Origin of the sequence: Halarchaeum rubridurum, from assembly GCF_014647115.1 — an archaeon.
In the GTDB taxonomy this organism is placed as follows: domain Archaea; phylum Halobacteriota; class Halobacteria; order Halobacteriales; family Halobacteriaceae; genus Halarchaeum; species Halarchaeum rubridurum.
This window is the reverse complement of the sequence record NZ_BMOO01000003.1, coordinates 386982-440833: the sequence shown is the minus strand read 5'-3', so window position 1 is coordinate 440833 and position 53852 is coordinate 386982. Positions and strand designations below refer to the sequence as shown.

Below are 53852 nucleotides of genomic sequence, written 5' to 3'. Positions count from 1 at the left end.
CGAGACCGTCCCGCTCGACCCGACGCCCGGCGCGAGCCAGTGATCGGCGCGCGCTGACACCCGTGCTACCGGGCGTCGCGCAACCCTTATCGTCGCGTCCGGCGTAGTACCCTCTGTAATGGCACGCGGAACGGTTGACTTCTTCAACCAAACTGGCGGTTACGGATTCATCGAGACTGACGACGCGGACGAGGACGTCTTCTTCCACATGGAGGACGTCGGCGGCGCGGACCTCACGGAGGGCGAGGAGATAGAGTTCGACGTCGAGGAGGCCCAGAAGGGCCCGCGCGCGACGAACGTCACGCGCGTCTAATCCGGCACACACACGAGAACGCGTTTTTTCGAGACGCCGCACCCGACGAGCGGCGGCGACGTATCGCCCGGTTCTTCTTCGTCGAGCGCGTCCCCCGAGCCATGGCGATGGACTCACTGCCCGCTCGGCCGCTCACCATCGCGGAGGGGCGCGCGCTCCACCGCAGCGACGCCTTCCGGATGGTCGCGCCCGCGAGCGCGCACACCGCCCGCGGCGAAGACGAACGCCTCGTCTCCGCCCTCGTGCTCGTGCGCGACGGAATCGTGCAGGGCGTCGGCTACGACCTCGGCGCGGACGAGTGGACGGTCGTCTACAGCGAGTCGTTCGAGGAGGCCGACGACCCCGAGGAGCGCGCCGCCGCCGACGGCGTCGTCGCGGCCGCGGAGGAGCACGCCCAGGCCGCCAACGAAGCGCTGCGCGCGTGGGCGGGCCACGAGGACCGGGAGTTCGAGGCCGTCGAGGACTCCGCCGTCGAGGCCGAAGCCGGCGAGAGCGAACGCGCCCGCGCGCTCTTCGAGCGGTATCGCGCCGTGAGCGGCGAGGACGCGGACGCCGAGTAGCGTAGCTTTTTCCCGGCGGCGCTTGAGGGGCCGAACATGACGCGCTTCCTCGTCGCCACCGACTCCGTCCACACGACCGCGGCCGCCTGTGACTACCTCGGGCCCCGACTCGACGCCGACGACAGCGTCCGCGTCATCGGCGTCACCGAGGACGGCTCGCGCGACGCGGGCGACGCCGTCAACGTCGCCTCCGCCCGCCTCACGACCCCCACCGTCGAGACCGCGGTCCGCGACGGCGAGGCCGTCGACGAAATCCGCGAGGAGCTCGACCGCGGCGACGTCGACGAACTCGTCATCGGCGCGCATCAACCCGGCCCCGGCGCGGAGTACGGCCTCGGCCGGACCGCCGGCGCGCTCGTCGGTCACGTCGACATCCCTTGCGTCGTCCTCCCGCCCGTCGGCCTGGAGTAGTCGGCCGTCACGTCGCTTCGCTCTCCGCATCCGTCCTCACGGCTTCGCCGTTCGGTATTTCGACGCCTCCCTATCGGTCGGCGTCGCTCTCCGCATCCGTCCTCACGGCTTCGCCGTTCGGTATTTCGACGCCTCCCTATCGGTCGGCGTCGCTCTCCTCGTCCGAGAAGTCGAGCGCACACGAGTTGATACAGTAGCGCTCGCCGGTCTCCGTCGGGCCGTCCTGGAAGACGTGACCGAGGTGGCCCCTGCAGGTCGCACAGACGACCTCCGTGCGGACCATCCCGTGGCTCGTGTCCTCGCGGCGCTCGATGCTGCCCTCGATGGCGTCGTCGAAACTCGGCCACCCGGAGCCCTCGCCGTCGAACTTCGTGTCGGAGTCGAAGAGCGCGGCCCCACATCCCGCACAGCGGTAGACGCCGTCGTCGTCCTTGCCGATGAACGCGCCGCTGAACTTCGCCTCCGTCCCCTGCTCTCGAAGGACGCGGTACTCCTCGTCGTCGAGGCGCTCGCGCCACTCGTCCTCGCTCTCCGGCAGGCTCTCTTCGGTCTCGCTCATACCCACGAGAAGGGCCGCCGCGGCTTTAGGGGTGACGACGGCCGAGGGGGGCGTCTCACTCGCGGGCGCGTTCGCGCCAGCGCGGGACGGCGCGGCCGTAGAGGACGTGGCCGACGCCGGCGAGCACGAGGCCGGCGACGACGAGCGCGCCCGCGAGCGGTGTGGAGAGGGGCGCGGCGACGAAGCCGACGACGAGCACCGGGACGAGGGGGACGGCGACGCCGAACGTGAAGGCCGCGAACAGCACGGTGTCGAAGAGGAACTCGTTCGGCTGGAGGCCGGCGAGCGCGACCGTGAGGCCGAACAGGTAGGCCTGGAGGCCGACGCAGAGCGCGAGCCCCGCGAGGAAGTCGAGGGGGGTGGCCCCCTGCCAGAGCGCGGCGACGGCGTACCAGGCGACGCCGGTCGGGAGGCCGAGCACCGCGAAGGCGCGGCGCTTCGCGTCGAAGACCGCCGCGGTGTCGACGGGGAGCGTCGCGTAGGTCGTCGGGTCGTCGAACTGCGTGAGCCAGTTGTACGTCGTGAAGGCCGTCAGCCCGAGAACCGACCCGAAGGCGACGCCGGGGAGGACGCCGAGGCCGACGACGGACTCGGCGAGGGAGACGAGGAAGGCGCTCACGGCGACGAGGATGCCCGCGGAGAGGAGCACCTTCCAGTAGCCACCGGCGGAGTGCGAGACGTCCAGCATCGTCTTCACGAAGACCGGGTCGTCCCACGCGGGGACGCGGCGCTGCCACGCGCGATAGGCGTTGTCCGCGGTTCGCGCCGGTGGTTCGTGCTCGGGGTCGTAGGCGAACGCGGCGACGCAGAGGAGACACAGCGGGGGGAGGGCGGCCGCGACGGCGCTCGTGAACCCGGGCGCGACGAAGAGCGCGTACGGCGTCGCCGCGACGACCGGGAGGCCCGCGAGGGCCGCGGCGACGACGGCACCCGCCCCGAGCGCGGCGACGACCTTCCCGGGGCGGTCGCGGGTGGCGAGCGCGACGACCGCGACCGTCGCGCAGAGGCCGAGCGTGAACGTCCAGGCGAGCGTCAGCCAGAGGAGCGGGAGACGCGCGAGGGGGAGGAGCGGCGCGAACGCGGCGGCGAGCGGCAGGAGGAGGAGGACGGCGTAGTAGCCGACGTCCTTCAGGAGGAAGAGCCCGAGGAGTCGGCGCTGGCGCAGCGGGAGGGTGTGCGCGCTGAAGACGACGAGCGTCGTCTCGCCCAGCAGGCCGCGCATCGCGTCGCGCCCGACGAGCCCGACCGTCCCCGTCTGGAGCCCGAAGAGCGCGACGAGGACGTGCGCGCCCGCGACGACGGTCGCCGTCCCCGTGCCGGCCGTCCCGAGCGCCCACGCGGTCAGTCCGCCGACGAGCGCGACGAAGACGGGGAACGCGGCGAAGCGCCGCCCGCCGAACAGCCGGCTGTGCAGCCGCCACTCCTCGCGGACCATCGCCGCGAGCACCGCGCGGTCGGCGCTCATCGCCCCGCGCCGGTGTCCGGGCCGGGTCCAGCGTCGGTGCCCTCGGTATGCCCGGTGGCCCCGTCCGCGTCGGAACCCTCGCCCGCGTCGGAACCCTCGTCCGCACCAGTCTCCACACCGGCCCCTGCGCCGCCGCTCGCGTCGTCCAGCGCGTCGGTATCCGCGCCGACTTCGCGGAGGAAGACGTCGAGCAGGCGCTCCTCGCCCAGCCCGGCCGGGCGGCGCGTCGTCACTAGCTCGCCCTCGCGGACGATGCCGACGCGGTCGCAGAGGTCGGCGGCGACGTCGATGTCGTGCGTCGAGAGGAAGACCGTGTTCCCGTCGTCGCGGTAGTCGCGGAGGACGCGCTTCACCGTCTCCTGCACGATGGGGTCGAGGTTCGCCAGCGGCTCGTCGATGAAGACGAGGTCGGGGTCGTGGAGGAACGCCGCGGTGATCATCACCTTCTGCTGTTGGCCCCGCGAGAGGTCGGTGTTCATCGTGTCGAGTTTCGCGCCGTAGCCGAGCCGGTCGGCCCACGTCTCGACGCGCGCGTCCACCGTCTCGGCGTCGAGGTCGCGCACCGACCCGACGAAGTCGAAGTACTCGCGCGGCGTCATGAAACTCGGCGGGGACTCCTGCTCGGGGAGGACGCCGACGCGCTCGCGGACGCCGACCGGGTCATCAACGGGGTCGACGCCGAGGACGGACGCCGTGCCCGCGTCCGGGCGGAGTTGGCCCGTGAGAATCCGTATCGTCGTGCTCTTGCCCGCGCCGTTGGGCCCGAGGAGGCCGAACAGCTCGCCGGCGGGGACGTCGAGCGTCAGCCCCGCGAGCGCCGTGAGGTCGCCGTACGACTTGCGGAGCCCCTCCGTCGTTATCGCGTTCACGTCACCCGCGTCGCCCGCCGGTGCCAAATAGCCTCGCGTCGCGGGCGCGCGGAACGCGTCGCCGTGGGTCCTCGACGACGCGCGGCGGCGGCGACGCGCGCCGGTGTCCGCGGTGTGCCGATAGTCGCGGTGGGCACGCTTTTGTCCGCGCCGCGCCGACCACGACCCATGTCGCTCCCCGGTCCCGCCGCGTTCGCGCGCCGCTGTCTCGCGTCGCTGGCCCGCCGCCCCGCCGCGGCGCTCGCGCCGTACCTCAACGAGTCGTACCCCGAGCGCCCGACGCTGAGCGAGGAGGCGCTGACGATTGCCGCCGGCGCGGGCTCGTTCGTCGTCGTCGCCGCGACCACCGCCCTCGCGCTCGCGCTCAGCGCGGTCTACGCGCTCCTCTACGTCACGCTCCGGTCGCTCGGGCGCGCCGGCACTCGCCTCGCGTCGGGCGCGGCGGCGCGCCTCGGTCGCTGAGCGTCACCCGGCGTCCTCGACGGTGCCGTCGCCGACGGCGTCACGCGCGAGCGACGCCATCCCGCGGCGCAACCGCTCGGAGGTGGCCTGCCGGGAGACGCCGAGCGTCCCCGCGACGTCCGCTAGCGTCGCCTCGCGCGGGACCGCGAAGTAGCCGGCGTCCACGGCCGCCGCCAGCGTCTCGCGTTGCTTTCGTGTCAGCGTCTCGCGCCCCGCGTCCCGACTCGTCCCGAGGTAGCGGGTCGTGACGTCGATGCCGGCCGAGACGAGCGTCTCGCGGAACGTGACGAGCGCGTCCCGGTCCGGAAAGCGGAGGCGGAACACCGCGTGCTCGGCGGTCGCGCCGACGTCGAGGACGCACGCCCCGACGTCCAGCGCCGTCTCGTAGACCGACGGCGTCGACGGGTCGAGTCGGACCCGATAGAGCCGGCGGTCGTCGCCGTCACCGTCGCCGTCGCCACCGTCGAGGCAATCGACGCGAACGGCGTCGCCCGTCGACGCGAGCGCGTCCGCGAAGCGGTCGAGCGACCCGCCGCTCGCCCACACGAACAGCACGGGCCGGCTCGGGTCGTCGGCCATCGCCGCCTCGACCTCGACCGTCGTGTCGGGTGCGGCGGCCAGCGCCGTGACGAGCGAGAAGTCCGCACAGCGGAGGTGGAGGGTGGCGACGAGGGTCATCGTCGGCCGTAGACCGTCGACCGACAAGAACGCGCGGGTCGATGCCCGCCGTCCGTCTCAACCTTTTTTACCCGCCGCGCGCGAACCCGGTAGTGATGGACCCCGTGCGCGCCATGACGTACAACGTCCGCGTCGACACCCCGGAGGACGGCGAGGACGGCTGGCCCTACCGGCGCGACGCGGTCGCGGGGACGATACGCTACCACGACCCGGACGTCCTCGGGCTCCAGGAGCTCCTCGCGGGCCAACTCGCGGACGTCCGCGAGCGTCTCGGGCGCTATCGGTTCGTCGGGCGCTCGCGCGGTGCCGGCGAGGGCGTCGGCGAGTACGTCCCCGTGGGGTACGCCCACGAGCGCTTCGAGCTCGTCGATGAGGAGACGTTCTGGCTCTCCGAGACGCCGACCGTCGCCGGGAGCGTCGGCTGGGACGCCGCCCACCCGCGCGTCTGCACGCGGGCGCGCCTCCGAGAGCGCGCGAGCGGTGAGCAGTTCGTCGTCTTCTGCATCCACCTCGACCACGAGGGCCGGACGGCCCGCGAGCGCGGTGCCGAACTCGTCCGGGCGCGCGTCGCCGCGACCGACGTCCCGACGGTCGTCCTCGGCGACTTCAACTGCGAGGTCGGCGACCCCGCCCACGACGTCCTCACCGAGTCGCTGCGCGATTCGCGCGCCGCCGCGACCCACGACCACGGCCCGAACACGACGCGCAACGACTACCGGAGCCTCCACGCCGACTGGACGATAGACCACGTCCTCCTCAGCGACGGGTGGTCGGTCGACGCCCGCGCCGTCTGCAGCGACCAGTACGCGAACGGTCGCTACCCCTCCGACCACCTCCCGGTCGTCGTCGACCTCTCCTAAGCTATTCCCCGCCGGCGGCCGAAACGGGGCGCATGCAGGACTTCGATCTCGTCATCGTCGGCTCCGGCTCCGGACTGGACGTCGCCTCCGTCGCCGCCCGGCAGGGTCTCGACGTCGCCGTCGTCGAGGACGGCCCGCTCGGCGGCACCTGTCTCAACCGCGGCTGTGTCCCCTCGAAGATGCTCGTCCACCGCGCCGACGTGAAACGCGGCATCGACACCGCCGACGAGTTCGGCATCGACGCCACCGTCGAGGACGTCGACTTCTCGGGGATGGTACACGAGGTCGCCGACCACGTCGAGCGGGACAGCGAGGCGATTCGCCGCGGCGTCGAGGCCTCAGAGAACCACACGCTTTTCGACGACACCGGCCGCTTCGTCGACGAGCGCACCATCGCGGTCGGCGACGAGACGCTCCGCGGCGAGAAGGTCGTCGTCGCCGCCGGCACCCGCCCCGCGATTCCCGACGTCGAAGGCATCGAGGACGTCGACTACTGGACGAGTACGGAGGCCCTCCGCGCGGACGAACCGCCCGAGCGCCTCGTCATCGTCGGCGGCGGCTACGTCGCCGCGGAGCTCGCGCACTACTTCGGGACGTTCGGGAGCGACGTGACCATCGTCGGGCGCCGCGGCGCGCTCCTCCCCGGCGAGGACCCCGCGGTCGCCCGCCACTTCACCGAGCAATACGAACACCGTTTCGATGTCCGCACGGGCTACGAGGCGAGCGCGGTCCGCGAATCGGGCGGGGAGATCGAACTCGACGCCGAGGCCGTCGACGGCGACGACACCGTGCGCGTCCGGGGCGACCGGGTGCTCGTCGCGGCCGGCCGCGTCCCAAACACGGACCGCCTCGACGTCGCCGCGGGCGGAATCGAGACCACTGATGAGGGATACGTGGCGACGAACCGCTACCTGGAGACGAGCGCGGAGAACGTCTGGGCGCTCGGCGACGTCGTCGGGCGCTACCCCTACAAGCACGCCGCGAACCACGAGGCGAGCGCCGTCATCACGAACGCGCTCCGCGACGAGCGCGAGGCCGTCGACTACACCGCGATGCCCCACGCCGTCTTCGCCGACCCGCAGGTCGCCGCCGTCGGCTACACCGAGGCCGAACTCCGCGCCGAATCGCGCGACTACCGCGTCGGGGGCTACGAGTACGCCGACACCGCGATGGGGGCCGCGATGGGCGACCCGCCCGGCTTCGTCAAGGTCCTCGTCGCGCCCGACGGCGAAATACTCGGGACGCACGTCGTCGGCCCCCACGCCTCCCAGCTCGTCCACGAGGTCTGCGTGGCGATGCGCGCCGGAAGCGGCACCGTCGCCGACATCCGCGACACCATCCACGTCCACCCCGCGCTCAACGAGGTCGTCGCGCGCGCCTTCGGCGGGCGCTTCAGCGACCCCGACGAACGCCGATAGCGACGCGCCCCACCGCCCCCGCTCGCCCCGCTCGTCCCACTCGCCCGCGTGCTCACGCGCTCACTCCTCGGCGTCGTCCTCCGGCATCAGTAGGTCGTACACCTCGGAGACGACGAGGAGGAACGCTGGCACGATTACGAGTGTCACCGTTCCGAGCGGCGTCCCCGCGAACTGCGTCACGTAGCCGATCTTCGGGATGGTGAACCAGACCGTCCCGACGACGTTCGAGGCGGGGACGAGCGCGCTGTCCGCCTGCTCGTTCGCGTCCCCCTTCGTCTCGAAGTACAGCGTTCCGTCGCGCTCGACGACGTCGACGACGCGGTGCGTCACGCGCTCGACGCTCGCGAGCTGATGGCCCTCGGGCGGGTGGAAGGTGACGACGTCGCGCTCCTCGACGTCCGCCGGGTCGACGCCGTCCACGACGACGACGTCGCCGGCCTCGATGGCCGGGGACATGCTCGAGGAGAGGACGGTGTAGCTCCCCGTCGCGCCGACGACCTGTGGTGCGGCCGTCACGACGAACGGCGCGACGACCGCGACGAGGACGAGCAGTCCGACGAGGTTGCGAACGGTACGGCCATCGAGAGTTGTACGCTGTGTCATTGTGTCTCAGTCTCGTTGTGCGCCGCACCCGGGGCGTCACCGACCGAACTCGACGTCGACTCGGTTCGTGTCGTGTCCGTGGTCGTCGAAGTCGTCGAGGTCGTCGGCGACCCCGCCGATGTGGACGCACTGGTGGTCGGCGAGGATGTCGTGCTCGACGTTCTCGACGCGCTCGACGCGCTCGACGTGGTCGTCGTCGTCGAGCCGTCGTTTTCGGCGTCGGCCGGCGTCGGCTCGACCGTCGCGGACGAGGTGGCAGTCGTGGACGTCGCGTCGGTCGCCTTCGACGCCGTCGAGCCGTCGTTCGCCGAGCCGGACGGCGTCGCGTTCGTCGTCCCCGATTCCGCGCCGTTGCGCCCTGTCGTGGTAGCCGCCGTGTCCGGCCCGGTGGTCGTTTCGCCATCCGCGCTCGTGTTCGCTTCGTCGACCCCGTCGGCCCCGGCTGACGCGTTCGACTCGATGGTCGCCCCGTCACCGCTCGGAGCGGCCGACCCGTCGGCCGTGGCGTTCGCGTCCGCCGTCGAGTTCGGTGCGCGCGCGGACACGTTCGTGCCCGCTGCTGACGCGTTGCTCCGGTTCTCGAACGGTGCGGCACTGGCGTTCGCCGAGCCGTTTTCGGCGGACGGCACGGAGTCGGTGACGTTCCCCGCCGACGCGGTGTCGTTCCCGGGCGACGTCGTGGCGCTCTCGGTCGCCGCCTTCGTGCCGTTCGCGGCAGGCGCTGCGGTCGACTTCACGGTGGTCGCCGACTGCGAGGGCGCTCTCGTCCCCTCGCGTCTCTCGTCCGAGACGTACTCGTCGCGGACCGTGACGTTACGCAACTGTGCGTCGTGGACCGTCGCGTTCACGACCGTCGCGTTCACCAGCGTCGATCCTCTGACGTTCGCGTCGCTGACCCTGCTGTCCGCGACCGTACTCCCGTCGACAGAACCGTTCGAGAGGGTCGCGTTACGCAGCAGCGAGTCCTGTACGGAGGCCCGACAGACCGTCGATGCGTAGATGTTCGACTCGCCGACTGTCGCCTCACGGAGGGAGGAATCCTCGACGTTCGACTCCGCGCTGACGTGCGAGTCGTGCGTGCCAGCGTTCGAGCGATCGCACTTCTCGCGTTCTCCCTGCTGTGGTGACTCGACGGTGAGGTCGGTCGCTACGAAGTCCCGACCGGACGCCCAGACGCCGCGGACGGCGAACCGGCCGTTCGCGCCCGTGGTCTTCTTCACGTCGTTCCAGTCGAACCAGACGACGTAGTCGTCGCCGCACGAACCGAATTTGGTGGGGTTCGCGCCGTCGACGAGCGAGACCGACTCGATTTGGTCCGCTCGTTCGAGTCCCCGGAGCGTCACGCGGACGTGCGGCTTCCCGTTGTCACTTCGCACCTCACAGACATCCCCGCTCGACGCGTGAGAACGCGTCGCGTTCGCGTTCGAGACTTCGACGGTGAAGTCCGCCGCGGCCTGCACCCCCAGCTCCGCCGACTCAGTGTCGCTGAGTAGGGTATGTGTCCCCGCAGCGCCGGTGGCCGCACAGACGAGCGCAGTGAGTGCAAGCACCACCGCCGCCCGCTTACGCGACGACACCGTCCCCCTCCCCCATGTGTGAGTGTGCGGACATTACTGGTATTAGCTCTTTTCCTCGGTTCCACTCGTATACGATGCGAGTAAAACCGCGCTCGTGCTCGACGCCGCGTCCGTCCCCGACGGCTCCCCCAGTCGGTACTCGTAGCGCACCCGCGCGGCGTCGCTCTGCACCACGTTTCCGGTCGTCGTCGGGAGTCGCCACTGGAACACGAGCGTCGCGTTCTCCCCGGGCGCGAGCGTCCGCGTCGTGCGCAACCGCGACGGCGTGGCCGCGCTCGCGTCGGTGAACCCCGATGCACTCCCGACGAGGTACGTCGTCTCGTTCTCCCCTCCGACGATAGCGACGCGAATGCGCAGGTGCTCGCGGAGCTCGCCCGCCCGTGGCGTATCGTCGCCCGCCGCGCGCTCCGGCTCTATCAGGCCGTTCTCCGCGTCCGTCCAGTTCGACGCCGTCACGTGCAGCCGACCGGGCGCGTCCCCCGCGTTCCGCAGCGTCACGTGCTCGACGTCGCTCGCGCCCGGGACGGGTGCACTCGCGCCGAAGACGGTCGGGTCCGGGTCGTTCCCGACGAGGACCAACCGCGGTCGCTCGTCCCCGTCCGCGCCGTCCGCGCCGTCACCCGACGGCCCCGCGGACGGTGCGGTCGCCGGGACGGGTGGTGCGCCCGTGTTCGTCACCGGGAGCGTGTACGCCCGCGTCCGCATCGCCGACCCGACGCGCTCGCCGTCGGCGTACAGCCGCACCGCGACCGACACCGCCCCCCGACGCTCGACCGTCGTCCCGGCCGCCGGGTTGTCGAACGCGCTCGCGTCCGCCACCGCGACCGCACCGAACGCCGTCCCGAGGTCGAGCGACGTGCCCGACGGGCGAGCGGTCCGACTCGTCGCCGTGCGCCACCCCGCGGGCGTCCACGTCCGGACCGTCACGACCGCGCGGTCCACCGACCCGTTCCACGCGACCGCCCCCGAGAGCGGCACCGAGACGTTCCGGACTGTGCCGTTCGCGTTCGCTACCGCCCCCGGCGACCCGAGGTCGAGCGACAGCGACGCCGCTCGCGGGTTCGGTGCCGCGGCCATCGCCGTCGCCCCGGACGCCGCGGGTGTCGACGGCGCACCCGACGCCGCGGCCGGGTCGGGACCGACCGACGGCGACCCGAGTGGCGCGACGAACCCCGCTCCCGCGCCGACGACGACCGCCCCGACCACGAGGAGCAACGCGAGGCGTCGCCGGTCGAGGTCGGGGCGGTCGGTGCCCGTCACGCGTCCCTCCGGTCGGGTGTGACTCGGTGTCGGTCCATGGGCGGATGACCCACCGGCGGAGTCGAACCGCCGTGCTCCGAGTGGGCCGAGTGGTCGTGTGACTGTACTAGAGGACGTCTTGGTCGGGTTCCTGCGCGAGCGCGAAGTGGATCGTCACGTCGAGCGTGTCGCCCTGGAAGTCGTTGTTCGGGTGGGTGAGGTCGTGCTCGGCGTCGTCGAGCCACTTCAGGCCGATGTCGAGCGTCCGCGTCCCGTCCGGCTCCGGCGGCGGGTTGAGGTCGTCGAGCTCGTCGGCGTTCGTGCCGTCGACGAGGTCGGCGAGCGTCGCCATCTCGGGGCCATCAGCACCGGCGTCCAGTCCGTCTACGTCGAGGGTATCGTACGGCCCGCTACCGTCCTTTGGGTAATCGAACTGTCCGACACCGAACTGACCGGCCATCCCGGTCGCGCCGTCCTGCGTGTCGCCGCCGTCCGTACCGCCGTACGACCCCTCCGTCGGTGAGACGGAGAAGCCGAGTTCGACGTGGTCGGCCGCGATGCTCCCGGCGTTCTTCAGTTCGACACTCCCGTTCATCGTGTCGCCCGGCTTTGCGTTCTCGACGGTGAACGTCCCGCTGACGCCGTCACCGAAGCCGTCGCCGCTGTCGCCGTCGCGGACGACGAGGTCCATCGTCCCCATGTCGATCTCGTTCCCCGTGCTCGCCTCGCTGTCGCTGAACAGCGCGAACGTCCCCGCACCGCTGGCCGCACCGGCTGCACCGATAGTGCCGAGCCCCGCGAGGAGCTTGCGTCGCGTGAGGCGAACCCGAGACGACTGTTCGTCTGACATTGGGGGTGCTCCTTAGAGGACGTCCTGGCCGGCCTGTTGGGCGAGCCCGAAGGCGAACGAGAGGTCGATGCCCTCTCCTTGGTAGGCGTTACCGACCTCGGGGTCGAGACGCAGGGTGAACGCGAAGTCCGTCCCGTCGCCGGGTGCCGCGAGGCTGTCGACGACCGTGTTCGAGAGGTCGGTGAGCGTCGCGGGCGTGCTCGGGAGGGCGTGCGTCTCCGAGCCGACCTGCAGGTCACCGTAGTAGAGGTCCGGCCGGACGTCGACGCTCCCGTTCGTGTTCGCGGCTCCGACGCCGACGAGGAGGACGGTCGCGTCGCCGTACTCCGGGCGCGGACTGTCGCCGAGCGACGACGTCGACCCGGTCGCCATATCGACTTCGCCCCAGTTGTTCGCGTTCGAGGCGAGGTCGCCTTCGGCGAGGTCCGAGGAGACGTCGCGAGTCGTCCATCCCGTGCTCGTCGTGTCCTCCGGGTCGCCACGGTGCTGATAGAGGAAGCGGACGGACCCGTCCGTGTCCTCGACGACGATTTTCACCTCGTCGGGGGCTTTCACGGTGTTCTCCGTCGTCGCGTAGTAGTCGTACGAGAACGTCCCGTTGTTGAGGTCGTCGAGCGTGAGCGCCTGCTCCGAGACGTCGACCATCGAGTGTGCGTATTTGCCGGTGTTCGCCTCGGAGGAGATGTGCAGGATGTCCCCGCTCGGGGCGCTGTCCGACTCCGGTGCCTCCGAGGCGGTCACGGTCTCGAAGGCGATGTCCGCCCCGCTGCCGAAATCGTACGTGTACGCACCCGGGAGCTGGACGGTCGGGACCATATTGGCCACGCCCCCGGTCCCGTACGAGAGCTCGTCCACGTAGAGGTGGTCGACGACGTCGCTCGCGGACTTGTCCGACGACCCGGAGCCGTCCGGCTTACTCGTGTCGCCGTCGCTGTTGCTGATCGAGGCCACGCCGATTTCGAGGTGGTCGGCCGTGAGCGACCCACCGTTCGTCAGGGTGACCGAGCCGCTGGTTGACTTGCCCGGCGCGAGTGCCGTCACCGACGCGTCCATCGTCGTCGTCGGGTCGGTGAGATCGAGCGTCCCGGACTGCACCGTGTTGTTCGTGCTACTCTCCTGGTCGCTGAACAGCGCGAACGTCCCCGCGCCCGAGGCCGCGCCGGCCGCGCCGAGCGTGACGAGGCCGCCGAGGACCTTCCGCCGCGAGAGGTTGATCTTCTCGTCGCTCATTACGCCTGGGTCACCGTGAAGTTGAACGTCGCGTCGACGCCGTCGTTCTGGTAGCCGTTGCCCGCGCTCTCCTGCATCGTGAGCGTGACGTTGAAGTCCTTCTCCTCGGTCGCGTCAAGCGCGCCGACGTCGACCTCGGACTGCGAGAGGTCGTAGAGCGTCTTCGTGCCGTCGCCGTCAGTGTCGCTGACGTTCTCCATAATCGGCGAGCCACCGTACGTGAGCTCGGTGACGTCGAGTACCTTCGCGGTCTCGGTGGCGTTCATGTCCGTCGTGTTGTCCGTCGACTCGTCGTTGTCGCTCTCCGCGTACGTGACGTTCAGCGCGACGGTGCCGTCGAGGCTCCCGGTGTTCGAGAGCGTCACGTCCCCGCCGGTCGAGGCGCCCGGCTTCAGGTTCATGTTGTCGCCGTCGGCGACGAAGCTGGCTGACTCGCCCATCGAGAGGTCGAGCGTCCCGGCCTGAATCGTGTTGTTCGCACTCTGCTCCTGATCGCTGAAGAGCGCCATCGTCCCCGCGCCCGCACCGGCGGCGACGAGGCCGACGGCGACGACCGCGACGAGGACGGACCGACGCGTGAGTTGGATGTCTGCCATGGTGTGTGCCCGACGAGTTGCCCCGCCGACGTCGACACCACGAGACTACACCCCCCTATGTATGCGCCGCCCGACGGTTCGTCCGGCCGGCCGTACGAACCGGTATGCGGACGTTTCGACGGCGGTATGGCGACCGTACGCGCCGCGAGAGTGACCCACCAGTTGCCGGTCCAAATAGTTTCAGGCAGCTATACAGTCAATTTATACGATACCATTATGTTAGGATGCTGCAATTCTCCCCCCGTCGGGGGGAGGACGAGACGTGTCACAAGCGAGGACAACACAGACTACGGACGAATCGACGGTATCGCGCGAGGAAGTCTTCGACCTACTGAGCAACAGCCGGCGGCGGCACACGCTCCACTATCTGCGCCGCGAGGAGCGCCCGGTCGAGCTCCGCGAACTCTCCGAACAGCTCTCCGCGTGGGAGAACGACGTCGCGCCGGGGGCGGTGACGCACAAACAGCGAAAACGCGTCTACACGGCGCTCCGTCAGACCCACCTGCCGCGTCTGGACGACGCGGACGTGATCGAGTACGACGCGAACCGCGGCGTCGTCGAACCCGGGAACCTCGAAGACGTCGAACTCTACCTCGACGTCGTCCCGGAGAACGAGATCAAGCGCAGCGAGTACTACCTCGGGCTCAGCGCCGTCGCCGCGGCGCTGCTCACGGTCGCGTGGCTGGAGGTCGTCCCGTTCGACGCGTTCCCGATGGGCACGTGGACGGCACTCATCGTCGCCGCGTTCGCGCTCTCCGCGGCCACCGACGTCTACTACGACCGCGTGCGACGGCTCGGCCACGACGGCCCGCCACGCGACATCGAGGGAAGTGACTGAGCACTGCGTAGTTTCTTGAGGGAGGGGGGTGACGCCCACGTATGGGCGTCGGCTCTCTCCTGCCGTTTCCGCGCGAGTTCGCCGACGTTGAGGAGTTCTACTGGCTCTGGATTCTCGCCACCACCGCGTACGGCGTCGGGGACACGCTCACGACGCTGACGCTCCATCGGTACGCACCCGCCGTCGTCGAGGGGAACCCCATCGTCGCCGCGGTCCTCGCACGCTTCGGGTTCGCGGGGCTCGCCGCGTGGAAGATCGCGGTCATCTGTCTCTGTCTCGCCGTGAGCGTCCGCGCGGCGCGTCAGTGGGAGGACCGATTCAGCTACTACTTCCCGCCGGTCGTGCTGACGCTCGTCGGGAGCTTCTTCACCGTCTACAACCTTCGCCTCCTCCTCGGCTGAGGTGCGGGGACCGATCGACGCGCCGCCTCAGACGTCCGCGGGCGTGTCGAAGTCGTGGTAGTGTTCGCCCTTCTCCTTCGTGAGGATGTTGAGCGCGGCGGCGGCGCCGTCGCCCGCCGAGATGACGGCCTGCCACTCCTCGGCGCGCACCATCGCGCCCGTGGCGTACGCGTCCGCGACGCTCGTCTCCATCGTCACGTCGACGTCCACGACGTCCTCGTCCGTGAACGCACATCCCAACTCCTCGGCGAGGTCGCGGTTCGCCCCGGTCGCCAACACGAGGTAGGCCGCGGTGTGGTCCTCGCCGTCCGCGGTGACGACGAAGCCGTCGGCGTCCTGCTCGATGGCCGTGACCTCGGTCTCCTCGTGGAGCGTGACACCGTGGTCGGCGGTCGCCTGCTCGCGCGCCCGATCGAGGAAGACGTCGCCGTCCATCGAGCGGATGCCGAGATAGTTGAACAGGTGGGCCTTGTGCATCCACGTCTTGTCCGTGTCGAACGCGACGGCGTCCAGTCCGTTCTTCGACGCGAACAGCGCGGCGCTGAGGCCGGCGGGACCGCCGCCGACGACGATGACATCCGTGTCTGCCATACCGAGGTGTGTGTTCGCATACCGGATAAACGTTCCCGCGGGGCACGACCCGCCTACTCGACGTGCGTGGGGAGACGGCGGTGGCGATACCGGAAGAAGACGTCGAGGCCGACCTTCGCCGCCTCGTCCGCGACGGGCGCGAGCGGCCCCGTCGGCGTCCGATAGCGGACCCGGTCACGACAGCGCGTGCGCTCGCCGTCCGCGTAGAAGAGGTGGGTGTGCTCCCACTCCGGGAACGGCCCCTCGGTCATCACGTCGCGGAAGTACGCGACGCCGTCGCCGCGTTTTCGCTCGACGATCTCCGACGTCCAGCGCTGCCGGGGACCGACGCCGAACGGGCGGACCGAGAGCTCGACGGTCGAACCGGGTTCGAGGACGGCCGGGTCCGGGTCGCCGTCCGGTCCCGTGACGCGCTCGACGTGCATGTTCACCCACGACGGCGTGAGCGCGACGAGTCCCTCGACGCCCGCGTGGAACTCCCACACCGTATCGAGCGGCGCGCGCACCCACGACTCGCGTTCGTAGACGGCCATACGGGAACGTACGGGGGCGGGCCGCAAAACGACTCGGGTCGCTACCGGTACTCGTCGGGGAGGACGTCGCGGTGTCCGTCGAGGTGCTCGGCGAGGAAGGCGAAGACGGCGTCCGTCCCCTGAAAGCCCTCGGCGAGGCGGCCGACGAGCTCGCCCTCGACGAACAGGAGGAGGGTCGGGACCGAGCGGACCTCGTACTCCTCGACGACGGCGAGGTCGCGCTGGGGGTTGCACGTGGCGACGGCGACGCCGGAGGCCTTCGCCACCGCGCCGACGATTGGCTCGATGGCCTCGCAGAGCGTACAGCCCGGCCGGTAGACGTCGACGAGCGCGACGTCGTTGGCGTCGACGAACGCGTCGATGTCGTCGCCCGTCTCCACCGCGACCGGCGTCGTCGGGGCGTCGCTCCGCGCGGCGGCGGGCGCTCGTGCGTCGCTCACTTCAGGCGCTCCTGCAGGAAGGAGGGATGGGCGGCCGTCACGCCGTCGATGTCGAGAATCTCCTCGCTGATGACGTCGCCGAGGGCGTTGCCGTCCGCGGCGCGGACCTCCGCCATCAGCATGTGGTCGCCCGAGGAGGTGTAGAGCGACCGGATGGAGTCGAGGTCCTTCAGCGCGCGCGTCGCCTCGACGTATCGCTCGGACTCGACGTCGATGCCGACCATGGCGATGGACTGCCCGGAGAGCTTCTTCGGGTCGACCTCCGCCGAGTAGCCGACGATGACGCCTGCCTCCTCCAGTTCGTTCACGTACTTCCGGACGGTGGGCTTCGAGACGTCGGCCCGCTCGGCCAACTCCGCGTACGAGGCCTGCGCGTCCTCCTCGAGCGCCGCGAGTATCCGTTTCTCTGTCGAGTCGCTGCTCACGCAGTATCATTTGGCGCCGCGGAAAAAATATCTTCCGAATCCGAAGGTCAGGCGTGCCGGTCGATGAAGTCGTAGGAGCGCTCCCAGTCGCCGTCCTCGAAGTAGCGCTCCGCGAGGCTGCCCTCGGGCATGTCGCCGCGCGCGCGTTTCTCCGCCTGGTAGGAGGGGCGCTCGTCGTCGACGAAGTAGCGACCGGTGAGGACGGTGCCCTCGTAGAGGGCGTCCTCGGTCTCGTGCATGGCCTCCTGGGCCTCACGACGGTCGTGGACGTCGAAGTCGTAGTCCTCGGAGTCCTGGATGTCGACGTACGGGACGTACTGCTTCGCGTCCTTGTTCCACGTCGGGCACTGCGTCAGGAAGTCGACGTGGCTGAAGCCGTCGTGCTGGATGGCCTCCTTGATGATCTCCTTCGCCTGGTTCGGGTTGACCGCGGCCGTCCGGGCGACGTAGGACGCCCCCGCCGTCAGGCTCATCGAGAGCGGGCGGATCGGCGTCTTCGCGTTGCCGTTCGGCTGCGTCTTCGACTTGTGGCCCTTCGGCGACGTCGGGGAGGTCTGGCCCTTCGTCAGGCCGAAGACCTCGTTGTTGAACACGATGTACGTCATGTCGTGGTTCTCCCGGGCCGTGTGGATGAAGTGGTTCCCACCGATGCCGTAGCCGTCGCCGTCACCGCCCGCGGCGATGACCTCGACGCCGTCGTTCGCCAGCTTCGCCGCGCGGGCGACCGGCAGCGAGCGGCCGTGAATCGTGTGGAAGCCGTAGCTGTCGAAGTAGCTGTTCAGCTTGCCCGAACAGCCGATACCCGTACAGAGGAGAATCTCCTCGGGGTTCTTGCCGAGTTCCGCCATCGCGCCCTTCAGGGCCTTCAGCACACCGTAGTCGCCACAGCCCGGACACCACGTGGGCTGGGGCTCGATGCTGGGCGTGAACTCGTCCTGCGCTACCTCTCGTTCCTCGCCGATTGCGCTAAACGCACTCATGAGTTAGTCACCACCTGCCGCGGCTTCGAATCGCGTGTTCGAGGAGAGCTCCTCGCCGCTTCCGTGTTCTTCGACCGCCTCGACGATCTCGGCGGGCTCGAACGGGTTCCCGTCGTACTTCAGGAGCGAGGAGAGCTTTTCCCCGTACCGTCCGAGGTTCTTCTGGATGACGCCGTGGAACTGCGCCGTCGAGGACATCTCGACGACGAGCACGTCGTCCACGCTCTCGATGAACTCCGAGAGGAGCTCCTTCGGGAAGGGCGCCATCTCGGAGACGCTGAGCCCCTTGACCGGGTGGCCGTCGTCGTTCAGACGCTCGACGGCCTCCAGCACCGTCCCGGACTGGCTGCCCCAGGAGATGATGCCGTAGTCCGCGGACTCGTCACCGTAGACTTCCTGACGCTCGTCGGCGTCGAGGCTCTCGCGGATGGCCGCGAGCTTCTCGTTGCGCCGATCGACCTGCGCCTTCCGGTTCGAGGGGCTCTCGCTGATGTGCCCCTCGGGCGTGTGCTCGTTCCCGGTCGCCAGATAGCGACCGCCCTTCTGGCCGGGGATGGAGCGCGGGCTGACGCCCTCCTCGCCCTCGTGCTGGAACCGGTGGTAGATGCCCGTCTCGCCGTGGGGCTGGTCCTCCAGTTCCTCCTCCGTGAGGACGCTCCCGAGGTCCGGGTTCGGCTCCTCGTCGAAGGTGCTCTTCGGGACGTTCCGGTGTTCCCCGGAGAGCTTCTGGTCGTAGATGACCATGACGGGAATCTGGTAATCGTAGGCGATCTGGAACGCCTTCCGGGTCTGCTCGTAACACTCCACCGGGTCCGAGGGCGCGAACACCACGCGGTGGCTGTCGCCCTGGCTCGTGTAGAGGACGTGTTCGAGGTCGGCCTGCTCGGGCTTCGTCGGCATCCCCGTGGAGGGACCGGCCCGCATCGACTCGACGAGCACGAGCGGCGTCTCGGTCATCTCCGCGAGACCGAGCGGTTCGCTCATCAGCGAGAAGCCACCGCCGGACGACCCGGACATGGCCTTCGCACCCGCGTGGGACGCGCCGACGGCGAGCGCCGCCGCCGCGATTTCGTCCTCGACCTGCTCGCTGATGCCCCCGACGTCGGGCATCAGGTTCGTCAGGATGGTGAAGACGTCCGTCCACGGCGTCATCGGGTAGCCCGCGATGAAGCGACACCCCTCGTCGAGGGCGCCGTACGCGATGCCGTGGCTCCCGGAGACGAGCACCTGCTCCTCGTCGTGCTCGCCCGTCGGGACCGTGACGTCGGGGGCGTCCGCGTCGTACTCCTCCTGGACGTGTTCGTAGGCGTCGTGGAGGACGTTCAGGTTCGCCTCCAGGATGTCGCCGCCCATCGCCTCGGCCATCAGGTCCTCGACGTACGAGGTGTCGATGCCCGTGAGCGCGGCGGTGACGCCGACACCGGCCGTGTTCCGCATGATCTCGCGGCCGTGCTCCTTGGCGATGCCCCGGAGGTCGACGTCGTAGACGTGCCAGTCGTTCTCCTCGACCCGCTGGTCGAAGTTCTCGATCTCGTCGGTGTCGAGGAGCCCGGAGTCGTAGACGATGACCCCGCCCTCGCGGAGTTCGTCCAGGTTCTCGGCGAGGGGCTTGACCTCCTCCTCACCGTAGTAGGCGTTCTCCTTCGGGTTCCGTGCGAACGAGTCGCCGAGGGCGACGAGGAAGTTGTACCCGTCGCCGCGGGACGTGACGTCCTCCGACGATGCGCGTATCTCCACGTACGTGTGGCCGCCGCGGATGCGCGAGGGGTAGTGCCGGTGAGTGAAAACGTTGAGCCCCGAGCGCATCAGAGCTTTGGCGAAGTTCTGGCTCGTCGAGTCGATCCCGTCGCCGGAACCGCCCGCGATTCGCCAGATGAGTTCGTCGTCAGTCATAGTGTATGTCCTGGCCCCCTGCGTGGGACGCTGGGAAAATTTTCGCACGGCACTCACTAAATCGTTTGCTATCCATTAACAAGGAAAAATTATGAAGAATACTGTGTCGGCGAGACCGGCCGCTACCCGCTGGCGTCAGTCGAGCGCCCGGCGGTTGAGGATGCCGGCCATGTCGGCCGTGTTCCCGGCCAGATCGCGGAACGACGCGCCGACGTCGCTCTCCTCGTCGAGCGCGACCGGTGCGCCCTCGTCGCCGCCCGCGCGGACGGACGGGTCGAGCGGAATCGCACCGAGGAACGGGAGGTCGTTCTCCGCCGCGAACGCCTCCCCGCCGCCGCTCCCGAAGACGTCGTGCTCGGAGCCACAGTCCGGACAGACGAACGTGCTCATGTTCTCGACGATACCCAGAACCGGCGTGTCGTGCGTCCCGAACATCTCCAGGCCCTTCTGGGCGTCGTCGATGGCGACGTCCTGCGGCGTCGTCACGACCACCGCGCCCGTCACCGGCATCGTCTGGAGCACCGTCAGCTGCGTGTCGCCCGTCCCCGGCGGGAGGTCGATCACGAGGTAATCGAGGTAGCCCCACTCGACGTCCTCGACGAGCTGCGTCAGGACCTTGTGGACCATCGGGCCGCGCCAGATCACGGGGTCGTCCTCCCCACCCGTCAGGAAGGCCATGCTCATCAGCTTCACGCCGAACTTCTCCGGCGGGATGAGCGTCTCCTCCTCGGTCGCCTGCGGGGCCTCGTCCGCCGACACCATCCGCGGGACGTTCGGCCCGTAGACGTCCGCGTCGAAGAGCCCGACGCGCGCGCCGCGCTCCGAGAGCGCCGCCGCGAGGTTCACCGCGACCGTCGACTTCCCGACGCCGCCCTTCCCGGACGCCACCGCGATGACGTTCTTCACGTTCGGCAGGACGTCGTCCTCGGTACCGGAATCCTGCTCGGGGTGGTAGGCCGAGAGCTCCGGTTCGAGCTCGAGGTCGCGGATCGCCGCGCGAACCCGGTCGGCAATCGTCGACTCCGCGGGCGAGTACGGCGTCCCGAGCGCGAGCGAGACGTGCGCGACGCCGTCCTCGACCGTGACCTCGTTGACGAGTCCCGCATCGACGATGTCCCCGCCGAGGTCGGGGTCCTCGACACCGCGCAGCGCCTCCTCCACGTCCGCTTCGTTCATGGCCCCGTTAGGCGGCGTCGCGTGAATAAGCCCGTCGGACGACGACGTACACGGGACGTTCCCGACCGGGGCGAAAGACGGGGTAGACCCGCGTCCTTATCCGTCCGGACGTGCCATATCTCCGCATGCTCGAGGACGGGTTCGGCCGCGAGGTGACGGGGGTGCGCGTCTCGCTGACGGACCGCTGTAACTTCGACTGCGTCTACTGCCACAACGAGGGGCTCGGCGACACCCGCGGTCCGATGGACCCCCAAGAGGGCGAGATGAGCGCGGACGACGTCGTCCGCTTCCTCGACGTCGTCGAGGGATTCGGCGTCGACTCCGTGAAGTTCACGGGCGGCGAACCGATGCTCCGCGACGACCTCGAGGAAATCGTCGCGCGTACGCCCGACTCGATGGAGGTCTCGCTCACCACGAACGGTACCTTCCTCCCCGAGCGCGCCGAGGGCCTCGTCGAGGCCGGCGTGAGTCGCGTGAACGTCTCGCAGGACGCCCTCGACGAGGACGCGTTCCGCGAGGTCACCCAGTCCGGCGCGTACGGGCAGGTCATCGAGGGCGTGAAGGCCGCCGTCGAGGCCGGTCTCGACCCCGTGAAGCTCAACATGGTCCTCTTCCAGGAGACGAAGGGGTACGTCCCGGAGATGGTCGACTACGTCGCCGCGAACGACGGCCTCCGCCTCCAGCTCATCGAGTTCATGCCCGAACTCGTCGGGAAGCCCGAGTGGGCGGTCGACATCGACGCCGTCCACGACTGGCTCGCCGGGAGAGCCGACCGCGTGGAGACGCGGGAGATGCACGACCGCAAGCGCTACTGGGTCGATGGCGGGATGGTCGAAATCGTCGACCCCGTCGGGAACGAGGAGTTCTGCGCGAACTGCCACCGCGTGCGCGTGACACACGAGGGGTACCTGAAGGGGTGTCTCAACCGGAACGACGACCTGCGCTCGATGGGTGAGATGACGCGGGGCGAAATCGCGACGACGTTCCGCGAGACCGTCCGAAACCGCGTCCCCTACTACGGCGAGTACATGGTCGATGACGGCGAGGGCGGCTGGAAAGTGAACGAGGAGTACCTCGACCGACCCGCGGACGCTCCGCCCGCGGACGACTGAGGGCGCCGCCCGTTTCCCGCCCGACGACCGAGAGCACCGTTCGTCGTTCGCCCGACACCGCGCTCGCCGGTTGACCCCGCCGCGCATCCCACGTGCGACCCCTGCTTCTAACACGCGTCCGCCCGCGTGTCCGAGTATGGGTGAGAGGATCGGGTTCGCCGAGTCCGTATCGCTCGCCGTCGGCGGGATGGTCGGCGGCGGGATATTCGCCGTCCTCGGCGTCGTCGCGGCGAACGCGCGCTCGGCCGCGTGGCTCGCGTTCGTCGCGTCGGGCGCGCTCGCGCTCTGTGCCGGCTACTCCTTCGTTCGGATGATTCACGAGAGCGACGACGACCTCGCCGGCCCCGTCGACCACGTCGCGGAGTTCACCGGTGAGCGGTGGCTCGCCGGCGTTGTGGGGTGGGTGTTCACGTTCGGCTACGTCGGTACGATGGCGATGTACGCCTACGCCTTCGGGAGCTACGGGCTCCAGCTCGTCGGCGTCGAGACCGTCCTCGGCGTGCCCGCGCGGCCGCTCGTCTCCGCGCTCGGTGTCGCCGCCTTCGTCGGGCTGAACGTCGTCGGCGCGCGGGCCTCGGGGCGCGCGGAGGACGCGCTCGTCGCCGCGAAGGTCGGTATCCTCCTCGTCGTCGGCGTCGCCGGTGTCTACTACGGCTACACGCAGGGGACGCTCGACAGCGGCCTCCACCACGTCGGCGGCGGCGTCGTCTCCGCGGCCGCCCTCTCCTTCGTCGCCTTCGAGGGGTGGGAGCTCCTCACCTTCGACCTCGACAGCATCGAGAACCCCGAGGAGACGGTTCGGAAGGCGATCTACGCGAGCATCGTCTTCACGACGCTGCTCTACGTGCTCGTCGCGGTCGTGACGACGAACCTCCTCTCCCCGGCGACGATCACCGCCCACGCCGAGACCGCGCTTGCGTACGCCGCGGAACCGGTCTTTCAGGAGGCCGGCTTCGTCCTCGTCGCCGTCGCCGCCGTGCTCTCCACGGCCTCCGCGCTGAACGCGACGCTGTTCTCCGCCGCCCACCTCAGCCAGCAGGTCGCGGACGCCGCGCACAACGTCCCCGGGGCCGGCGACGACGAGCCCGTGACGTCGTCGGTCGGACAGGGCAGAACGAGCGCGGACGACGGGTCGGAGTCGCCCGTGCGCGCGCTGCTCGTCCTCGGGACGCTCACCGCCATCCTCACCGTCTACGGGAGCCTCGACTCGATCACGAGCTTCGCCTCCGGGGCGTTCATCAGCATCTTCGGCGTAATCTCGGCCGTCGCGTACACGCGACGCGACTCGCTCGTGAGCGCCGTCGTCCCGGCCGTCGGCGCGCTCGGCTCCCTCGTGGCGGTGCTCGCGCTCTTCTGGCACCTCCACCGGAGCGACCCGGACGTGCTCGCCACCGTGGCGACCATCTGGGCGGTCGTCCTCGCCGTCTACTGGCTCCCCCGTCGGTGAGTCGCACGCCTCGGGCGTTTCGTGATAGTTAAGTAGGGTCGGCGGTTCGGTAGGGATGCAGTCACTGTAGGGACGCCGTGTCCCGAGTCCGCGGAGGGCGACAGTAAACCACCGAGCGGGTCGTGGTAGCCTAGCCTGGTCAAGGCGCAGGGTTGCTAACTCTGTGGCTCACCGCCTCCGGGGTTCAAATCCCCGCCACGACGCCTCTCCACACGAGACAATCATGAGCGAAGAACAACAAGAGGAGCCGGACGAGGAGGAGGACATCCGATACTTCGTCCGGATCGGGCAGACGGACCTCGACGGCACCAAGACCGTCGAGCGTGCCCTCTCCGAGATGGACGGCATCGGCCGCCGGGTCTCCCGCGTGGTCGCCGCCAACGCCGACGTGGACCGAACAGCCACGCTCGGCCGTCTCGACGACGAGCCAATCGAGCGCATCGTCGAGGCCGTGGAGAACTTCGCCGACGAAGCTCCAGAATGGCTGGCGAACCGCCGGAACGACTTCTACACCGGCGAGACTGAACACATCACGGGCAACGACGTCTCCCTCACCCGGAATCAGGACGTCAACCGGATGCGGATGATCCGGTCCTACAAGGGCGTGCGCCACGAGCGCGGACAGAAGGTCCGCGGTCAGCGCACGAAGTCCACCGGGCGTACCGAGGGCACCATCGGTGTCAACGTCGAGGCCCTGCAAGAAGAGATGGAAGAAGAGGCCGAGGGGGAGGGTGAATAATGGCGCTTCCCGGTGAGAACACCAAGTTCTACGAGACGCCGAACCACCCCTACCAGGGCGAGCGGATCGCCGAGGAGTCCGACCTCCTCAGCCGCTACGGCCTGAAGAACAAACAGGAGCTCTGGCGAGCGCAGTCCGAACTGCGCTCCTACCGCCGCGAGGCCCGCGAACTCCTCGGTCGCGTGACCGAGGAGGGCGACGAGGGCGAGGAGTTCGTCGCCCGCCTCCGGCGCTACGGGATTCTCGGTGACTCCGACGAGCTGGACGCGGTCCTCTCGCTCGACGTCACCGACGTCCTCGAACGCCGCCTCCAGACGGTCGCCTACCGCAAGGGGCTGGCGAACACGCCGCAGCAGGCGCGGCAGTTCGTCACCCACGGCCACGTCACCGTCGGCGAGAGCCGCGTGACCGCGCCGTCCCGGAAGGTCGCCGTCGCCGAGGAGGACGACGTCGCGTTCGACGAGACGAGCCCGCTCGACGACGAGCTCCACCCGGCTCGCGCCGACAACCAGGAGTAATCCAATGGCAGAGAACGAAGCCGACGACAAGTGGGGCATCGCACACGTGCACGCCTCGTTCAACAACACGCTGCTCACCGTCACCGACGAGACGGGCGCCGAGACGCTGGCCAAGTCCAGCGGCGGTGCCGTGGTGAAGCAGAACCGCGACGAGGCCTCGCCGTACGCCGCGATGCAGATGGCCGAACAGCTCGCCGAAGACCTCAAAGAACAGGGTATCGAGGGCGTGCACGTTCGCGTGCGCGGCCCCGGTGGCAACCTCCAGCGCAGCCCGGGTCCGGGCGCGCAGGCCACGATTCGAGCGCTCGCACGCGCGGGCCTCGAAATCGGTCGCATCGAGGACGTCACCCCGATCCCCCACGACGGGACCCGCCCGCCGAAGAACAGCGGCTACTAACCACACCACATGGCTACGGACTTCGACGTCGAATTCATCGAAGACACGGAGCGCGAGGCGCGCTTCCTCGTCAGAGGGATCACGCCCGCGTTCGCCAACGGCATCCGCCGGGCCATCCTCGCGGACGTCCCGACGCTCTCCATCGACACGGTTCGGTTCGTGGAGAACTCGAGCGTCCTGTTCGACGAGGTGCTCGCCCTCCGCATGGGGCTCGTCCCGCTGACGACCCCCGAGGGCGAGTTCGACGAGGACGACACCGTCACCCTGGCCATCGACGTGGAGGGACCGGCCACCGCGTACAGCGGCGATCTGGTCTCGCCGGACCCGCAGGTCGAACCCGCCGACGAGAACATTCCCCTCATCGAGCTGAAGGACGGACAGCGTCTGGAGGCCGAGGCCGAAGCGAAACTCGGCCGGGGACGCGATCACGCGAAGTTCCAGGGCGGTGTGGCCGTCGGCTACCGGCACCTCCAGCACGTCGAGGTCGGTGACGACGCCTCGGAGTACGGTGAAGACGAAGCGCAGATAGTGCGTGGCGTCATCGAGGACGGCGACGAGCTCGTCGCCACCTCGGAGTTCGGCCACGACCTCACGAACCGGTATCCGGGGAAGGAGGTCACGGTCGAGGACGTCCCGAACGCCTTCGTCTTCCACGTCGAGTCCGACGGGTCGATGCCCGTCGACGAACTGGTCCTCCGTGCCGTGGACACGCTGTCCACGCGCGCGGACGAACTACGCGAGAAGGTCAGTCTGTAAGACGACACATGTCCCGCCACCCCACCACCGGCGCTCGCCCGACGCCCGTAGCGACGGGTGCGCGCCGGTGGGGGATCGAAAGTCCCTTTACGGGGCGGCGGGAACAATGTGTCGTCGGTAAGACCGCGCCTTCTCAGTGGGCGTGCAGGGATAGCCAAGTTTGGCCAAAGGCGCAGCGTTCAGGGCGCTGTCTCGTAGGAGTTCGCAGGTTCAAATCCTGCTCCCTGCACTCCACACCCCTATACTCTCATCAGGAGCCAGAAGCATGAGCAAGACGAGCCCGAGACTCAGTAGTCTCATCGCCCAACTCAAATCCGTCGCCCGCGATTCGGGTGCGGACGTTTGGCATGACGTCGCAGACCGGCTGGAGAAGCCGCGCTCGACGCACGCTGAGGTGAATCTGAGTCGCATCGAACGGTACGCGAACGAGGACGAGACGGTCGTCGTCCCCGGCAAGGTGCTCGGTTCGGGCGCCCTCCGGAAGTCCGTGACCGTCGCCGCGGTGGACTTTTCGTCCAGCGCGGAGACGAAGATCGAGCACGCGGACGGCGACGTCGTCCAACTAGCACAGGCAGTCGAACAGAACCCCGAAGGGTCCGACGTCCGGGTGATCCGATGAGCGCCGCAGAATTCGACGCGGACGTCGTCGTCGACGCCCGCGACTGTATCATGGGTCGCGTCGCATCGAACGTCGCGGAACTCGCGCTCGACGGCCAGACGGTGGCCGTCGTCAACGCGGAGGACGCGGTCATCACGGGGAACGAGGAGGACGTCCTCGGGACGTACCGCAAGCGCGCCGAGCTTGGCTCGGACAGCGGGCCGTACTACCCGAAGCGTCCGGACCGCATCTTCAAGCGCGCCGTGCGCGGGATGCTCCCGTACAAGACGGACCGCGGCCGCGAGGCGTTCGAGAACGTCCGCCTCTACGTCGGAAACCAGTTCGACGAGGACGGCGAGGTGCTTGAGGGCACCTCGCTCGACCGCCTCTCGAACATCAAGTTCGTCTCCCTCGGCGAAATCTCCGAGGAACTGGGTGCTAACAAGACATGGTAACCAACACGAGCGGCAAGAAGAAGACGGCCGTCGCCCGCGCGACGGTCACCGAAGGCGAGGGTCGCGTGCGAATCAACTCGACGCCCGTCGAACTCGTCGACCCCGAGATGTCGCGTCTCAAGATGCTGGAGCCGTTCCGCATCGCGGGCGCGGACATCCGCGACGAGATCGACGTCGACGTCAGCGTGAGCGGCGGCGGCTACGCCGGTCAGGCGGACGCCGTCCGCACCGCCATCGCGCGCGGCATCGTCGAGTTCCGCAACGACGCCGAGCTCCGCGACGCGTTCATGGAGTTCGACCGTCAGCTCCTCGTCAACGACGCGCGGCGCAAGGAGCCGAAGAAGTGGGGCGGGCCCGGTGCGCGGGCGCGCTACCAGAAGTCCTACCGCTGAGGGATACATCATGATGGTACCAGTCCGGTGTTTCACGTGCGGCACCGTCATCGGTGAACACTGGGAGGAGTTCAAGGCGCGCGCGGCGAACAAGGAGGGCGACGAGGACCCCGCGGAGGTCCTCGACGACCTCGGCCTCGACAGACACTGCTGTCGGCGGATGTTCGTCTCGCACCAGGACCTCGTCGACGTGGTCTCCCCCTACCAGTAATGCCCGACTTCAACCGCTACGAGAAAGCACGCATCATCGGGGCGCGAGCGCTCCAGGTCTCCTACGGCGCGCCGGTCCTGGTCGACACCGACCAGACGGAGCCGATCCTGATCGCCGCCGAGGAGTACGACGCTGACGTGCTCCCGTTCACCGTCCGGAGGGAACAGTAATGACACGCATCGAAACGGTTCGCCTGCGCGCGGTCCTCGACTCGCGCGGCAACAAGACCGTGGAGGCCGACGTGCTCACCGAGTCGGGCGGCTTCGGCCGCGCGGCCGCGCCCTCCGGGGCGTCCACTGGCGAGTACGAGGCCATCGAGCTGCCGGTCAACGAAGCCATCGCGGCGGCCCGCGAGCACGCGGTGCCGCGTCTCGAAGGGCGCGTCTACGCCGGCGACCAGCGCGAGGTGGACGACACCCTGCGCGCGGCGGACGGTACCGAGGACTTCTCGGAGATCGGCGCGAACTCCGCGGTCGCCATCAGCATGGCGGCGGCGAAGGCCGCGGCGGACGTCCTCGGCGCGCCGCTCTACCAGCACCTCGGCGGTGCTTTCCGGGGCGGCAACTTCCCGATTCCCCTCGGGAACGTCGTCGGCGGTGGCGAGCACGCCCAGGAGGCCACGGCGATTCAGGAGTTCCTCTCCGCACCCGTCGGCGCGCCGAGCGTGAAGGACGCCGTCTTCGCGAACGCGCAGGTTCACGGCGAGATCGGCTCGCTGCTGGAGGAGCGCGGGACGCCCGCGGCGAAGGGCGACGAAGGCGCGTGGGCCCCCTCGATCTCGGACGCGGAAGCGTTCGAGCTCGTCGAGGAGGCCGTCGAGACGGTGTCGGACGACGTCGGCTTCGAGATCAAGTTCGGTCTCGACATGGCGGCGGCCGAGACCTTCGAGGACGGCGAGTACGTCTACGGTGACGAGGTCCGCTCCACCGAGGAGCAGATCGACTACGTCGCCGGACTGGTCGACGAGTACGACCTCGCGTACGTCGAGGACCCGCTCGACGAGGACGCCTACGAGGCGTTCGCGGAACTCACCGAGCGCGTCGGCTCGCAGACGCTGATCTGCGGCGACGACCTGTTCGTCACGAACGTCGAGCGCCTCGAAGCGGGGATCGACGTCGACGCGGCGAACAGCATCCTCATCAAGCCGAACCAGATCGGCACCCTCAGCGACGCCTTCGACGCCATCGAACTCGCCACCCGGAACGGCTACGAGACGGTCGTCAGCCACCGGAGCGGTGAGACTGAGGACGCGACCATCGCACACCTCGCCGTCGCGACCGACGCCCCGTTCATCAAGACGGGCACGGTCGGGGGCGAGCGCACTGCCAAGCTGAACGAACTCATCCGCATCGCGGACGAGGCACTATGAGCGAGCACGAAGACAGCGAGGCCGAACTCGAGGACGCCCCCGAGGCGGACGCGGAGTCCGAGGCGACCGACGTCGACGTCGACGTCGAGGCGGACGCCGCCGACGACGCCGACGCCACGGAGGCCCCCGAGCCGGCCGCAGGGACGGAAGACGTAATGCCAGACGAGGACGCCGACCTCCTCATCCCGGTCGAGGATTACCTCGCCGCGGGTGTCCACATCGGCACACAGCAGAAGACGCAGGACATGGAGCGCTTCATCCACCGCGTGCGGACGGATGGCCTCTACGTCCTCGACGTCTCGCGCACGGACGAGCGCATCCGCACGGCCGCGGAGTTCCTCGCCAACTACGACCCCGAGCAGGTCCTCGTGACCTCCTCGCGTCAGTACGGTCGCTTCCCCGCGGAGAAGTTCGCGGACGCGGTCGGTGCGCGCGCCCGGACGGGTCGCTTCATCCCGGGGACGCTGACGAACCCGCAGTACGACGGCTACATCGAGCCGGACGTGCTGGTCGTCACGGACCCCATCGGCGACAGCCAGGCCGTCAAGGAGGCGATTACGGTCGGTATCCCCGTGATCGCGATGTGCGACTCGAACAACTCCACGAGCAACGTCGACCTCGTCGTTCCGACGAACAACAAGGGTCGACGCGCGCTCTCGGTCGTCTACTGGCTGCTCGCGAACGAGGTTCTCGACAAGCGCGGCGCGGAGCCGTCCTACAGTCTCGAGGACTTCGAGAGCGAGATTTAAGCCGACGACTCTTCCTTTCGACGCTCACGGGTCCGGGCCGGGAGTGGCGACGCCGTCGTCTGTGTGCCCCTGGTCGTCGTGTCAGTGCAGGTGTGTCGTATCAGTACCGGTGTCTTCGGTGAGCGCCGTCAGCGCTCGACGACGCCGAGTCGGGTGTCGAAGCCGTCGACGAAGCGGACGCGCTTGCCGAAGAGGGTGCGGCCGCCGTGGAGCGGGTGGTGTGCGGCGGCGTCGGAGACGTCGCCGGTGAGGAGGACGGTGGCCGGACACGCGCCGAAGCGCTCGACGCGTTCGCGGACCGGCCCCTCGTCCGGTTCGCAGAGGACGACGTCCTGTCCGGGGAAGGCGGCGAGCGCGCCGAACGTACCGTCGTGGTCGCGCTCGGGTGCGGGGAGCCGATAGAGGTCGGTGAAGCGCGCGACGGCGTCGTCGAGGTCGTCGACGGCGAGGACGACGCGACCGACGCCGGAGAGCGGCGAGCCGTAGAGGGCGCTATCGGGGACGCGGTACTCGCGGGGCGTCCGGTCGGAGACGACGAAGGGGAGCGGGGAGTCGGGGCCGCCGAGGAAGCCGACGTCCCACTCGGCGACGCCGCGGTCGGTCTCGCGGCGCTCGCGGAGGGGGCCCCGAACGGTGACGTCGTGGCTGATCGCGCGCTGGAGTTCGCTGTGGACGCTGCCGGCGTCGACGCCCCACGCGCAGGGGCCGGCGTCGGCGGCGGTGAAGTCGGGCCAGTGACCGTCGTCGGCGTTGGTGTCGGTGTTGGTGGGCGCGAGGAGTTCGAGCGCGGAGCCGTCCGGGAGGACGATCATCGCGCTCTCCGTCCCGGTCGCGGTGCGTTCGCCGCCGTACTGTGGGGCGAAGCCGGCGTTCTCGAAGCGCTCGACGAGCGCGTCGAGGTCGGGGCCGGCGAACGGGACGTGGTCGATGACGGGGCGCATACCGCCGTTTGGCCGGCGGCGGGCATAGGTGGCGTGGCCGGCGTCGAAGCGAAAGGGTACTTAGGCCCGGCCGCCGCGTGTTCGGGTATGCCGACGAGTTCGAGCGCCCCGGGGAAGGTGTACCTCTTCGGGGAGCACGCGGTCGTCTACGGCGAACCCGCGGTGCCCTGTGCGATAGAGCGCCGCGCGACGGTGACGGTCGCGGAGCGCGGCGACGACCGACAGCGGGTGAGCGCGGCGGACCTCACGCTCGACGGGTTCACCGTGGAGTACGGGGCGGGCGACGACGCGCCGGACGTGGACGTGCCGACGCCGCTCGTCGAGGCCGCGATGGGATACGTGGACGAGGCGATGGCGACGGCGCGCGACGCGGCCGACCGGCCGGACGCCGGCCTCGACGTCACGATAGAGAGCGACATCCCGCTCGGCGCGGGGCTCGGCTCCTCCGCGGCGGTCGTCGTCGCCGCCATCGATGCGGCGGCGCGCGAACTCGGCGTCGACCTCGCACCGGAGGCCGTCGCCGAGCGCGCCTACGAGGTGGAGAAGGCGGTGCAGAGCGGCGAGGCCTCGCGGGCGGACACGTTCTGCTCGGCGATGGGTGGGGCGGTCCGCGTCGAGGGGTCGGACTGCCGGACGCTGGCGACGCCGGACCTCCCGTTCGTCGTGGGGTACGACGGGACGAGCCACGACACGGGCGAGCTCGTCGCGGGCGTGCGCGCGCTCCGCGAGGAGTACGACTTCGCGCGCGACACCGTCTCCTCCATCGGCGACCTCGTCCGTCGGGGCGAGGACGCGCTCCGCGAGGGCGACGTCGCGGAGCTCGGGCGTCTGATGGACGTGAACCACGGCCTGCTGGCGGCGCTCGGCGTCTCCGCGCGCTCGCTCGACGAGATGGTGTGGGCGGCCCGCGAGGGCGGTGCGGCGGGCGCGAAGCTGACCGGGGCGGGCGGCGGCGGCTGTATCGTCGCGCTCGACGACGGGACGGGCGCGGAGACCGCGCTCTCGCTCACGCCGGCGTGCGACGAGTCGTTCCGCGCCGAACTCGCAACCGAGGGGGTGCGCGCCGAATGACCGTCGTCCTGAAACTCGGCGGGAGCGTCGTCACGGAGAAGGACGCGACGGACACCGTCGACGGGCCCGCGCTCGCGGACGCCGCGGACGCGATTGCCGCGTCGGGCGCCGACGACCTCGTCCTCGTCCACGGTGGCGGGTCGTTCGGCCACCCGCACGCGGCCGCCCACGACGTCTCGCGGACGGACGGAACGCGTGAGGCGACGGCGGTCCGGGAGATACACGGCGCGATGCGAGAGTTGAACGACGTGGTCTGTGACGCGCTCTGCGAGCGCGGCGTGCCCGCGGTCCCACACCACCCGCACTCGGCGGGCCACCGGAACGCGGACGGCACCCTCTCGCTTCCGACGGACACCGTCGCGACGAAACGCGACGAGGGGTTCGTCCCGGTGCTCCACGGCGACGTCGTGACGCACGCGGATGCGGGCGCGACGATTCTGAGCGGCGACGAACTCGTCGTCGCGCTCGCGGCCGGCCTCGACGCCGAGCGCGTCGGCGTCTGCTCGACCGTCGACGGCGTCCTCGACGACGCGGGAACGGTCATCCCCGACATCGAGAACTACGCGGACGTCGAGCGCTACCTCGGCGGGAGCGACGACACGGACGTCACGGGCGGGATGGCGGCGAAGGTCCGCGCGCTCCTCGGCCTCCGCGCGCCCGCCTCCGTCTTCGGGCCGGACGCGCTCGGCGACTTCCTCGACGGCGGGACGCCGGGGACGCTGGTCCGGTAGGGGCCGTCAGAAGAGGTAGCCGCCTCTGATGGCGGCGACGAGGCCGGTGAGGACGACGACGCTCGCGACCGTCGTGACGAAGATGACGGTGCTCATGTACTCGGCGGTGTCGACGGCGTCGTCGGCGCTCGCGCTCCGGTAGGCGATGACGAGCGCGAGCGGCGTGACGGCGGCGGGCGTCGCGCATTCGAGGACGAAGACGTTGGCGACGGCCGGGTTCGTGAAGCCGACGGCGAGCGCGATGAGGCCCCCGACGAGCGGCGCGACGCCGAGTTTGAGCGCGGCGGGGAGCGCGGTCGGGCGGAGGTGGCCGAGGTCGACGTCGGCGAGTTGGATGCCGACGACGGTGAGCATGAGCGGGACGGACGCGGCGCCGACGCTATCCACGGTCGTCATGACCGTGCCGTCGACGGGCGGGACGACACTGAGGAGGCGGACGAGCGCCGCGGCGGCGACGGCGTAGACGAGCGGGAGGCGAAAGACCTCGCGGAGGGCGCTCGTCACGCCGGCCGCGTCACCCTCGCGGGCGGAGACGACGTAGACGCCGAGGGTGTAGAGGACGACGCTCTGTACGGTGAGGAAGACGGTGGCCGTCGTCCGTCCGAGGTCGCCGAAGACGAAGCCCGTGAGCGGGATGCCGACGAAGCCCGAGTTTGGGAAGGCGCTGGCGAGCACGATACCGGAGAGCAGCGTCTCGGGGACGTCGAGGACCCGGCCGGCGACGTACGCGAGCGCCATGAGCGCGAGGAGGTAGGCGACGACGGCGACGACGAGCGAGGCGACCGCGTCCCCGCCGAGGGTCGTCGTGGCGATGCCGTGGAAGACGAGCGCGGGGAGGAAGAAGTTGAGCGCGACGGTGTTGAGCGGGCCGACGGCGACGTCGGTGGTGCGCCCGATGGCGTAGCCGACGGCGGCGATGGCGACGATGGGCAGGATAGCCGACGTGAACGCGCCGAGGAGGCTCACTGGCGTCTCACGTCCGTTCGGGTGGCGGGTCGGTCCTGAGGAGAGAGGGGCACGCCCATCTGTACCAGACGCCGAGGCAAAGGCCCTTCCGGCCCGGGACGTCGCCACCCGAACGCCGTGGCGATTCGCGGTGCGCTGGACGCGCCCCCTCTCACGGCGGTCGTCCCCATGCTCGTTTCCACCTCACGAGAGTCCGAGACTGGGCGAAGAGGGACGGTGTCGAGGACGTGGCCCGCTGCCGGAACGTCTACGCGACGAACCCGGGGAGTGAGAGTCGACGGCACGGGGCGGACGGGCGAGCGAGTATCGCCGTTCTCGCCCGTGTCCTCTCACGCGTGGCAGTCTGTCTACCGTACCGCTCGTCGGGGGCTCGCCAGTGCGATAGTCCAGTGGTTGAGTTCGGTCGTTCGGGCGGGCCCGTCGCGTTCGATACTAGCCCTTTTCCCTCGTCGCTGCGATAACTACGTATGTCTTTCTTCGCCGTTCCGTTGGCACTTCTGGGGTTGGAATCCACCCCACTTACGGCGGATATGCTCGTCGTGTTCGCGCTCATTCTCCTCGCGCTCACGTTGTTCGCCACCGAATGGCTCCCAATCGACGTCACCGCGATCCTCGTGATGGTCCTCCTGATACTCTTGGAGCCGTGGACGCGTATCACGGCGCAGGAGGGGATCGCCGGGTTCGCCAGCCCCGCGACGATCACCGTTTTGGCGATGCTGATCCTGAGTACGGGAATCAACCGAACCGGTATCGTTCAGATGCTCGGATCGAAGATGGCCGCGTTCGCCGGGACGGATCGCCGCAAACAGCTCGCCGCGACGGTTGGCATCACCGGTCCGGTCTCGGGGTTCATCAACAACACGCCGGTCGTCGCTATCCTCGTGCCCGTCATCACCGACCTCGCGCACAACGGAAAGACGTCGCCGTCGAAACTCCTCATCCCGCTGTCGTTCGCGTCGATGCTCGGTGGAACGCTGACGGTCGTCGGGACGTCGACGAACATCCTCGCAAGCGACATCGCCGCTCAACTCGGCGCGGAGTCACCTGGCCTCGGTCTGCACGCGTTCGGGATGTTCGAGTTCACCAAGCTCGGCGTCGTCGTGTTCGCGGTCGGTGCGCTCTACCTCATGACGGTTGGCGTCCGCCTACTCCCGGAGCGCGTACCGGCGGAGGAGGACCTCGTCGAAGAGTACGCCCTCCAAGAGTTTCTCGCTGACGTCGTCGTCTCCCCGAACTCGACGCTAGCCGGAAAGACCGTCGAGGAGGCGTTCCAAGACGACACCTTCGACGTCGACGTGCTTCAGCTCATTCGACACGGGGAGCAATTCGACGAGCCGCTCGCCCGCAAGGAGATTCAAGAGGGCGACACGCTCCGCTTGCGGACGAATCGGGACACGCTCGAACGCCTCATGGACGCCGAGGGCCTCACGTTCCTCGGCGGCCCGCAGGCCGACGACGACCTCAAGTCGAGCGAGGAGGAGCCGGTACTCGTCGAAGTGGTCATCCCCTCGGGATCGTTTCTCGTCGGGGAGACCCTCGCCAGCTCGACGTTCCGACAGCGCTACTCCGCGAACGTCCTCGCCTTCCGGACGCGCGGGGACGTCATTCGCGACCGGTTCGAAGACATCCGTATTCGAGTCGGCGACACGTTCCTCGTACAGGCACCGCCGGACAGCCTCTCACGGCTCGTGCAGAACGAAGACTTCATCGTTGCCCACGAGTTCGACGACGTCACCTATCGGAAGGAGAAGATTCCGCACGCGGTCGGCATCGTCGGCGGCGTCGTCGCCCTCCCGGCGCTGGGCGTCCTCCCAATCGTTGCGTCGGCGCTGGCCGGCGTGGTTGCGATGATTCTCACCGGCGTCCTCAAACCGAACGAGCTCTACTCGTCCGTCGAGTGGAACGTTATCTTCCTCCTCGCTGGTGTGATCCCGCTCGGCACCGCCCTCCAGCAGACGGGCGCGGCGGCCGTCCTCGGCGACACGGTCGCCACGACGGCGACGGTCCTCCCGGCCATCGGCGTCCTCTGGGTGTTCTACATCGCGACGGGGCTGTTGACGAGCGTGATCTCGAACAATGCGAGCGTCGTGTTGATGATTCCCGTCGCCGCCAGCGCCGCCCAGTCGATCGGGGCGAGCGCGTTCGCGTTCGTCCTCGCGGTCACGTTCGCGGCCTCGACGGCGTTCATGACGCCCGTCGGCTACCAGACGAACCTCTTCGTCTACGGCCCCGGCGGCTACCGTTTCTCCGATTTCCTCCGCGTCGGCGCGCCGCTCCAACTCCTCCTCTCCGTCGTGACCGTGCTCGGAATCGCGTTCTTCTGGGGTGTCCGGCCGTGATGTCGCCGGCGACGGGCGGCGTGCCCCGCGACCCCGGCGTTTTTGTCGCGGCAGCCCCTACGCACGGCCGGTAGCGAGACGCTCGCGCCGGACGAGGGGGTGACCGAATGGACATCGAAATCGCGACGGTCGGCGGGTACGAGGAGGTCGGACGGAACATGACGGCGGTCCGCGCCGGCGACGACGTCGTCGTCTTCGACATGGGACTCGACCTCGCGCCGGTCGTCCGCGAGGGCATCGACGTGGAACACGCGGACCGACGCGAACTGATCGACGCCGGCGCGATTCCGGACGACGGCGTCGTCGCCGACCTCGACGGCGAGGTGTGCGCGGTCGTCTTCTCGCACGGCCACCTCGACCACGTCGGCGCGGCGGGCGTCCTCGCGGCGCGCTACGACGCCCCGCTTGTCGCGTCGCCGTTCACGATGGAGGTCCTGAAGGGCGAACTCGACCCCGGATACGACGGCGACCTCGTGACGATGGCCGCCGGCGAGAAAACGACGCTCGGTGACGGCCTCGAATTGGAGTTCGTCCACGTCACGCACTCGACGGTCGGCGCGGTGAACCCCGTCCTCCACACCCCCGAGGGCGCGATTGTCTACGGCCTCGACAAGCGCCTCGACCACGACCCGGTGCTCGAACCCCCGGTCGACATGGAGCGGTTCGCCGAACTCGGCGAGGCGGGCGTCCTCGCGTACGTCGAGGACTGCACGAACGCGGGTCGATCGGGACGCACGCCCGGCGAGGCCGTCGCCCGCGCTCGCGTCCGAGACGTCCTCGGGAGCGTCGCCGACGCCGACGGCGTCATCGTCGCCTCGACGTTCGCCAGCCACGTCGCACGCCTCTCGACGCTCGTCGCGTGCGCCCGCGCCATCGGCCGCGAGCCGCTCCTCCTCGGACGCTCGATGGTGACGTACGCGCGGACGGCCGCGCACTTCGACTATCCGGGCTTCGACGACGTCGCGGCGCACGGCACGCGCGTCGGCATCGAGCGCGCCCTCCGCCGCGTCCGAACCGAGGGCCGCGACTCCTTTCTCCTCGTGACCACGGGCCACCAGGGCGAACCGAACGCCGTCCTCCCGCGGCTCGCGCGCGGCGACGGCGCGTTCGCGCTCGGGGCGGACGACGTCGTCGTCTTCGCCGCCGGCGTGATACCCGACCCCGTCAACCGCCGCCAGCGGGCGACGCTCGACCGGCGCTTGGCTCGCCACGGCGTCGCGGTCCACGAGGACGTTCACGTCTCCGGCCACCTCAGCGACGCCGGGCACCGTCGGATGCGACGCACGCTCGAACCCCGTACCCTTATCCCTGCCCACCAGTCAGTAGGAGGTATCGAACGGTACGTCGCGCTCGCCGAAGCAGACGGCTACGAGCGCGGCGACGACGTGCACGTCGCCCGAAACGGAACCATCATCCAACTCACGTAATGAACCAGAACACGCGCGAAGACACGGTGCTGTCCGCCATCGAGGACCGACGCGAACGCGTCAACGACGCAATCGACGAGGAACTCCCCATGGCCGAACCCGAACGGCTCTACGAGGCCTCCCGCTACCTCCTGGAGGCCGGCGGCAAGCGCCTCCGCCCGACCGTCTCCCTGCTCGTCGCGGAGGCGCTCGCCGACGTCGAACCGCTGAGCGAGCCCTACGACGCCTTCCCGGCCCTCGACGGGTCGACCGTCGACGTCATGGCCGCCGCCGTCTCCATCGAGGTCATCCAGTCGTTCACCCTCATCCACGACGACATCATGGACGACGACGACCTCCGCCGCGGCGTCCCGTCCGTCCACCGCGAGTACGACCAGGAGACCGCCATCCTCGCCGGCGACACCCTCTACTCGAAGGCCTTCGAGATAATGCTCCGGACCGAGGCCGACCCGAGCGCGAGCCTCGACGCCATGGACTGCCTCGCGCGCACCTGCACGCGCATCTGCGAGGGCCAATCCCTCGACGTCGACTTCGAGACGCGCCCGGACGTCGACACCGACGAGTACCTCGACATGGTCGAGCGCAAGACCGCCGTCCTCTACGGGGCGGCCGCCAGCGTCCCCGCCATCGTCGTCGGCGCGGACGACGACGTCGTCGACGCCCTCTATCGGTACGGCGTCAAGGCCGGGAAGGCCTTCCAGATTCAGGACGACGTCCTCGACCTCACCGTCCCCTCCGAGCAGCTCGGCAAACAGCGCGGGAGCGACCTCGTCGAGAACAAACGCACCATCATCACCGTCCACGCCCGCGACCACGGCGTCGACGTCGACGCCCTCGTGGACGCCGACGACCCCGCGAACGTCGCCGAGGCCGACATCGACGCCGCCGTCGCCGAACTGGAGGACGCCGGCAGCATCGACTACGCCCGCGACCTCGCCGCGGACCTCACCGAGGAGGCGAAGGCCGAACTCGACGTCCTCCCGGACAACGAGGCGCGCTATCTCCTCCGCGAGATAGCGGACTACCTCATCGAACGCGGCTACTGAACGGTCGTTTGCCGCACGTGAGCGGCAGTCTCGGTGGCCGTCGCCGGGCGACGGCGCGACGACCGCGCGTGCGCCCTGACCACCGAAGCACTCTTTGCGTTCGTCATCACCCGACACGTATGGGCCCGTGGTTCCGGCTGTACGCGAAACGCTACACCGACCACTACGCGGTCCTCGGGCTCGCCGGCGTCGCGGCGACCGTCGCACTCGCCGAGCCGGGCGTCCACGTCGTCGCCGTCGGCCCGCTCCGGGTGGACGCGTTCTACAGCTCCCTCGTCTGCTTCGGACTGCTGTTCGTCCTCTCGGCGACTGATCGGTACGACCCGGCGGACTACGGGCTCGACTCGGAGTCCGACGAGTGACCCCGTCGCGGGCGACTCGGGGGATCGTGGCGCGGCGATCACCCGACGGGACGCGCCGGCGGAACACTTGCAACGGTGGGGTGTGCCGCCGTCGCGCTCGATCCGGGGCTAGTCGCTCGCGGATTCCCCGCTCGCGGACTCCGCGCTCGCGTCGCCGTCGGCGAGCTCCTCCCGATAGCGCTCCTCGTAGCCGTCGAGGACTTCCTGGCGTTTGGCTTGCGCCGCCTCGCTCATGTAGTCCTCGCTCCACTCCATCCCGTCGTCGGTGTCGAGGTCGGCGCTCTCGACGGCGTCGAGCTCCGTGAGGCGGTGCTCGACCTGGTCGATGAAGTAGCCGACCATGTGGCACATCGGGGTGGTGAGGCGCATCTCGACGTGCGCGTGGTCGGCGTCGTCGACCTCGACGTCCTTCACGAGCCCCATCTCGACGATGTTCAGGTTCGAGCCGGTGGCGGCGCTGCAGGGGTCGGCGACGTCGCGGAGGGCGTCGCGGGCGCGCTCCTCGACGGACGCGGGCTCGGTCTCGGAATCGGCCGCCGCGTCGGCGTCGGCGACGTCGCCGTCGGCCGCGTCGGTATCGCTCGCGTCGGTGGTCGTGCTCATTCCACCACCTCGAAGTCGGTCGTCGACCAGGGCTCCTCGGCCATCTCGACGTCGCTGTACTGGTCGCCCTCGATGCCGGCCTCGAGTTCGTCGAGGTCGAAGCCGTGGGCCTCGGCGAAGTTCTCGCCGAGTATCTTGCGCTTGTCCTCCTCGGTGATCTCGAAGGGGCCGCTGAAGCTCTCCATCTCCGGGAAGTCGTAGTTCCAGAAGCGCTCCAAGAGGAGCTGCGGGTGGAAGTGGGGCGCGCCGGTCCCCCAGATTATCTTGTCGACGGCCTGCTTCCCGCCGGCGTAGAGGAGCTGCTGGAGCGAGTCGACGAAGGACGTCGGCGTCGTCACGAGCTCGGTGAGCGTGAGTTCGAGGTTGACGTAGACGTTCGGGTGGCGCGCGATCTGCCAGCCGGTCTCCTCGGCGAAGGTCAGCCCGCCGTGGACGATCTCGAAGGTGAGCTCGGGGAAGCTGTTGGCGGCCTCCTCGACGTCGCCGACCTTGTAGGACTCCATGGGCGCGGTGGCGAAGGGGAAGGCCTTGTGGACGGCGACGACGTCGAGGCCGAGGTCGACGGCGTGCTGCCAGAGCGGGAAGGCGTCCTCCGGGTCGTTCATCTTGAACTCGTGGTGGGTGCCGTCGCGCTCCCAGTAGGAGGGGTAGACCTTCACGCCGTGGGGGTCGAAGGCCTCGACCTGCCGCGTGAGGTCGGCCAGCGGGTCGTCGAGGCCGACGGCGTCGATGCTGGCGAACGCGGCCGTCCGCGTGGGGTTGCGCTCGAAGAACGCGCGGGCCTTCGCCTCGTCCGTGAGGCCGTCCTCGAAGACGCTTATCGACTGGGGGTGCATGACGGCGAAGTCCGTCTGGCTCTCGCGGAAGACGGCGTTCTCCGTGTTCTCGACGGGCCAGTCGCCGAGAAAGTCCTCGCGGGTGCGCTGGTAGCCGTCCGGCATCTTCGCCTCCAGGGCCGCGCCGACGTTGGCGACCTGCTCCGCGTAGCGCGGGACGCGGTAGTTCTCCTCCGTCTGGTTGTACGCGTGGGTGACGGCGTCCACCACGAACACGTCGTCGAGTGTTGCCATACCGTAGGGAGCGATACCTACACTGGTAATACTTATGTTTGATAGAGTATAGTTAGGGCGAGAATCGCCGGAGGGCGCTACTCCGCGAGGACGCTGACGACCGGGTGGTCGGCGCTGAGGATGACGGACTGGGTGACGCTCCCGAAGAGCGCCTTGCCGGTCGGCGAGCGCTTCCGGCCGCCGACGACGATGTAGCGCGGGTCGACGGCCGCGGCGTCGTCGAGGATTTCCTGCATCGGGTCGCCGATCCGCCCGGCGGGCGTGACGTTCGCCGGGACGTCGCCGAGCGCCATCTCGACGAGCTGTTCGGCGATGTCCTCCGCGCGCTCGATCTCGATGGAGAAGGAGGTATCGCTGAACTGATCTATCGAGCGCACGGACTCGAAGTGCGCTTCGGCCTCGTCCTCCGGGATGACGTGGAGCACCCGGAGGTCGTCGTCGTAGGCCTCCGCGAGGTCGAGGCCGGTCTCGATTATCGCTTCCTGGTCGTGTTTCTCACCGACTGCGGCGAGGATTACCATACCCTCACGATTAACAACCCAGTTAAAATAGCTTCCGCCCCGCCGCGGGCGTCGCGGGCGTCGCGGCGGGCGTGTGGGTCTACGCGACGTCGAGCGTCGCCAGGTCGTCGTCGGTGAGCGAGAGTTCGCTCGCGGCGACGTTCTGTTCGAGGTGGCTGATGCTGGACGTCCCGGGAATCGGGAGGGTGACGTCGCTGTGTTCGAGGAGCCACGCGAGTGCGACCTGGTAGACGCTCGCGTCGTGGCGCGCCGCGACGGTCTCGACGGCGTCGCGGGCCTCGTCGTCGAAGCCGCCCGCGCCGACCGGGAAGTACGGGATGAAGCCGATGTCGTACTCCTCGCAGGCCTCGAGGACGTCCTCGTGCTCGCGGTTCCCGAGGTTGTACTCGTTTTGGACCGTGGCGACGTCGACGTGGTCGAGCGCGAGTTCGAGCTGCTCGACGGAGACGTTCGAGACACCGACGTGGTCGACGAGGCCGTCGTCCTGTAGCTCCGCGAAGGCCTGAATCGACGCCTCGTACTCCGTGTCCGGGTCGGGCCGGTGGAACTGGTAGAGGTCGATGGAGTCGACGCCGAGGCGGTCGATGCTCGTCAGGACCTGGTTCTTGATGTAGTCGGGGTCGCCGTGGGCGAGCCACTCACCCTCGCGGTTGCGGAGGAGGCCGGCCTTCGTGGCGACGACGAGGTCGTCGCGGGTCGCGTCGAGCGTCTCGCCGATCAGGCGCTCGGAGACCGCGGGGCCGTAGGAGTCCGCGGTGTCGATGAAGTCGACGCCGAGTTCGTCCGCGCGGCGGAGCACGTCGCGGGCGTTCGGCTCGCTCTCGGGGCGGCCGATGACGTCCTCGCCGGTGATTCGCATCGCGCCGAAACCGAGGCGGCGGACGGTGTACTCGCCGCCGATGTCGAACGTATCGCTCTCGTTCGTGACCATACGCGTCGTTCGCCGTCGAGCACGTAAGGCGCTGTGGAGGCGGCGGGCAGTGCGGGAACCGCCCCCGGCTTCCGCTCTGGTCCTCGCGCCGTCCACGTCGTGTGTCGCGTCGGTGTCCCGAATGCTGGCCGTGCTGGTGCCGTCGGGCGACGCGAACCCAAACGAATTTCCTCGTACCCCCGCTATCGGCGCCTAATGGACGAGGACCTCCGTGAGCGTATCCGACGGGAGGCCGAGACGAACGCGCTGTTCAACGCGCTGAAACACGACAGCGACGCGCAGGTGGGCGCGATTCTCGGCCCGCTGATGGGCGCGAACCCCGAGTTCCGCGAGCACGGCGACGAGGTGTCGGGCGTCGTCGCGCCCGTCGTGAACGAGGTGAACGCCCTCGACGAGGCCGAGAAACGCGCGCGCCTCGAAGAGCTCGCCCCGGAGCGCCTCAAAGAGCTCGACGCCGAGGACGAGGGCGAGGAGCACCCACTGCCCGACCTCCCGAACGCGGAGGAGTACGACGAGGTCCGGATGCGGTGTGCGCCGAACCCGAACGGCCCGTGGCACCTCGGACACGCGCGGATGCCCGCGGTCATCGGGACGTACAAGGAGCGCTACGACGGCTGGATGCTCGTCCGCTTCGACGACACCGACCCCGAGACGAAGCGCCCCGACCTCGACGCCTACGACGACATCCTCGCGGACATCGACTACCTCGGCTTCGAGCCCGACGAGGTCGTCACCGCCTCGGACCGGATGGAGACCTACTACGAGCACGCCCGCGAACTCATCGGGCTCGGCGGGGCGTACACGTGTAGCTGTTCGGGCGAGTCGTTCTCCGAGTTGAAGAACGCCGGGGAGGCCTGCCCGCACCGCGAGAAGAACCCCGGCGTCGTCCGCGACGAGTTCGAGGCGATGATCGACGGCGAGTACGAGTCGGGCGAGATGGTCCTCCGCGTCAAGACGGACATCGAGCACAAGAACCCCGCGCTGCGCGACTTCGTCGCCTTCCGGATGGTCGATACGCCCCACCCGCGCGAGGAAGCGAGCGACTACCGCTGCTGGCCGATGCTCGACTTCCAGTCCGGCATCGACGACCACCTGCTGGGAATCACGCACATCATCCGCGGGATCGACCTGCAGGACTCCGCGAAGCGACAGGCGTTCGTCTACGACTACTTCGGCTGGGAGTACCCCGAAGTGGTCCACTGGGGCCACGTGCAGGTCGACGCCTACGACGTGAAGATGAGCACCTCGACGATCAAGCAGAAGATCGAGGCGGGCGAACTCGACGGCTGGGACGACCCGCGCGCCCCCACGCTCAAGAGCGTCCGCCGCCGCGGCATCCGCGGGCAGGCCATCGTGGACGCGATGGTCGAACTCGGGACCTCCACCTCGGACGTCGACCTCGCCATGTCCTCCATCTACGCGAACAACCGCGATTTGATCGACGAGGAGACGCCGCGCGCGTTCCTCGTGCGCAACGGCTTCGCGCCGCGCGCCGACGACGCGGACGCCGACTACGCGGCGACCGAACTCCCGGTCGCGGGCGGCCCGGACGCCGCCCACCCGCCCGTCCACCCGAACCACGAGGAGCGCGGCGAGCGCGACATCCCGGTCGGCGACGCCGTCCTCGTCGAGACCGCGGACCTCCCCGACGCCGGCGAGCGCGTCTGGCTCAAGGGGTACGGGCCCGTCCGCTACGACGGCGACAGTCTCACCTACACCGACGACGACATCGACGTCGTCCGCGAGGAGGGCGTCGACGTGATCCACTGGGTGCCCGCCGAGGGGAGCGTCCCGGTTCGTCTCCGCCGGACGGACGGCGACGTCTACGGCTACGCCGAGCCCGGCTACGCCGACTACGAGCCCGACGACCTCGTGCAGTTCGTCCGCGTCGGCTTCGCGCGCTACGACCGCGCCGACGAGGACGAGACGGTCGCGTACTACGCCCACCAGTAGCGCGGCGCGCTTCTCCTCCGCGCTCAGAGGAACTCGACCACCAGCACCGCGGCGAGCACGATGCCCGTGCAGCCCAACTGGACGGCCGCGGAGGCGAGCACGCCGACCGTCGCCGCGGCCGCGCTCCGGAGGCTCGCCTCGGCGTCGCCGAGACGGCGGTATTCGAGCGCGAGAACGGTGACGGCCACACCCACGAGCACGCCGACCGGCCCGCCGAGCGGGAGACAGAGCAGGCCGACGACGGCGGCGACGAGCGTCGTCCGGACGGACGCGCCGCCCGCGCTCGCCCCGATTGCGCCGCCGAACCAGTCGACGGCGAGCGCGACGAGACAGCAGAGGACGAGGCCGGCGAGGACGAACGCCCCGGGCTCGCCCGTCTGCCAGCGGTAGAGCCCGAGGCCCGCGAGCGAGACGAGGCCGCCCGGGAGGAGCGGGAGGACGCTGGCGACCATCCCGACCCCGAGCAGGGCGGCGGCGAGGGCGGTGAGCGCGTCCACGGGTCACTCGCCCCGGTGGCGCGCGCGCTCCGCCGCGGCCGCCTCGCCGCCCCACGCCTCGCAGAGGGGTTTCAGGGCGTCGCCGAACGCCCGCATCGCCTGTCCGGCCGAGTGATAGCCGAGCTCGTCGGCGACGGCGTCCCACGAGTGACACTGGAGGAGTTTGCGGACGAGGAGGCGCTCGCGGCGTTCTCTCTCGGTTTCGGGGTCGCCCTCGACGGCGTCGGCGTCCGAGAGGAGGCCGGGCGCGTCGTCGCGGACGAGTGCGCAGACGGCGAGGCGGCGGAAGGGCTCGGGGTCGACGCTGTACATCGCGGAGCCGTAGGCGGAGCCGGCGACGACGCGCCACGCGTCGTCGGAGAGGTCGGGTGCGGGCGTCGCGTCGCAGGCGGCGAGCGCGGCGCGCGCCACGTCCGGGTCGCAGTCGTCGAGGGCGTCGGCGAGGACGCCGGCGATCCGGTCGGCGAACCACGACTCGTGGCGGTCGGCGAGCGCCCCGCCGGCGTCGCTCAGGGGGTCGAGCATGAGCGCCGAGTACTCGCCGCTCGCGTCGTTGCGCGTCGTCGAGAGGTGGACGGTCGAGAAGCCGTTGCGCGCCCAGAAGGAGAGGAGGGCGGGCGTCGCGCCGTAGCCGACGCCGAGCCAGTCTCGACACCCGAACTCCGCGCGGACGCCGTCGAGGAGCGCGGAGCCGAGGCCGCGCGAGCGGGCGGCGTGGTGGGTGGCGATGCGGACGACGCGCGTCCCGACCGGGTCGGCCGCGTCCGGGTCGCGCAACTGGCTCGTGAGGACGTCCGGGAGCATGTTGCCCTTCACGCGCTCGCCGGTGTACATCGCGTCGCGCGTCTCTTCGTCGAGGCCGCCCTCGCGCGCGAGGAGGGCGACGGCGACGACGTGGCCGTCGCGGCGGAGCGCGCGGGCGTCGAGGTTCGGCGCGTCGAGGAGGCGGGCGAGGTCGTCGGGTTCGGTGCGGTAGTGGGCGGCGACGAGGAGGCCGAACGCCTCGCGGAGCAGGGTCTCGTCGGCGGCGAGCGCGTCACCGTCGAGGGCGTCGTAGGTGCAGGTCTCGGGGTCGGCGTCAGCGACGAGCGGCTCGACGGGCGGTCGGGCGTCGAGCAGGAGCGCGCGGAAGGCCCAGACCTCGACGGGGTCGCCCGCGGCGTAGCGGATCGGCTCGTCGAGGCGGACGTCGGTCACGTCGCGGTCGGTGTCGGCGAGCACGTCGCGGAAGCGGACGTCGAAACCGCGGCCTGCACCCTCGTAGCCGTGGACGGTCGTCGTGAACGCGACGGCGTCGGCGTCGAGATAGCGTTCGAGGAGCCGAACGGGGAGCGCCGCGGCCTCGTCGACGAGGAGGGCGTCGCAGTCGTCGAGTTCGTCGGCGGCCGCCGGGGGTTTCGCGTAGCGTATCGTTCCCCCAGTCGGGAGGTCGAGTCGCGTCGTCTCGGGGCGCTCGAAGGCGACGCCGAGCGCGTCGAACAGCTCGCTCGCGCGGGCGTAGAGGTCGCGGACGCCGCGGAACGACGGCGCGGTGACGAGGACGTCCCGGCCCTCGACGGCGAGGCTCCCCGCGGCGAGGCCGGCCGCGCTCGTCTTCCCGCGGCCCCGGTCGGCCTCGCAGACGACGGCGCTCCCGGCGTCGAAAAGCGTCTCGAAGGCACCGAGGGCCTCGACTTGGTCGGTGGTGAGACAGGCCGCGTAGGCCTCGCGGGGGAAGGCGCGCTCGTCGGGGACTACCGGGTCGGGGGCGGGGAGGCGCGGCGCGGGGTGTGTCAGGCCGTCGTCGACGACGGTCACGCCGGCATCGCCCTCGCCGTCCTCCACGCCGTCAAGCGCCACGATGCCGACGCCGCGGTGCGCCCGGAGCGTCCTGACGAGGCGCGCGCGGAAGCGCCCCGACACGTCCCCGACGTCGAAGGGCGGGACGGCCATGCCGTCGTCGAAGCGGTCGCGGCGCGCCGGCCAGTCGTCGAGCGCGGGTGTCACGAGGACGAGGAGGCCGCCGCCGTCGACCGCGCCGGTGATTCGCCCGAGCGCGTTCGGCCGGCACTCGTCGCGGGCGTCGTAGACGACGGCCTCGCGCGTCGTCCCGAGGAGGTCGCCCGTGTCGCGGGGTTCGACGCGCTCGCAGCGGAGGCCGTCGCGGTGGCCGACGAGCGTCGTCTCGGCGCGTTCGACTCCGGCGGCGTCGAGCGCGTCGGCGGCGGCGGCGAGCCCGCGGTCGGTCGCGTCGTCGTCCGTCCCGGCGGCGTCGAGGGCGTCGGCCGGTTCCCGTCCGTCGTCCGTCTCGTCGGCGAGGACGAGGAGGCGGCGCTCGTTCGTCTCGCGGGCCTCCGCGCGGAGCGCGGCGGCGGTCTCTCCGACGGCCATCTACCGCGTCGTTCGCTCCCGATGCCGAAGGGCGTTACCGTTCCGTGCGGCCGCCCCCGGCCCCGTGTCGCGCGTTCGCACCCCGGCGGGCTTTGAAAGCGTTTTTAACTACGGGATTCGGAATAGGTTGTACAGCCTTCGGGGGGTCATGATGCTTCGAGTCGCCACGGGAATCGCGGTCGGCGACGGAGCGCAAGCCCACCCGAGGGAGTAGGTGAACATAAAAATGCCAGTCTATGTCGACTACGACGTCCCGGCCGACCTGCAGGAGCGAGCGCTCGAATCGCTCGAAGTCGCCCGTGACACCGGTAGCGTGAAGAAGGGTACGAACGAGACGACCAAGGCCGTCGAGCGCGGCAACGCGGACCTCGTCATCATCGCCGAGGACGTCTCCCCCGAGGAGATCGTCCTCCACCTCCCCGAACTCGCGGAGGAGAAGGGCGTCCCGTACATCTTCGTCGAGACGCAGGACGAACTCGGCGTCGCGGCCGGCCTCGAAGTCGGCTCCGCCGCCGCGGCCGTCGTCGACGCCGGCGACGCCGACGAGGACGTCGAGGACATCGGCGAGAAGATCGAGGAGCTGAAGTAAACCTATGAGTGCCGAGGAATCGGAGACGGAGGACTCCACGTCCGCCGAGGTCATCGAGGTCGTCGGAAAGACCGGGATGCACGGCGAGGCGATGCAGGTGAAGTGTCGACTTCAGGAAGGCTCCAACCAGGGCCGCATCATCACGCGCAACGTCCTCGGCCCCACGCGGGTCGGCGACGTCCTCCAGCTGCGCGAGACGGCCCGCGAAGCCGACTCCATCGGAGGTCAGTAATGCCCCAGACCCGAGAGTGTGACTACTGTGGGGCGGACATCGAGCCCGGGACGGGCACGATGTTCGTCTACAACGACGGACGTACCGTGCACTTCTGCTCGTCGAAGTGCGAGAAGAACGCCGACCTCGGTCGCGAGCCCCGCGAGCTCGAGTGGACCGAGGAGGGCCACGCCGGCGAGGGCGAATAGATGAGCCACCACGACGAGCGGACGTTCGTGATGGTCAAGCCCGACGGCGTCCAGCGCGGTCTCATCGGCGAGATCGTCGGTCGCCTCGAAGACAAAGGCCTCAAGATGGTCGGCGGGAAGTTCATGCAGATCGACGAGGAGCTCGCCCACGAACACTACGGCGAGCACGAGGACAAGCCCTTCTTCGAGGGCCTCGTCGAGTTCATCACCTCCGGGCCCGTCTTCGCGATGGTCTGGGAGGGCGCGGACGCGACGCGGCAGGTCCGCCAGATGATGGGCGCGACGGACGCCCAGGAGGCCGCACCCGGCACCATCCGCGGTGACCTCGGGAACGACCTCGGGCACAACGTCATCCACGGCAGCGACCACGAGGACGAGGGCGCCAACGAGCGCGAGATCGCCCTCTTCTTCGACGAGGACGAACTCGTCGACTGGGACGCCAACGCGGCGCCCTGGGTCTACGAGGACGCGGCCGACCACTAAGCGGTCCGTTTCGCCGCCGTTCTTCGTTTTTCAGCCCGCGTAGCGCCAGCTATCCCGCTCGCACCACGGCACGTAAGTACACCGACAGGCTACGGGACGACGTGACGGGGGCAGGGCCGATCTACTTCGAGACGGTGGGGGAGGAACTCCGGATACACGACCGGGTCATGGACGCGACGTGTCGCCTCACCGCCGACAGGTCGGTCGACGCCGAGCGCGTGTCGGACGCGCGCTTTCTCTTCCCGGTCGACGCCGCGGTCTCCTTCGAGGCGACGACGCTGTCGATGCCCGCGAACGCGGGGTCGTGCGTGCGCGACGAGCGCGGCGACATCGACGTCCAACTCTCCGACGCCGAGGTGTCGTTCCCCCGTGGGACGTATTACGTCGACGTTGAGGCGGCCTGCAAGCTCTACGTGAAGGTGTTCGACGCGGCGTTCGAGGCCGCCACCGAGCACCACCACGGAGAGGGTGCGGCGACGCTGGCGTTCGAGGAGCCGACACGGGTCGCGGTCGGCGCGCGCTCGCGCCACGAGCGTCCGCACGGGACGATCACGGTGCCGGACGACCCGGGGGCGCTGCGCGAGACGCTTCCCTACCTCGCCTCGGCGGTGAAGGAGTGGTCGTCCGAGCGTTCGTGGCCGACGCTCCGCGGCCACCCCCCGCGGATCGAGCGCGGCGACGCCCTCTCGATACCGTCGGGTCTCACGCGGCCCGACACGGGCGTGACGCTCGCCGTCCCCGAGACGTACGCGTCGCTGTACGCCGTCGCACCGCTCGCGTACTACCTCGGCGCGGACGTCGTCGAAGCGCCGGAGCCCGAACTCCGGCTCGACAACGGTTTTCGCCAGTCGCTCGGCGACGGCGCGGTCTCGCCGCGGACGGCGAGGGCCCTGCTCGAACGCTGTTTCTTCCTCGACACCCTCGTGCGGACGGCCGGCTACTACGACGTCCCCAGGCAAGAGTACGAGGCGGTCGCGGGCGAACTCTCCTTCTACCCGCCGGCACTCTACGACCGGCCGATACCCGAACAGCTCATGGAGTACCTCGAAGCGCCGCGCGCGGCGTTCGCCGACTCCCTTCCCGACGCGCGTTACGCGGCGGTCGTGCGCGATGACCCGACGGACGCCCCACTCCTTCCCTTTCTCGTACGCGACCTCGTCCCCATCGCTGTCGGCGACGACCGGTCGGTGACCGGGCGCGCGCTCGCCACCGGACACAGCACGCCGCCGATCCCCGACGGCGACACCCGGCTCTCCGTGTCGGGGTTCGAGCACGGGCTCGCACGACCGGTGCGGGACGTCTCGGAGGAACGGATCGCGCTTCTCGGTGTCGATGATGCGGCGCGGGACGCGCTCTCGGACGTCCTGATCGGTCGCGAGCACCGGGAGGCTGACGAACCGTTCACCGTCGAGACCGCGCCGACGACGACGGCCGCCGTTCGGGACGCGCTGGAGACGGACTATGGCTTCGTCCACGTCGCATCGCCGCTGACCGCCGCGGGATTCGACTGCCGCGACGGCGTCCTCGACCCGACGACGCTCGACGACGTGTCGGCGCGCGTCGTCTCAGCCGTCGGTGGTCAGAATGCTGAGGGAGCCCTCGATGCGCTCATCGAACGCGGGGCGCGTGCGGGCGTGGTCTCGCCGTCACTCGATTCACGCACCGCCGGGCGGACCGCCGGGCGCTTCCTCTCGGGCGCGCCGTTTGAGCGCGCCGTCATGTGGTCAGGTGCGCCGGGACCGTTCCGGTTCGCGGGCGACGTCACGGCGTGCCCGGTGGTGCTCGGCGGTGGCGTCCCCATCTCGCAGTACGTGCTGCGCTCGGAATCGCTCGATAATCACCGTCTCTGGGTCCGCGCGTGGTGGTCGGGGTTCAACGTGACAGGCGGATTGACGGCGATCTACGCCGAGCACGTCTCCGACCGGTATCGCCTCGTCGGCACCGAGATCGAACAACCGCCGGCGCTGTCGAGCGCGGGCGTCGCCGCCCTCTGCAACGAGCGCGAGGCCGTCTACGTGCTGAACGGCGAGGTCTACCAGCACGACCACGAGGTGACGCCGGACGAGGTCCGCCAGTCGGCGGCGCGCGCGCTCGCCGACCGGTCGCCGACCGACTCCGACACCCAGTTCTGAGACGCGATTCAAAACCGATAAGCGCGGGCGGGGCGGAGTGTCCGGTATCCGTGACGAACGCACAGGTCACTCTCGTCCAACTGGACAACTACGGGCCGTGGACGGTGACGCCGGAACCCCGCCGCGAGGCCGACCTCCAGACGCTCCAGTCGCGCCTCTACGCCGACCTCTCCCAGTTTCTCGGCACCCGCGACGGCTACGCCTTCTTCACGCGCTTCGACAACATGATCGCGGTGACGAACGGCATCGACCGGGCCGACCACCGCCGCCTGCAGGAGTCGCTGCGCAATCGCTACCCCGTCACCGTCAGCCTCGGCATCGGGTCGGGCGCGAACCCGACGGACGCGCTCGTCGACGCCACTGCACACCTCCAGGCCGCAGGGAGCGCGCAGGACGCGGAGCGTCGCGAGGTACTCGCCGGCGACCCCATCGCCGAGGCCGAGCGCGCCGACGACGACGTCCGCATCGCCCACTTCGACGTGAACGACGCGACCGGCAAGTACACGGACGAACTCGACGCCTTCTCCACGTTCGTCCGCATTGAGCAGGGGTACGCGGCGCTGATGCGCACCCTCCACGACGAACACGACGGCCTCGCGTTCTTCGTCGGCGGCGACAACGTCATCGCGCTCGTCCCCGACCTCGCCCGCGACACCTACGCCGACGTCATCGAGCGCGTCCGCGACGACGCCGACATGTCGCTCAAGGTCGGCGTCGGCGCGGGCCGCACCGCGACGGACGCCGGAATGGCCGCCAAACACGCCCTCGAAGTCTGCCGCGAGGAGGGCACCACCGTCGAAGGCGTCTGAGGAATTAACTCGGAGTGTACTCTCCGATTTTGTACTCGTTCGGTACTCACACCACGCTTTTCTTTTCGGGGACCCATCCGTCGTGTATGCAGTCCATCGACGTCCCGAACAACCTGTACGACGCGCTCGGAGAGCCCAGCGAGGACGAGCTCGAACAGGCCCTCTGGGGGCTCGTGTACGAGCAGGGCCGCGACACCGAGTACTAGCGCCGCGACGACCGCGAACCGAAGCTATTCCTTCCTCGACCCCCTTCGCGTAGTCATGACTGCGGGCGGTCGTCTCCCCGGCGCGCCCGACCCCACGGAGCGCATCGTCCTCCACGTCGACATGGACTGTTTCTACGCCTCCTGCGAGCGAAAGCGCGAACCCGCACTCCGCGGCGAACCCGTCGTCGTCGGGATGGGGTACGAGGCCGGGGAGACCGTGGGTGCGGTCGCCACGGCGAGCTACGAGGCGCGCGCGCACGGCGTCGAGAGCGCGCAGGCCATCTCGACGGCACTCGAACGGCTCCCGCGGCGCGCCGACGACCCCGACGGCCCGAGCGCGCACTACCGGCCGGTCGACCTCGACTACTACGAGGACGTCGCCGCGGACGTCAAAACCATCCTCCACGACCTCGCCGACACCGTCCGCGAGGTCAGCATCGACGAGGCGTACCTCGACGTCACCGACCGGACCGCGTGGGACGTCGCGGCGGGGTTCGCCCGCCACGTCAAACAGCGAATCGCGCGCGAGGCCGGCGTCCCAGCAAGCGTCGGCGTCGCACCCGACATGAGCACCGCGAAGATAGCGAGCGACCACGACAAACCGGACGGCCTCGTCGTCGTCCCGCCCGACGAGGTCGAGTCGTTCCTCGCGCCCATCGACGTCGCGGACGTCCACGGCGTCGGCCCGGTCCGCGCGCGCGAACTCCGCGAGATGGGTATCGAGACGGCGGGCGACCTCGCCGACGCCGACCCCTACGCCCTCATCGAGCGCTTCGGCGAGCGCGGGCGCGACCTCCACGAGCGCGCGCTCGGCCGCGACGACCGGCCGGTCGAACCCCGAGACGACCCGAAGAGCCTCAGCCGCGAGTCGGCCTTCGACGGCCCCGTCGGCGACCACGAGCGCGTCCGCGAACAGGCGCTGACGCTCGCCGACGCCGTTGCCGACCGCGCGCGCCGAAAGGACGCCCTCTACCGCACCATCGGCGTGAAGGTCGTGACGCCGCCGTACGACGTCAACACCCGCGCGCGCTCGCTCCCCGGCCCCGTCGACGACCCGGCGCTCGTCCGGGATGTCGCGGCCGACCTCCTCGCGGAGTTCGCGGACGCGTCCGTCAGGAAGGTCGGCGTCCGGGTGTCGAACCTCTCCTTCGCCGCCGGCGAACAGGCGCGCCTCGGCGGCTTCGGCGACGAGCACGCACCCGAGGAAACGAGCGCGACGGCCGACGGCGAGGCGGTGGATGCGACCGACGCGACCGACGCGACGAGCGGCGACGGGCAGGCGTCGCTCGGCGACTTCTAGGTCTCGGGCGCGACCGTCCGCTCGCACTCGACGACGAACGACGCGAGGCTCTCCGCCGCGCCGCGTTCGAGCGACAGCACGACGCCCGCCGAGGGCGATTCGCGGATCACGATGAAGACGCCGCCCTCGTAGAGCTCGACGACGGACTCGAACTCGCCGAACGGGCTGTCGGGTTCGCGCAGCGGCTCGCGCTCCCGAATCTTCTCGACGATGGCGTTCGAGCGGCGCTGCGGGCGCTCGTCGGGGAGGTCGCCGCGTCGATAGATGACGGACCAGTCGTCCGCCGTGTACCGGACGGCGGTGCGGAAGTACCCGCGTGCACGCTCGCGGACCAGCTTCACGAGCTCGTAGTGCCGCCGTTCCATCTCGGTCATGGCGGCACGTCGAGTCGAGCGATTATAGACGCACGGGAAACCGACGGTCGCGCCGGTGGGTGGCCGCTCAGGCCAGCGGTTCGACGAGCGCTTCGAGCGCGGCCCTCGGGTCGTCAGCCTTCGCCACGCCGCTCGCGAGGAGGACGCCGCTCGCGCCGAGGTCGGCCGCGGCGTTGAGGTCGTCGCCCGTCGAGATGCCGGCTCCACAGTAGACGTCGACGTCGTCGTCCACCGCTTCGGCGGCCGCGACGGCGTCCCTGACGATGTCCGGGTCGGCCGACGCGACGGAGACGTCCCCGCCGATGAGTTCGGGCGGTTCAACCGCGACCGCGTCCGGGCCGAGCGCCGCGACCGCGCCGATCTGCGCGGGGTTGTTCCCGCAGACGCACGTTTCGAGGTCCGCGCGCTCCGCGGCCGTAATGGAGGCGTCGATGTCCGCGAGCTTCATGCGGTTCTCCGAGTGGTTGAGGAGCGTCCCCTCGGCACCCGCGGCGGCGGCGCGCTCCGCGAGCGTGCTCCCCGTGTGGCTGCCGTAGTCGTTCGGGCTGACGTGCTGGGCCCACGTCTCGACGCCGGTCTCCGCGACGGCGGCGAGGTCCGCGGCCTGCGGCGCGATGGCGATGCGGACGCCGGACGCCTCCGCGACGTCGCGTGCGGCTTCCGCGACCGCGACGGGGTCACAGGGGTACGCCTTCAGGTTGACGAGGACGAACATACGCCTCCTTCCGAGGCGGCCGGATTATCGGTTACGGAATTGCGACGAGGAACTACGAAGCGAGAAAACGATCTAGTCCTTGCGCTTGACCATGTCGCCGAGGGTGAGCCCGCCCTCCGCGGAGCCGCTCTCCCACTCCTCGTCGCCGTCCGCGGCTTCGAGGAGGCTGACGCCGAGTTTCTTCTCCAGTTTCTGCCGGACGTCGTCGCTCGGGAGGATGTCGCCGCGTTCGAGCTTCCGGACGAGGCTCGCCTTCTCGTTGAGCTCGTCCGCGAGGTCCTCCTGG

General features: G+C 69.8%; 64 protein-coding genes and 2 tRNA genes (2 of these 66 cut by a window edge). 39 read left to right on the top strand and 27 right to left on the bottom strand.

Annotated elements, in window-relative coordinates:
• From IEX84_RS08500 to IEX84_RS08485, 4 genes are all read left to right on the top strand, one after another.
• Nucleotides 1-43, top strand: the 3' portion of a protein-coding gene (locus IEX84_RS08500) for a glycoside hydrolase family 3 protein (RefSeq protein ID WP_188871833.1). Its footprint begins 2300 nt before the window's first position; only the last 43 of its 2343 coding nucleotides appear in the window; its start codon lies off the left edge, out of view; the stop codon is at nt 41-43.
• Nucleotides 44-118: 75 nt separating this feature from the next.
• Nucleotides 119-313 carry a cold-shock protein gene (locus tag IEX84_RS08495; protein WP_188871831.1) on the top strand — a complete coding sequence of 65 codons (195 nt, stop codon included), beginning with the start codon at nt 119-121 and terminating at the stop codon, nt 311-313.
• Between the two features lie 101 nt (nt 314-414).
• Nucleotides 415-873: a hypothetical protein gene (locus IEX84_RS08490; protein ID WP_188871829.1), complete on the top strand. Its 459-nt coding sequence runs from the start codon at nt 415-417 to the stop codon at nt 871-873.
• Nucleotides 874-909: 36 nt separating this feature from the next.
• The gene (locus IEX84_RS08485) at nt 910-1284 is read left to right on the top strand and encodes a universal stress protein (protein ID WP_188871827.1); all 375 of its coding nucleotides are present in this window, start codon (nt 910-912) and stop codon (nt 1282-1284) included.
• Between the two features lie 136 nt (nt 1285-1420).
• On the opposite strand, the gene msrB is transcribed toward IEX84_RS08485, so the two are convergent.
• Genes msrB through IEX84_RS08470 form a run of 3 tightly spaced genes read right to left on the bottom strand, consistent with a single transcriptional unit; the run spans nt 1421 to nt 4177 of the window.
• Nucleotides 1421-1843 (bottom strand): peptide-methionine (R)-S-oxide reductase MsrB, encoded by a 423-nt coding sequence (gene msrB / locus IEX84_RS08480; protein WP_188871825.1) that lies wholly within the window; start codon nt 1841-1843, stop codon nt 1421-1423.
• 55 nt (nt 1844-1898) lie between these two features.
• Nucleotides 1899-3308, bottom strand: coding sequence for a hypothetical protein (locus tag IEX84_RS08475; protein ID WP_188871823.1), 1410 nt, complete (start codon nt 3306-3308; stop codon nt 1899-1901).
• Complete coding sequence (locus tag IEX84_RS08470; RefSeq protein WP_407647597.1) at nt 3305-4177, bottom strand: ABC transporter ATP-binding protein; 873 nt, start codon at nt 4175-4177, stop codon at nt 3305-3307. The genes IEX84_RS08475 and IEX84_RS08470 overlap by 4 nt, the downstream gene beginning before the upstream one ends.
• 168 nt (nt 4178-4345) lie before the next feature.
• Between IEX84_RS08470 and IEX84_RS08465 the strand changes: the two genes are divergently transcribed.
• Complete coding sequence (locus IEX84_RS08465) at nt 4346-4639, top strand: hypothetical protein (protein ID WP_188871821.1); 294 nt, start codon at nt 4346-4348, stop codon at nt 4637-4639.
• Between the two features lie 3 nt (nt 4640-4642).
• Here IEX84_RS08465 and IEX84_RS08460 read toward each other — a convergent pair whose 3' ends face one another.
• Nucleotides 4643-5317, bottom strand: coding sequence for a helix-turn-helix domain-containing protein (locus tag IEX84_RS08460; protein ID WP_188871818.1), 675 nt, complete (start codon nt 5315-5317; stop codon nt 4643-4645).
• Nucleotides 5318-5412: 95 nt separating this feature from the next.
• Between IEX84_RS08460 and IEX84_RS08455 the strand changes: the two genes are divergently transcribed.
• Together IEX84_RS08455 and IEX84_RS08450 are read left to right on the top strand one after the other, a co-directional pair.
• Entirely contained in the window at nt 5413-6177 is a 765-nt protein-coding gene (locus IEX84_RS08455; protein WP_229732344.1) for an endonuclease/exonuclease/phosphatase family protein, read from the top strand.
• A gap of 32 nt (nt 6178-6209) precedes the next feature.
• Nucleotides 6210-7595, top strand: coding sequence for a dihydrolipoyl dehydrogenase (locus IEX84_RS08450; protein ID WP_188871814.1), 1386 nt, complete (start codon nt 6210-6212; stop codon nt 7593-7595).
• A 60-nt stretch (nt 7596-7655) separates the two neighbouring features.
• On the opposite strand, the gene IEX84_RS08445 is transcribed toward IEX84_RS08450, so the two are convergent.
• Nucleotides 7656-8198 carry a signal peptidase I gene (locus IEX84_RS08445; RefSeq protein WP_188871812.1) on the bottom strand — a complete coding sequence of 181 codons (543 nt, stop codon included), beginning with the start codon at nt 8196-8198 and terminating at the stop codon, nt 7656-7658.
• Nucleotides 8199-8384: 186 nt separating this feature from the next.
• Between IEX84_RS08445 and IEX84_RS08440 the strand changes: the two genes are divergently transcribed.
• Nucleotides 8385-9197, top strand: coding sequence for a hypothetical protein (locus IEX84_RS08440; RefSeq protein ID WP_188871810.1), 813 nt, complete (start codon nt 8385-8387; stop codon nt 9195-9197).
• 620 nt (nt 9198-9817) lie between these two features.
• Here IEX84_RS08440 and IEX84_RS08435 read toward each other — a convergent pair.
• The 4 genes from IEX84_RS08435 to IEX84_RS08420 all read right to left on the bottom strand — a co-directional run bounded on the left by IEX84_RS08435 (nt 9818) and on the right by IEX84_RS08420 (nt 13690).
• A complete protein-coding gene (locus IEX84_RS08435; protein WP_188871808.1) occupies nt 9818-11035 on the bottom strand; it encodes a hypothetical protein in 1218 nt (405 codons plus the stop codon).
• A gap of 106 nt (nt 11036-11141) precedes the next feature.
• Nucleotides 11142-11864 carry a TasA family protein gene (locus tag IEX84_RS08430; protein WP_188871806.1) on the bottom strand — a complete coding sequence of 241 codons (723 nt, stop codon included), beginning with the start codon at nt 11862-11864 and terminating at the stop codon, nt 11142-11144.
• 12 nt (nt 11865-11876) lie between these two features.
• Complete coding sequence (locus IEX84_RS14590) at nt 11877-13094, bottom strand: TasA family protein (RefSeq protein ID WP_209590238.1); 1218 nt, start codon at nt 13092-13094, stop codon at nt 11877-11879.
• Nucleotides 13094-13690: a TasA family protein gene (locus IEX84_RS08420; protein ID WP_188871804.1), complete on the bottom strand. Its 597-nt coding sequence runs from the start codon at nt 13688-13690 to the stop codon at nt 13094-13096. Before IEX84_RS08420 ends, IEX84_RS14590 begins: the two co-directional genes overlap by 1 nt.
• Before the next feature lie 262 nt (nt 13691-13952).
• Between IEX84_RS08420 and IEX84_RS08415 the strand changes: the two genes are divergently transcribed.
• A complete protein-coding gene (locus IEX84_RS08415) occupies nt 13953-14528 on the top strand; it encodes a DUF7344 domain-containing protein (protein WP_188871802.1) in 576 nt (191 codons plus the stop codon).
• Between the two features lie 41 nt (nt 14529-14569).
• Nucleotides 14570-14929 (top strand): hypothetical protein, encoded by a 360-nt coding sequence (locus tag IEX84_RS08410; RefSeq protein WP_188871800.1) that lies wholly within the window; start codon nt 14570-14572, stop codon nt 14927-14929.
• 27 nt (nt 14930-14956) lie between these two features.
• On the opposite strand, the gene IEX84_RS08405 is transcribed toward IEX84_RS08410, so the two are convergent.
• The 7 genes from IEX84_RS08405 to IEX84_RS08375 form a co-directional block, all read right to left on the bottom strand.
• Nucleotides 14957-15520: an FAD-dependent oxidoreductase gene (locus IEX84_RS08405; protein ID WP_188871798.1), complete on the bottom strand. Its 564-nt coding sequence runs from the start codon at nt 15518-15520 to the stop codon at nt 14957-14959.
• A gap of 53 nt (nt 15521-15573) precedes the next feature.
• On the bottom strand, nt 15574-16053 hold the full coding sequence (locus IEX84_RS08400) for an SRPBCC family protein (protein WP_188871796.1): 480 nt from the start codon (nt 16051-16053) through the stop codon (nt 15574-15576).
• A 41-nt stretch (nt 16054-16094) separates the two neighbouring features.
• Nucleotides 16095-16493, bottom strand: a complete 399-nt coding sequence (locus tag IEX84_RS08395) for a thioredoxin family protein (protein ID WP_188871794.1) — start codon at nt 16491-16493, stop codon at nt 16095-16097.
• On the bottom strand, nt 16490-16918 hold the full coding sequence (lrpA1, locus tag IEX84_RS08390) for an HTH-type transcriptional regulator LrpA1 (protein WP_188871792.1): 429 nt from the start codon (nt 16916-16918) through the stop codon (nt 16490-16492). Before lrpA1 ends, IEX84_RS08395 begins: the two co-directional genes overlap by 4 nt.
• 47 nt (nt 16919-16965) lie before the next feature.
• Entirely contained in the window at nt 16966-17898 is a 933-nt protein-coding gene (locus IEX84_RS08385) for a thiamine pyrophosphate-dependent enzyme (RefSeq protein ID WP_188871790.1), read from the bottom strand.
• 3 nt (nt 17899-17901) lie between these two features.
• Entirely contained in the window at nt 17902-19791 is a 1890-nt protein-coding gene (locus IEX84_RS08380) for a 2-oxoacid:acceptor oxidoreductase subunit alpha (protein ID WP_188871788.1), read from the bottom strand.
• 135 nt (nt 19792-19926) lie between these two features.
• A complete protein-coding gene (locus tag IEX84_RS08375) occupies nt 19927-20967 on the bottom strand; it encodes an Mrp/NBP35 family ATP-binding protein (RefSeq protein ID WP_188871786.1) in 1041 nt (346 codons plus the stop codon).
• A 125-nt stretch (nt 20968-21092) separates the two neighbouring features.
• Between IEX84_RS08375 and moaA the strand changes: the two genes are divergently transcribed.
• The 15 genes from moaA (at nt 21093) to rpsB (ending at nt 29710) form a co-directional block, all read left to right on the top strand.
• Nucleotides 21093-22079, top strand: a complete 987-nt coding sequence (gene moaA, locus IEX84_RS08370; RefSeq protein WP_188871784.1) for a GTP 3',8-cyclase MoaA — start codon at nt 21093-21095, stop codon at nt 22077-22079.
• Nucleotides 22080-22215: 136 nt separating this feature from the next.
• Nucleotides 22216-23526: an APC family permease gene (locus IEX84_RS08365; RefSeq protein WP_188871782.1), complete on the top strand. Its 1311-nt coding sequence runs from the start codon at nt 22216-22218 to the stop codon at nt 23524-23526.
• Nucleotides 23527-23645: 119 nt separating this feature from the next.
• Nucleotides 23646-23729: transfer RNA gene (locus IEX84_RS08360), tRNA-Ser, on the top strand.
• 20 nt (nt 23730-23749) lie between these two features.
• Nucleotides 23750-24265 (top strand): 30S ribosomal protein S13, encoded by a 516-nt coding sequence (locus tag IEX84_RS08355; RefSeq protein WP_188871781.1) that lies wholly within the window; start codon nt 23750-23752, stop codon nt 24263-24265.
• A complete protein-coding gene (locus tag IEX84_RS08350) occupies nt 24265-24783 on the top strand; it encodes a 30S ribosomal protein S4 (RefSeq protein ID WP_188871779.1) in 519 nt (172 codons plus the stop codon). The genes IEX84_RS08355 and IEX84_RS08350 overlap by 1 nt, the downstream gene beginning before the upstream one ends.
• A gap of 4 nt (nt 24784-24787) precedes the next feature.
• Entirely contained in the window at nt 24788-25180 is a 393-nt protein-coding gene (locus tag IEX84_RS08345) for a 30S ribosomal protein S11 (RefSeq protein ID WP_188871777.1), read from the top strand.
• Between the two features lie 9 nt (nt 25181-25189).
• On the top strand, nt 25190-25936 hold the full coding sequence (locus tag IEX84_RS08340) for a DNA-directed RNA polymerase subunit D (protein WP_188871775.1): 747 nt from the start codon (nt 25190-25192) through the stop codon (nt 25934-25936).
• Nucleotides 25937-26080: 144 nt separating this feature from the next.
• Nucleotides 26081-26165, top strand: a tRNA-Leu gene (locus tag IEX84_RS08335).
• A gap of 36 nt (nt 26166-26201) precedes the next feature.
• Nucleotides 26202-26555 carry a 50S ribosomal protein L18e gene (locus IEX84_RS08330; protein WP_188871773.1) on the top strand — a complete coding sequence of 118 codons (354 nt, stop codon included), beginning with the start codon at nt 26202-26204 and terminating at the stop codon, nt 26553-26555.
• A complete protein-coding gene (locus IEX84_RS08325) occupies nt 26552-26989 on the top strand; it encodes a 50S ribosomal protein L13 (protein ID WP_188871771.1) in 438 nt (145 codons plus the stop codon). Before IEX84_RS08330 ends, IEX84_RS08325 begins: the two co-directional genes overlap by 4 nt.
• The gene (locus IEX84_RS08320) at nt 26983-27381 is read left to right on the top strand and encodes a 30S ribosomal protein S9 (protein WP_188871769.1); all 399 of its coding nucleotides are present in this window, start codon (nt 26983-26985) and stop codon (nt 27379-27381) included. Before IEX84_RS08325 ends, IEX84_RS08320 begins: the two co-directional genes overlap by 7 nt.
• A gap of 10 nt (nt 27382-27391) precedes the next feature.
• The gene (locus IEX84_RS08315; protein WP_188871767.1) at nt 27392-27592 is read left to right on the top strand and encodes a DNA-directed RNA polymerase subunit N; all 201 of its coding nucleotides are present in this window, start codon (nt 27392-27394) and stop codon (nt 27590-27592) included.
• Nucleotides 27592-27762: a DNA-directed RNA polymerase subunit K gene (locus IEX84_RS08310; protein WP_188871765.1), complete on the top strand. Its 171-nt coding sequence runs from the start codon at nt 27592-27594 to the stop codon at nt 27760-27762. The genes IEX84_RS08315 and IEX84_RS08310 overlap by 1 nt, the downstream gene beginning before the upstream one ends.
• The gene (eno, locus tag IEX84_RS08305) at nt 27762-28961 is read left to right on the top strand and encodes a phosphopyruvate hydratase (RefSeq protein ID WP_188871763.1); all 1200 of its coding nucleotides are present in this window, start codon (nt 27762-27764) and stop codon (nt 28959-28961) included. The genes IEX84_RS08310 and eno overlap by 1 nt, the downstream gene beginning before the upstream one ends.
• Complete coding sequence (rpsB, locus tag IEX84_RS08300; RefSeq protein WP_188871761.1) at nt 28958-29710, top strand: 30S ribosomal protein S2; 753 nt, start codon at nt 28958-28960, stop codon at nt 29708-29710. The genes eno and rpsB overlap by 4 nt, the downstream gene beginning before the upstream one ends.
• A 128-nt stretch (nt 29711-29838) precedes the next feature.
• Here the strand turns inward: rpsB and IEX84_RS08295 are convergent, their stop codons facing one another.
• Nucleotides 29839-30651, bottom strand: coding sequence for a VOC family protein (locus IEX84_RS08295; RefSeq protein WP_188871759.1), 813 nt, complete (start codon nt 30649-30651; stop codon nt 29839-29841).
• Between the two features lie 87 nt (nt 30652-30738).
• Between IEX84_RS08295 and mvk the strand changes: the two genes are divergently transcribed.
• Both mvk and IEX84_RS08285 read left to right on the top strand, forming a co-directional pair.
• Nucleotides 30739-31722 (top strand): mevalonate kinase, encoded by a 984-nt coding sequence (gene mvk / locus IEX84_RS08290; protein ID WP_188871757.1) that lies wholly within the window; start codon nt 30739-30741, stop codon nt 31720-31722.
• Nucleotides 31719-32453 carry an isopentenyl phosphate kinase gene (locus IEX84_RS08285; protein ID WP_188871755.1) on the top strand — a complete coding sequence of 245 codons (735 nt, stop codon included), beginning with the start codon at nt 31719-31721 and terminating at the stop codon, nt 32451-32453. The genes mvk and IEX84_RS08285 overlap by 4 nt, the downstream gene beginning before the upstream one ends.
• Before the next feature lie 6 nt (nt 32454-32459).
• Here the strand turns inward: IEX84_RS08285 and IEX84_RS08280 are convergent, their stop codons facing one another.
• Nucleotides 32460-33419, bottom strand: coding sequence for an AEC family transporter (locus IEX84_RS08280; protein ID WP_188871753.1), 960 nt, complete (start codon nt 33417-33419; stop codon nt 32460-32462).
• 530 nt (nt 33420-33949) lie between these two features.
• Here IEX84_RS08280 and IEX84_RS08275 point away from each other — a divergent pair.
• The 4 genes from IEX84_RS08275 to IEX84_RS08260 all read left to right on the top strand — a co-directional run bounded on the left by IEX84_RS08275 (nt 33950) and on the right by IEX84_RS08260 (nt 38593).
• On the top strand, nt 33950-35758 hold the full coding sequence (locus IEX84_RS08275) for an SLC13 family permease (protein ID WP_188871751.1): 1809 nt from the start codon (nt 33950-33952) through the stop codon (nt 35756-35758).
• 107 nt (nt 35759-35865) lie between these two features.
• Nucleotides 35866-37185 (top strand): MBL fold metallo-hydrolase, encoded by a 1320-nt coding sequence (locus tag IEX84_RS08270; protein WP_188871748.1) that lies wholly within the window; start codon nt 35866-35868, stop codon nt 37183-37185.
• Nucleotides 37185-38231, top strand: a complete 1047-nt coding sequence (gene idsA3, locus IEX84_RS08265) for a geranylfarnesyl diphosphate synthase (RefSeq protein WP_188871746.1) — start codon at nt 37185-37187, stop codon at nt 38229-38231. The genes IEX84_RS08270 and idsA3 overlap by 1 nt, the downstream gene beginning before the upstream one ends.
• 119 nt (nt 38232-38350) lie before the next feature.
• The gene (locus IEX84_RS08260; RefSeq protein ID WP_188871744.1) at nt 38351-38593 is read left to right on the top strand and encodes a hypothetical protein; all 243 of its coding nucleotides are present in this window, start codon (nt 38351-38353) and stop codon (nt 38591-38593) included.
• 108 nt (nt 38594-38701) lie between these two features.
• On the opposite strand, the gene IEX84_RS08255 is transcribed toward IEX84_RS08260, so the two are convergent.
• The 4 genes from IEX84_RS08255 to IEX84_RS08240 form a co-directional block, all read right to left on the bottom strand.
• Nucleotides 38702-39196, bottom strand: a complete 495-nt coding sequence (locus tag IEX84_RS08255; RefSeq protein ID WP_188871742.1) for a metal-sulfur cluster assembly factor — start codon at nt 39194-39196, stop codon at nt 38702-38704.
• Nucleotides 39193-40266 (bottom strand): amidohydrolase family protein, encoded by a 1074-nt coding sequence (locus tag IEX84_RS08250; protein ID WP_188871740.1) that lies wholly within the window; start codon nt 40264-40266, stop codon nt 39193-39195. Before IEX84_RS08250 ends, IEX84_RS08255 begins: the two co-directional genes overlap by 4 nt.
• A gap of 77 nt (nt 40267-40343) precedes the next feature.
• A complete protein-coding gene (locus IEX84_RS08245; protein WP_188871738.1) occupies nt 40344-40787 on the bottom strand; it encodes a universal stress protein in 444 nt (147 codons plus the stop codon).
• 79 nt (nt 40788-40866) lie between these two features.
• On the bottom strand, nt 40867-41718 hold the full coding sequence (locus IEX84_RS08240; RefSeq protein WP_188871736.1) for an aldo/keto reductase: 852 nt from the start codon (nt 41716-41718) through the stop codon (nt 40867-40869).
• Between the two features lie 195 nt (nt 41719-41913).
• Between IEX84_RS08240 and IEX84_RS08235 the strand changes: the two genes are divergently transcribed.
• Nucleotides 41914-43671 carry a glutamate--tRNA ligase gene (locus IEX84_RS08235; protein ID WP_188871734.1) on the top strand — a complete coding sequence of 586 codons (1758 nt, stop codon included), beginning with the start codon at nt 41914-41916 and terminating at the stop codon, nt 43669-43671.
• A gap of 23 nt (nt 43672-43694) precedes the next feature.
• Here the strand turns inward: IEX84_RS08235 and IEX84_RS08230 are convergent, their stop codons facing one another.
• Together IEX84_RS08230 and tmcA are read right to left on the bottom strand one after the other, a co-directional pair.
• Nucleotides 43695-44168, bottom strand: a complete 474-nt coding sequence (locus IEX84_RS08230; protein WP_229732343.1) for a DUF456 family protein — start codon at nt 44166-44168, stop codon at nt 43695-43697.
• Between the two features lie 3 nt (nt 44169-44171).
• Nucleotides 44172-46538, bottom strand: coding sequence for a tRNA(Met) cytidine acetyltransferase TmcA (gene tmcA / locus IEX84_RS08225; protein ID WP_188871732.1), 2367 nt, complete (start codon nt 46536-46538; stop codon nt 44172-44174).
• A 226-nt stretch (nt 46539-46764) separates the two neighbouring features.
• Here tmcA and rpl7ae point away from each other — a divergent pair, with 226 nt between their 5' ends.
• The 7 genes from rpl7ae (at nt 46765) to dinB (ending at nt 52477) form a co-directional block, all read left to right on the top strand.
• Entirely contained in the window at nt 46765-47127 is a 363-nt protein-coding gene (gene rpl7ae / locus IEX84_RS08220; protein WP_188871730.1) for a 50S ribosomal protein L7Ae, read from the top strand.
• Nucleotides 47128-47131: 4 nt separating this feature from the next.
• Nucleotides 47132-47359, top strand: a complete 228-nt coding sequence (locus IEX84_RS08215) for a 30S ribosomal protein S28e (RefSeq protein WP_020221793.1) — start codon at nt 47132-47134, stop codon at nt 47357-47359.
• Complete coding sequence (locus IEX84_RS08210) at nt 47359-47547, top strand: 50S ribosomal protein L24e (RefSeq protein WP_188871728.1); 189 nt, start codon at nt 47359-47361, stop codon at nt 47545-47547. The genes IEX84_RS08215 and IEX84_RS08210 overlap by 1 nt, the downstream gene beginning before the upstream one ends.
• Nucleotides 47548-48030, top strand: coding sequence for a nucleoside-diphosphate kinase (gene ndk / locus IEX84_RS08205; RefSeq protein ID WP_188871726.1), 483 nt, complete (start codon nt 47548-47550; stop codon nt 48028-48030).
• Nucleotides 48031-48131: 101 nt separating this feature from the next.
• Nucleotides 48132-50162: a hypothetical protein gene (locus IEX84_RS08200; RefSeq protein ID WP_188871724.1), complete on the top strand. Its 2031-nt coding sequence runs from the start codon at nt 48132-48134 to the stop codon at nt 50160-50162.
• Nucleotides 50163-50212: 50 nt separating this feature from the next.
• Nucleotides 50213-50971 carry a GTP cyclohydrolase III gene (locus IEX84_RS08195; protein WP_188871722.1) on the top strand — a complete coding sequence of 253 codons (759 nt, stop codon included), beginning with the start codon at nt 50213-50215 and terminating at the stop codon, nt 50969-50971.
• 261 nt (nt 50972-51232) lie between these two features.
• The gene (gene dinB, locus IEX84_RS08190) at nt 51233-52477 is read left to right on the top strand and encodes a DNA polymerase IV (protein ID WP_188871720.1); all 1245 of its coding nucleotides are present in this window, start codon (nt 51233-51235) and stop codon (nt 52475-52477) included.
• Here the strand turns inward: dinB and IEX84_RS08185 are convergent.
• The 3 genes from IEX84_RS08185 to IEX84_RS08175 form a co-directional block, all read right to left on the bottom strand.
• Entirely contained in the window at nt 52474-52851 is a 378-nt protein-coding gene (locus IEX84_RS08185; RefSeq protein WP_188871718.1) for a hypothetical protein, read from the bottom strand. The two genes, dinB and IEX84_RS08185, sit on opposite strands and share 4 nt — an antisense overlap.
• Nucleotides 52852-52918: 67 nt before the next feature.
• On the bottom strand, nt 52919-53566 hold the full coding sequence (tpiA, locus tag IEX84_RS08180; protein WP_188871716.1) for a triose-phosphate isomerase: 648 nt from the start codon (nt 53564-53566) through the stop codon (nt 52919-52921).
• 72 nt (nt 53567-53638) lie between these two features.
• A protein-coding gene (locus IEX84_RS08175) for a multiprotein bridging factor aMBF1 (RefSeq protein WP_425342203.1) crosses the window boundary here: on the bottom strand, nt 53639-53852 show its end. Its footprint extends 341 nt past the window's final position; the window shows 214 of its 555 coding nt (coding positions 342-555); the start codon falls outside the window, past its right edge; its stop codon occupies nt 53639-53641.

Excerpts from the sequence above, each read along its gene's own strand:
- IEX84_RS08405 (WP_188871798.1), bottom strand. The coding sequence starts at position 15,520 with ATGGCAGACACGGATGTCATCGTCGTCGGCGGCGGTCCCGCCGGCCTC.
- IEX84_RS08420 (WP_188871804.1), bottom strand. The coding sequence starts at position 13,690 with ATGGCAGACATCCAACTCACGCGTCGGTCCGTCCTCGTCGCGGTCGTC.
- ndk (WP_188871726.1), top strand. The coding sequence starts at position 47,548 with ATGAGCCACCACGACGAGCGGACGTTCGTGATGGTCAAGCCCGACGGC.
- IEX84_RS08320 (WP_188871769.1), top strand. The coding sequence starts at position 26,983 with ATGGTAACCAACACGAGCGGCAAGAAGAAGACGGCCGTCGCCCGCGCG.
- IEX84_RS08245 (WP_188871738.1), bottom strand. The coding sequence starts at position 40,787 with ATGGTAATCCTCGCCGCAGTCGGTGAGAAACACGACCAGGAAGCGATA.
- IEX84_RS08445 (WP_188871812.1), bottom strand. The coding sequence starts at position 8,198 with ATGACACAGCGTACAACTCTCGATGGCCGTACCGTTCGCAACCTCGTC.
- IEX84_RS08255 (WP_188871742.1), bottom strand. The coding sequence starts at position 39,196 with ATGAGCACGACCACCGACGCGAGCGATACCGACGCGGCCGACGGCGAC.
- IEX84_RS08380 (WP_188871788.1), bottom strand. The coding sequence starts at position 19,791 with ATGACTGACGACGAACTCATCTGGCGAATCGCGGGCGGTTCCGGCGAC.
- IEX84_RS08345 (WP_188871777.1), top strand. The coding sequence starts at position 24,788 with ATGGCAGAGAACGAAGCCGACGACAAGTGGGGCATCGCACACGTGCAC.
- tmcA (WP_188871732.1), bottom strand. The coding sequence starts at position 46,538 with ATGGCCGTCGGAGAGACCGCCGCCGCGCTCCGCGCGGAGGCCCGCGAG.
- IEX84_RS08340 (WP_188871775.1), top strand. The coding sequence starts at position 25,190 with ATGGCTACGGACTTCGACGTCGAATTCATCGAAGACACGGAGCGCGAG.
- IEX84_RS08210 (WP_188871728.1), top strand. The coding sequence starts at position 47,359 with ATGCCCCAGACCCGAGAGTGTGACTACTGTGGGGCGGACATCGAGCCC.
- IEX84_RS08325 (WP_188871771.1), top strand. The coding sequence starts at position 26,552 with ATGAGCGCCGCAGAATTCGACGCGGACGTCGTCGTCGACGCCCGCGAC.
- IEX84_RS08450 (WP_188871814.1), top strand. The coding sequence starts at position 6,210 with ATGCAGGACTTCGATCTCGTCATCGTCGGCTCCGGCTCCGGACTGGAC.
- IEX84_RS08455 (WP_229732344.1), top strand. The coding sequence starts at position 5,413 with ATGGACCCCGTGCGCGCCATGACGTACAACGTCCGCGTCGACACCCCG.
- mvk (WP_188871757.1), top strand. The coding sequence starts at position 30,739 with ATGCCGACGAGTTCGAGCGCCCCGGGGAAGGTGTACCTCTTCGGGGAG.
- IEX84_RS08385 (WP_188871790.1), bottom strand. The coding sequence starts at position 17,898 with ATGAGTGCGTTTAGCGCAATCGGCGAGGAACGAGAGGTAGCGCAGGAC.
- msrB (WP_188871825.1), bottom strand. The coding sequence starts at position 1,843 with ATGAGCGAGACCGAAGAGAGCCTGCCGGAGAGCGAGGACGAGTGGCGC.
- IEX84_RS08430 (WP_188871806.1), bottom strand. The coding sequence starts at position 11,864 with ATGTCAGACGAACAGTCGTCTCGGGTTCGCCTCACGCGACGCAAGCTC.
- IEX84_RS08275 (WP_188871751.1), top strand. The coding sequence starts at position 33,950 with ATGCTCGTCGTGTTCGCGCTCATTCTCCTCGCGCTCACGTTGTTCGCC.
- IEX84_RS08240 (WP_188871736.1), bottom strand. The coding sequence starts at position 41,718 with ATGGTCACGAACGAGAGCGATACGTTCGACATCGGCGGCGAGTACACC.
- IEX84_RS08285 (WP_188871755.1), top strand. The coding sequence starts at position 31,719 with ATGACCGTCGTCCTGAAACTCGGCGGGAGCGTCGTCACGGAGAAGGAC.
- IEX84_RS08330 (WP_188871773.1), top strand. The coding sequence starts at position 26,202 with ATGAGCAAGACGAGCCCGAGACTCAGTAGTCTCATCGCCCAACTCAAA.
- IEX84_RS08475 (WP_188871823.1), bottom strand. The coding sequence starts at position 3,308 with ATGAGCGCCGACCGCGCGGTGCTCGCGGCGATGGTCCGCGAGGAGTGG.
- rpl7ae (WP_188871730.1), top strand. The coding sequence starts at position 46,765 with ATGCCAGTCTATGTCGACTACGACGTCCCGGCCGACCTGCAGGAGCGA.
- IEX84_RS08295 (WP_188871759.1), bottom strand. The coding sequence starts at position 30,651 with ATGCGCCCCGTCATCGACCACGTCCCGTTCGCCGGCCCCGACCTCGAC.
- IEX84_RS08215 (WP_020221793.1), top strand. The coding sequence starts at position 47,132 with ATGAGTGCCGAGGAATCGGAGACGGAGGACTCCACGTCCGCCGAGGTC.
- dinB (WP_188871720.1), top strand. The coding sequence starts at position 51,233 with ATGACTGCGGGCGGTCGTCTCCCCGGCGCGCCCGACCCCACGGAGCGC.
- rpsB (WP_188871761.1), top strand. The coding sequence starts at position 28,958 with ATGAGCGAGCACGAAGACAGCGAGGCCGAACTCGAGGACGCCCCCGAG.
- IEX84_RS08485 (WP_188871827.1), top strand. The coding sequence starts at position 910 with ATGACGCGCTTCCTCGTCGCCACCGACTCCGTCCACACGACCGCGGCC.
- IEX84_RS08375 (WP_188871786.1), bottom strand. The coding sequence starts at position 20,967 with ATGAACGAAGCGGACGTGGAGGAGGCGCTGCGCGGTGTCGAGGACCCC.
- IEX84_RS08495 (WP_188871831.1), top strand. The coding sequence starts at position 119 with ATGGCACGCGGAACGGTTGACTTCTTCAACCAAACTGGCGGTTACGGA.
- moaA (WP_188871784.1), top strand. The coding sequence starts at position 21,093 with ATGCTCGAGGACGGGTTCGGCCGCGAGGTGACGGGGGTGCGCGTCTCG.
- eno (WP_188871763.1), top strand. The coding sequence starts at position 27,762 with ATGACACGCATCGAAACGGTTCGCCTGCGCGCGGTCCTCGACTCGCGC.
- IEX84_RS08410 (WP_188871800.1), top strand. The coding sequence starts at position 14,570 with ATGGGCGTCGGCTCTCTCCTGCCGTTTCCGCGCGAGTTCGCCGACGTT.
- IEX84_RS08365 (WP_188871782.1), top strand. The coding sequence starts at position 22,216 with ATGGGTGAGAGGATCGGGTTCGCCGAGTCCGTATCGCTCGCCGTCGGC.
- IEX84_RS08235 (WP_188871734.1), top strand. The coding sequence starts at position 41,914 with ATGGACGAGGACCTCCGTGAGCGTATCCGACGGGAGGCCGAGACGAAC.
- IEX84_RS08260 (WP_188871744.1), top strand. The coding sequence starts at position 38,351 with ATGGGCCCGTGGTTCCGGCTGTACGCGAAACGCTACACCGACCACTAC.
- IEX84_RS14590 (WP_209590238.1), bottom strand. The coding sequence starts at position 13,094 with ATGAGCGACGAGAAGATCAACCTCTCGCGGCGGAAGGTCCTCGGCGGC.
- idsA3 (WP_188871746.1), top strand. The coding sequence starts at position 37,185 with ATGAACCAGAACACGCGCGAAGACACGGTGCTGTCCGCCATCGAGGAC.
- IEX84_RS08465 (WP_188871821.1), top strand. The coding sequence starts at position 4,346 with ATGTCGCTCCCCGGTCCCGCCGCGTTCGCGCGCCGCTGTCTCGCGTCG.
- IEX84_RS08350 (WP_188871779.1), top strand. The coding sequence starts at position 24,265 with ATGGCGCTTCCCGGTGAGAACACCAAGTTCTACGAGACGCCGAACCAC.
- IEX84_RS08490 (WP_188871829.1), top strand. The coding sequence starts at position 415 with ATGGCGATGGACTCACTGCCCGCTCGGCCGCTCACCATCGCGGAGGGG.
- IEX84_RS08310 (WP_188871765.1), top strand. The coding sequence starts at position 27,592 with ATGCCCGACTTCAACCGCTACGAGAAAGCACGCATCATCGGGGCGCGA.
- IEX84_RS08270 (WP_188871748.1), top strand. The coding sequence starts at position 35,866 with ATGGACATCGAAATCGCGACGGTCGGCGGGTACGAGGAGGTCGGACGG.
- IEX84_RS08460 (WP_188871818.1), bottom strand. The coding sequence starts at position 5,317 with ATGACCCTCGTCGCCACCCTCCACCTCCGCTGTGCGGACTTCTCGCTC.
- IEX84_RS08185 (WP_188871718.1), bottom strand. The coding sequence starts at position 52,851 with ATGACCGAGATGGAACGGCGGCACTACGAGCTCGTGAAGCTGGTCCGC.
- IEX84_RS08400 (WP_188871796.1), bottom strand. The coding sequence starts at position 16,053 with ATGGCCGTCTACGAACGCGAGTCGTGGGTGCGCGCGCCGCTCGATACG.
- IEX84_RS08250 (WP_188871740.1), bottom strand. The coding sequence starts at position 40,266 with ATGGCAACACTCGACGACGTGTTCGTGGTGGACGCCGTCACCCACGCG.
- IEX84_RS08315 (WP_188871767.1), top strand. The coding sequence starts at position 27,392 with ATGATGGTACCAGTCCGGTGTTTCACGTGCGGCACCGTCATCGGTGAA.
- IEX84_RS08355 (WP_188871781.1), top strand. The coding sequence starts at position 23,750 with ATGAGCGAAGAACAACAAGAGGAGCCGGACGAGGAGGAGGACATCCGA.
- tpiA (WP_188871716.1), bottom strand. The coding sequence starts at position 53,566 with ATGTTCGTCCTCGTCAACCTGAAGGCGTACCCCTGTGACCCCGTCGCG.